Raw genomic sequence first — 57,197 nt, 5'->3', positions numbered from 1 at the left:
GCAGTACGCGGTCCTGGTGCCGAGCGATCCGTCCACGATCACCTTCATCGGCCCAACGGTCGCCAGCCCGCGGGTGCCCGGCACCGGGTCCCCGGTGTCGACACCGTCGGCGATCGCCTGCTCGAGCCACCGCGGCCAGATGCCGCACCGCACCCGCAGCAGGTCGGTGCCTGCGGCGATCCGCCGTGCCCACACCGCGCGGTTGTCGGCGATCTCGAAGTCCGTCACCCCGACCACCCCGCGTGCTGCCGCGGCCCGTACCGCCTCCTCGACCCGGCGATCCAGCACCGCCGGGTCCACCCGTTGCACGTCGTTCATGATCGGCATGAACTCGGTTTCGGTGAGCAGCCCGCTCGGGTGTGGCGCGAGCGAGAAGCGCCGCAGCGCGGCGGTGTTGAACCAGCCGCTGTGCAGGTCGCCGCTCAACGCGACGACCGGGCGGTCCGCGGTGGCCGTGTCCAGCAGAGCGGCGGTGGGGGAGTCCGGCCACAGGCCGTCGCGGAACCCGTGCGCGACGACGACGTCGGTGTCGGCCGACGGCAGATGCTCCGCGATCAGCCGGACGGCGTGTGCGGCAGAGGTCGCGGCGGAGAGGTCGAGCGCGGCGCGGGAGAGCGCCCACTGGTCGAGGTGTACGTGGGCGTCCCAGAGGCCGGGAAGCACCAGCCGCCCACCGATGTCCACGGCGGCCGTCGCGGCGGGCCCGTCGCCGCCGATCCGGTCGCCGGTGACCACCAGATCCGTCGGCGCCTCGCCCGGCGCCAACCGGGCACCCCGCAGCAGCGTCGTGCTCACCCCTCGACGACCTCGAACTCGTCGAAGACCACCTCGCCCGCGGCATCGGACTCCGCCAGGTTCACCTCGCCGACCAGTGCCCAGCCGTGATCGCCCTGCGGATCGGCGATGGTCTGGCGCACCCGCCACAGCTCCGGCTCGACCTGGACCGAGAACAGTTGCGGTCCACGGGCATCGGGGCCGGTGCCGATCTCGTCGTACTCCTCGAAGTACAGCTCCATCAGGTCGGACCAGTCCTCCGACTCCAGCCCGTCGCCGAGTTCGGCGAGTGCGTCCCAGCGCTTGCGCGAGGCCAACTCGATGCGCTTGAACATCGCGTTGCGGATCATCACCTTGAAGGCCCTGGTGTTCGCGGAAACCGGTCGCGGGATGTCGGCGCCGAACGCGATCTGCTGATCGTCGGCCTCCACACCAGGATTGGTGAGCTGCTCCCATTCGTCCAGCAGCGACGAGTCGACCTGTCGGATCAGCTCGCCCAGCCACTCGGTGATGTCCTCGAGTTCCTCGGTGCGGGCGGCGTCGGGCACGGTCTGACGCAGCGCGCGGTAGGCGTCGGCGAGGTAGCGCAGCACCAACCCCTCGGAGCGGGCCAGCCCGTAGTGGCTGACCAACTCGGCGAACGTCATCACGTTCTCCACCATGTCCCGCACCACCGACTTGGGGGAAAGGGCGAACTCGGAGACCCAGGGGTGTCCGCCGCGGTACATCTCGAACGCGGGAAAGAGGAGTTCCTCAAGCGGTTTCGGCCAGGTGATCTCCTCGAGCAGCTCCATCCGCTCGTCGTACTCGATGCCGTCGGCCTTCATCTGAGCGACCGCCTCGCCGCGGGCATGGTGCTGCTGTCCCATCAGGATCTGGCGGGGGTCGTCCAGGGTCGACTCGATCACCGACACCACGTCGAGGGCGTAGGTCACCGACTCCTGGTCGAGCAGTTCGATCGCGGCGAGCGCGAACGGCGACAGCGGCTGGTTGAGCGCGAAGTCGCGCTGCAGGTCGACCGTCAGCCGGGCCCACGACCCGTCCGGGTCCGGGGCGTCGAGTTGCTCGACGATGCCCGCCTGGAGCAGCCCGCGGTACAGCGCGATCGCCCTGAGGATGTGCTTGCGCTGCTGCGGACGGGTCTCGTGGCTGTCCTCGAGGAGGTGACGCATCGCGTCGAAGCAGTTGCCGGGGCGCGCGATCACGTTGAGCAGCATCGAGTTCGAGACGCGGAACCGGGACGTGAGCTGCTCGGGGGAGGCGGAGACGAGGCGATCGAACGTCGGCTCCCCCCACGACACGAAGCCCTCCGGCGGCTTCTTGCGCTGGATCTTCTTGAGCTTCTTCGGGTCGTCGCCGGCCCTCGCGACGAGCCGGTGGTTCTCGATCTCGTATTCCGGGGCCTGCACCACCACGGTGCCCATGGTGTCGTAGCCGGCCCGGCCCGCCCGGCCGGCGATCTGATGGAACTCGCGGGCCCGCAGGTGCCTGGTCCTGGTGCCGTCGTACTTGGTGAGGCCGGTCAGCAACACGGTCCGGATCGGCACGTTGATGCCGACGCCGAGGGTGTCGGTTCCGCAGATGACCTTGAGCAGCCCGTCCTGCGCGAGCTTCTCGATGAGCCGGCGGTACTTGGGCAGCATGCCCGCGTGGTGCACGCCGATGCCGTGCCGGACCAAGCGGGACAACGTCTTTCCGAAGCCGGTGCTGAACCGGAAGCTCCCGATCGCCTCCGCGATGGCGTCCTTCTCCTCCCGGCTGCTCATGTTGACACTGGTCAACGCCTGTGCGCGTTCGAGCGCCGCGGCCTGGGTGAAGTGCACCACGTACACCGGTGCCTGGTTGGTCGTCGCCAGCTCCTCGATGGTCTCGCCGATGGGGGTGCGGGCGTAGGAGAAGGACAGCGGCACCGGGCGCTGCGTGCCGCCGACAAGGGTTGTCGGGCGCCCGGTCCGGCGGGTCAGGTCCTCCTGGAAGAACGACACGTCACCGAGCGTCGCGGACATCAGCAGGAACTGGGCGTTGGGGAGCTCGATCAGCGGGACCTGCCAGGCCCAACCTCGGTCCGGCTCGGAGTAGTAGTGGAACTCGTCCATCACCACCTGGCCGATGTCGGAGTCGGCGCCCTGCCGCAGCGCCAGGTTCGCCACGATCTCCGCGGTGGCACAGATGATCGGCGCGCCGGCGTTGACCGAGGCGTCGCCGGTCATCATGCCAACGTTCTCGGCACCGAACACCTCGCAGAGGGCAAAGAACTTCTCGCTCACCAGCGCCTTGATCGGTGCGGTGTAGTAGGTGCGCCTGCCCTCGGCGAGCGCGGCGAAGTGGGCGCCGATCGCGACCATCGACTTGCCGGACCCCGTCGGGGTCGACAGGATGACGTTCGCACCCGAGACCACCTCGATCAGCGACTCCTCCTGCGCCGGGTACAGGGTCAGGCCCTGTTCGGCCGTCCACCGTGAGAAGGCGTCGAAGAGCGAGTCGGCATCGGGACTCGCGGGGACCAGGTCGGAGAGCAGCACCGACCCAGGTTACGGCCTGCCAGGAGTCAGGTCGCGCTGCGCTCGTCCGAGCCCATCGCCTCCAGCACGGCCTCGCGGGTCGAATCGGTGCCGGTGATCTGGGATTCGCCGACGCCGTTGACGAGCATCTGCCGCCACTTCGCCGGGTCGAACTCGAGCGGCGCGGTGCTCGCGATGAAGTCCTCGACCACCTGCAGGAAGCGGATCGGGTCGTCGTGGAACGGGAAATGGCCGCTGCCGCGGAAGATCTCCAGGCGTGAGCCCGGCATCGCCGCGTGGGCCAGGTGGGCGTGGCCGACCGGGATCACCGAGTCGACGTCGCCCCAGATGATCTGGACCGGCAGATCGGCCGTCAGGTAACACCGGTCGAGCATGGTGATCGCCTGGCCGCGCCAGTCCACGGCCGCGCGCAGGGTGCGCAGGAAGGCCTCCCGCGCGGTGGGATCGGGCAGGTCGCTGAGCACCCGCACCAGGTCCGGCGCGTCGTGGAAGACCCGAACCGACTTGAAGGGCCCGCGGTAGAGCTGATCGGCGATCTTGCCGAGCACCCCGAGGGCGGAGATGGTGCCGGGGATCTGCAGCAGGCGCAGTGACTGGTTCGCGATCGGCAGCGAGGCGAAGCGCAGCGCGGGGTTGACGTCCTTGGTCACGCCCCCGGTGGAGACCACCACGAGCCGCTCGACCATCTGCGGGAACTGGTACGCGAACTGCAGCGCGACCCCGCCACCGAGCGAATGGCCGATCACCGTGACGCGGTCGTGGCCGAGCACCGTGAGCAGGTCCCGCATCCCGTTCGCGTAGGCCGCGATGGAGTAGTCGGCACGCGGCTTGTCCGAACGGCCGTGGCCGAGCAGATCGGGCGCGATCACCGTGAAGTGCTTGGCGAGATGCGGGATGATGTCGTTCCAGGTCGACGAGTTGTCGCCGATGCCGTGGATCAACAGGAGCGGCGGACCCTCGCCTGCCATCCGGAAGGCCCGCCGGTACCCGTGAACGGTGCGGAAGACGAGGCGCGGCGCAGTGTCCGGAACCGGCCGCAATGCGCGGCCTTTGCGTGCACTCATGTCGCCTCCTGTCGCCGGCTGTGCCGACCCCTACATCGCTGACTTGGGCGATCGTATAGTTCAGGGGGTCGGCCCGCCGGATAACTGTGGAACCGAGTTACAGATCAGGCTCGTCCCGGTCGGACTTCTCGTCAAGTCCGGCCTGCTCAGCGAGGAATTTCTCGAACTCCGCGCCGAGTTCGTCGCCGCTGGGCAGGTCGGCCTCCCCGGCGAGCAGGGTGGACTGGCGCTCCTGCGCCGCGACGAACGAGTCGTACTGACGTTCCAGGGCGGCGACGACGGACTGCACCTCGTCGTTGCCGGTGATCTGCGCGTCGACCTGCTCGCGGACGCGGGCGGCCGCCTCGCCGAGGGCGGCCAGCGGCAGCTCCAGGTCGGCGATCTCGCCCAGGTTCTCCAGCAGCGTCTCCGCGGCCGCCGGATAGTCCGTCTGTGCCAGGTAGTGCGGCACGTGCACCGAGTAGCCCATCGACTCGTGACCGTGCTGGGCCATCCGCAGCTCCAGCAGCGCGGAGGCGCTGCCCGGGATCTGTAGCTCCCCGGACCAGCTCTGGTTCTCGCCGATCAGGTCCTTGTTGGTCGAATGAGCCGTGACCCCGAGCGGGCGGGTGTGCGGGATCGCCATCGGGATCGCGCCGAGGGAGATCGTGCGCCGAACCCCGAGCTGCTCGGCCAGCAGCCGGACCGCCGTCGTGAAGCGTTCCCACTTCAGGTCGGGCTCCAGGCCCGCGAGCAGCAGAAACGGCGTTCCTGCGGTGTCACGCAGCGCGTACAGGTTGAGCTCGGGCTCGTCGTAATCGGAGAAGTGGTCCGCCTTGAAGGTCATCGTGGGTCGACGCGATCGGTAGTCGATCAGCTCGTCGACGGAGAACGACGCGACGAGTTCTGTCTCCAGGCTCTCGCGCAGGTGGGTGGTGGCGATCTTCACCGCGTGTCCCGCGTCGGAGAATCCCTCGAGACCATGCACCAGCACCGGCCCTCGGCCGTCGCCCGCGGACACCTGGGGTGCCGGGAATTCCAGCTCGTACATCCTCGACTGATCGTCCATCAGTGATCCCTTCGCGTTTCGTTCACTCTCAGTGTCCCCCACCCGGCTGCGAGCACCCACACCCGATATCGGAAAAACGTGCCGCGGCGTCACATTCATTCCCGGAACCGCCGGTTTTGTGCTGAGAGCGAACTCCCGTTCGACGACACCGCAGCCGGCCTGCGGCGGCCTGTGTGGCGGAGGTGGCACAGTGGTGGGGGTAGTTTCCCGCGAGTACTGGAGGACTTTCCGTTGAAGCGCCGCATCCTGTTCGCGGGTCTCGCCATGGGCGCATGCCTTGGCGTCGCCGGGTGTTCGTCCACGGTGGACGGGATGGCGAGCCCGGTCGCCGCCGCAGGCCCCTCGTCCGCGTCCGGCCCCTCGTCGGGGTCGTCGACAGGTGAGGACGGCCGGGTGGACGCGACGTTGGAGTCGATGTTGTTGGCCCCCACGGATTTCCCGGCCCCCTACCAGGCCATCGTGCTGCCGCCGCAGGCCGTGTCGCAGGCGGCCGCGGACCTGGACGGGATCCCGCCGGGCGCGAAGGTCGACCCGCCCGGGTGCAAGCCGCCTGCCCAGGACTACGGCCCGGACGGCACCGCGATGATCGTCGGCACCGACAACGCGAACAGGTCCACCATCTCGGTGGAGCTGATGCGGTCGGATCTGTCCCTCGACAAGCGCATCGGCGAGATCGAGCGGTGCCTGGAGGTGACCACCACCAAGGACGGCGCCGAGGCGGTCGTGCGGACCGAGATGCTGCCGCCGCCGCCGCTGAACGCGGACCGCACCGTGGCCATGCGGCAGACCGTGACCTCCGGCAAGGGGGCGGGGAAGGTGACCCAGTCGATGCTCACCCTGGTCGCGCAGATCGATGACGTGCGGGTTTCGGCGACATACATGTCTTTCGGTGACGGAAAGCCGGACACGGTGGTGCTGGACCAGGTGTTCACGGAGGCAGTGCAGCGGGTCAACGCGGCCTGACCCGCCGCGCCTGTGGATGGTCCGGTTTCTCTCCACAGGCCCGGCGAAGGCGCTGGTCGCGGCCGCGGGCCGGTCGGTGCACGGCGGCATGGTCCTGGCCATGACAACCATGCATCCCGAACAGCCGGAGCGACCCGGCAATCCGACATTGATGCCCGGCGTCGGTCCGGTCCGAATCGGCGACCCAGGCGATCTCATCGCGGCGATCCCCGCGATGCTGGGGTTCCGGCCCGCACGTTCGCTTGTCCTCGTCTGTCTCGACGAGGGCGACGGCCCCGCCCGGGTACGGGCGGTGATGCGGCACGACCTGCCGGACGGCGCGGTCGGCCCGCTCGACCGGGAGGCCATCGAACGGATGTCCCTCGTCTGCGAGCGCGAGGACATCGATGCGGTCATCGCGGTGATCGTCGACGCGGGGCGGGCGCCCGGCATGCATCGTGCGGTGGTCGGTGAACTCGAGCTGCACCTGAGCGGTCGCGGCGTCGACCTGGTGGGAGCGCTCGTGATCCCCGAGATCGCGGAGGGACGGCCGTGGCGAGGGCTGTGCGGCGATCCCCGTCGCGGATTGCTCCCTGACCCGGTGTCGTCCAGCGTCGCCCTCGCCCAGGTGCTCGGCGGTCGCGCGATCCGGTCCTCCCGGGAGGAACTGGAGGCGATCGTGGCCCCGCATCCGGATCGGGAACGCGCCGGGCTCGCGGAGCTGCTGCGCGAGCGACCCGCACGCCGTTCCCGCCCGCGCGACGAGTTGCGGCTGGTGCTCGCCCGGATCGCCGAGCTGGCCTCCGGACACGCGCCCTACCGGCACGAACTCGTCGACCTGGCCAGGGCGCTGTCGAACCCGCGGGTGCGCGACGCGCTGCTGTCGCTCGCGGTGACCGCGGAGGCCGACGCGGCCGAGCAGCTGTGGATCCTGCTGGCCAGGGCGCTGCCCGATCCGGAGCGGGCGGAGCCCGCGGCACTGCTCGGCTACAGCGCCTATGCGCGCGGGGACGGACCGATGGCGGGGGTGGCCCTCGTCGCGGCGCTGGAGGCGAACCCGCGGCACCGGCTGGCAGGCATGCTCGACGCCGCGTTGCAGTCCGGCATGCGTCCGGAGGCCATCTCGGGGCTCGCCGTCACCGGGTTCGACGAGGCCGCGAGGCTCGGGGTGCGGATGCCGCCGCCGATCTACGGCGGTTGAGCGTGGTCACGGGTCAGGGGAAGTTGTGCGCGATGATCTCGGTCACGAGCTCCGCGGTCGGGAAGTCGGCCATCACCGCGCCCAGCCGTCCGCGGCCACCGGCCTCCAGGTACTCCTGGGTGCGGGGGAGGATCCCGACGACGCCAGGGGCGCCGCGCGCGACGGTGACCGGGACCGTGCCGGTCACCATTGCTGCGGGGTTACCGGTTGCGCTGAGGTGGTTGACGAACAGGATGTCGGAGGACCCGGTGCGGGATCGCTCGAACTGTGCGCGGATCAGGTCCCACTTGCGCCCGATGTCGGCCAGGCCGGTCAGCTCGTAGGTGTCCTGGATCGCCATGCTCGCGTCGCCGAACCGCGGCCCCGGCCACGCCACCGCGTCGAAATTCCGGAGTACGACGAGTTTCCCGCGGGCCTCGCCGAGGCGCGGCAGGCCACCGTCGTATCCGGCGGGCGGGCGCCACAGGTGTTCCCGGAGCCGGCTGCTGGTCTCGGGGTTCTGGTCGATGTACCAGTTCAGCGTTTCCTCGTAGCTGCGGGTGTTCTCCGCGGGCGTGTACTCCTCCTTGAGTCGCATGACGATCGCCTCGGAGGGGTTGGCGCGCAGGAAATCGGTGAGCGCGACCACGACGTCGGTGAAGTCCGCGTTCAGGTACTCGATCCCGTGATGGATGGGGAACGTGTCCCGGAAATGCCGGGTGCGGATGTCGACGGCGCGGACCCCGGCCCTCAGCTGGGTCGTCAGGTCGGCATCCTGGGTGAGGGCGAAGACGGAGGCCCCCGAGGCCATCGTGTCGTGGGTGCCGGGCAGCGACAGCTCCGCGAGCCCGGCCCCATCGGGCAGTCCGGCCATCCAATCCGGGTGGACGGCGTCGGCCAGCCCGCTCGACTCCAGCGACCCGGAGGTCGACCCGGCATCGGACCCGGTCGTCGCGGACGCGAGCGGGGCAGGCAACACCACGGTCGCGAGGGCGAGCCCCACCAGGGCGCGAGCGAACCCACGCCTGTGTACGGAGAAATTCATCGGAGCAGCGTGCCATGCCGACACCGCCGATGGGGCAAAAAGTGGCTATTTGGTGTCTAACGGGTGAACGGTTGGGGTCAGCCGCGGTGTGCGGCGTGCGACCGGTCGCCCAACTGCTGCAAGAACTCCCACGCGTCCGCGACGATCTCGTCGAGGTCGGTGTGCTGCGGCCGCCAGCCGAGGTCGGCGATGGCCCTTTCGCTGGAGGCGATGAGGACCGCGGGATCGCCCGCACGGCGCGGGGCGTCCACCACGGCGATCGGCAGCCCGGTGACCCGCTGGCAGGCCGAGATCACCTCGCGGACACTGAAACCGGCCCCACTGCCGAGGTTGTAGATGCTGTGCGTGCCCGCGGTCGCGGCCTCGAGCGCCAGCAGGTGCGCCTCGGCGAGGTCGAGGACGTGGATGTAGTCGCGGACCGCGGTGCCGTCCTCGGTCGGCCAGTCGGTGCCGAAGACCGATATCTTGTCCCGCTGTCCGAGCGCGACCTGCAGCACGAGCGGGATGAGATGTGTTTCCACAACCCGGTTCTCGCCTGCACCGCGGTACGCGCCCGCGACGTTGAAGTAACGCAGGCTGGTGGCAGCGAGTCCGTACGCGTTGGCATACGAGGTGATCGCGTGGTCGATCGCCAGCTTGGTTGCCCCGTAGGGATTGGTCGGCCTCGTCGGATCCGTCTCGGTGATCGGGGACCGCTCCGGCTCGCCGTATGTCGCGGCCGTCGAGGAGAAGACCAGCCGCGGGGTGCGGGAGACCCGGATCGCCTCGAGGAGCTCGATCGTGGTGACCACGTTTCCGCGCCAGTACTTTTCGGGCGCGACGACCGATTCACCGACGAGCGACTGCGCTGCGAAGTGCAGCACGCCGTCGAACCGGGGCTCGGTCGACCCGTCGCCGAGAACGGACGCGGCGACCGCGGCGACGTCGCCCTCGACGAACTCGGTTCCGGTCGGTACCGCATCCGCGTTCCCGGTGGACAGATCGTCGACGACGACCACCTCGTGGCCGCGTTCGAGCAGGACGGTGGCACACACACTGCCGACATAACCGGCACCGCCGGTGACCAGGAGTCGCACGCCGCTAGACCTGCTTGACCTGGACTGCGTGCGCCATCTCCTCAGACAGATCGAAGCCCTCGTGACCCGGCACGGTGATCGTCACCGAACCCGGCTTGGTCACCACCGTCACTCGTGCGTCGGGGACGACGCCTGCCTCACGGAGGCGACCGATGACCTCCGGGTCGGACTGCACGTGCTCGGCGAGCCTGCGCACCACCACGGCGGTGGGCTGCCCGGACGGCACATCGGTCAGGCGGATCAGGGTTTCGCCGTTGTCCGCGGGCCGGTTCAGGCCGAGCTCGGCCAGGCCGGGGATCGGGTTGCCGTAGGGCGAGGTGGTGGGGTTGTTGAGCACCTCGACGAGACGACGCTCGACCTCCTCGCTCATCACGTGCTCCCAGCGGCAGGCCTCGGCATGCACCTGGTCCCAGTCGAGTCCGATCACATCGACGAGCAGTCGCTCGGCGAGCCGGTGCTTGCGCATCACCGCGATCGCGAGTCCGCGACCCTTGTCGGTGAGCTCGAGATGGCGGTCACCGGCCACCAGTAGGAGCCCGTCGCGTTCCATCCTGGCGACCGTCTGGCTCACCGTCGGACCGCTCTGCTCGAGCCGCTCGGCAATACGCGCCCGCAGCGGCACCACGCCTTCCTCTTCAAGGTCGTAGATGGTACGGAGGTACATCTCCGTCGTGTCGACAAGATCCTTCACCTGCACGCCCCTTCGTCTACGGCCGATTCTACCGGCACGCATGCGGGAATCGGCGTTGCACTCACTCTGAGGCAACGCCACCCGCCCCTCGCCTCTTCCCCAGGCGCGCAAGTAGCGTTGATCGCATGGCCGCGACCTCCAGCCCCCCGGTGGGGCATGCGCACCCGAATTCGGACCGGGCCGTCGTCTGGAGTCCGGACTATCTCAGTTACCGGTGGAGTGCGGACCACCCGATGAACCCCACCCGGCTCGAGCTGACGATGAACCTCGCGCGGAGCCTCGGTCTCATCGAGGGTGCCGAACTGGTCCGTCCCGAGGCGGCCACCGACGCCGATCTGCTGCGGATCCATACCCCCGCCTACGTCGCCGCGGTCAAGGCGGCGGGAGCCGGGCCGCTGCAGGGACTGGCCGACGCCCGGGCGGACGGCGATGTCGCCCCGCACGGACTCGGCACCGAGGACAACCCGATCTTTCCCAGGATGCACGAGGCCAGCGCGATTCTCGCAGGTGGAACGCTCACCGCGGCGAAGGAGATCGCGTCGGGCCGGGCCCGACGGGCCGTGAGCATCGGGGGCGGGATGCACCACGCGATGTCCGACTGGGCCTCGGGCTTCTGCGTTTACAACGACGCCGCGATCGCGATCTCCTGGTTGCTCGACAACGGCTTCGACCGCATCGCCTATATCGACGTGGACGCCCATCACGGGGACGGGGTCCAGCACGCCTTCCTCGGTGACCCCAGGGTCCTGACCGTGTCCATCCATCAGCACCCGGCGACGCTGTGGCCGAACACCGGCTGGTCCAGTGAGGTCGGATCGGGCGCGGCCGAGGGTGCGACGATCAACCTGCCGGTGCTGCCGGGAACCGTGGACTCGGTGTGGCTGAGGGGTTTTCACGCGGTGGTTCCTGCGGCGATGGCGGCCTTCAAGCCGCAGATCGTGATCAGCCAGTGCGGCGTTGACAGCCACAGGGAGGACCCGCTGGCTGACCTCTCGCTGACGGTCGACGGGCAACGGGCCGCGTTCCTGGCGATGCGTCAGCTCGCGGACCGGTACGCGGAGGGTCGCTGGCTGGCCGTCGGCGGCGGCGGCTACGGGCTGGTGCGGGTGGTCCCGCGCGCGTGGACGCACCTGATCGCAGCGGCGCTCGACCGCGACATCGATCCCACCTTCGCGGTGCCGCAGTCCTGGCGCGACCGGGTGGCGGCGATGGCGCCGAGCGTCGAGCTGCCCGCGACGATGGGCGACGGCGGCGAGGCGTCCTACCTGTCGTGGGACGGGCCGGGCGGTACCCCGGAGACCGGCGTCGAATCGATGGATCGCGCTCTGGTCCGGGTGGATTCGGCGATCGCAGCCACCCGTCGCGCGGCCTTCCCGCTGCTCGGACTCGACCCGGAGGATCCCCGTGACTGACCCCGCAACCGGGGGCGCAGACGCCGAGCCGCGGGCGCCCTTCCCCAAGCACTGGTTGGCGGACGTGCTGCTCACCGACGGCGGCGTCGCGGCCCTGCGGCCGATCTCGCCGGACGACGCGGACCGGCTGATCGCCTTCCACGCCAAGCTGTCCGAGCGCACCCGTTACCTGCGCTACTTCGGGCCGTACCCGACGATGTCGCAGCGCGACCTCAAGCGGTTCACCACCGTCGACCACAAGGACCGGGTCGCGTTCGTGGCGGTGCTCGGCGACGAGATCATCGCGGTCGGCCGGTACGAGCGGTTGATCGACGTCGGTGACGGCAGGTCCGCTGAGGTCGCGTTCGTGGTCGCCGACGCGCACCAGGGTCGCGGGCTCGGGCCGATCCTGCTCGAGCACCTGGCCGCGGCCGCTGCCGAGAACGGCCTGACCATGTTCGTGGCCGAGGTGCTCGCCGAGAACCGGAACATGGTCACCGTGTTCCGGGAGGCCGGGTATCAGGTCAGCCGGACCTACGAGGGGGGAGTGCTTCGGCTCGAGTTCGCCATCGACCCGACCGAAACCCTTGTCGCGGTTCGTAACTCTCGTGAGCGGGCCACGGAGGCCAGGAGCGTCCGCAACCTGCTCAGCCCGCAGTCGGTCGCCCTGATCGGCGCGTCGACCGACGCCGCGAAGGTGGGCAACGCGGTGCTGCGCAATCTGCTCGGCGCCGGGTTCACCGGGCCGGTCTACCCCGTCAATGCCGAGAACCGCTCCGTGCGGGGGGTCCGGGCGTACCCGACGGTGCACGACATTCCCGACGACGTGGACCTCGCGGTCGTTGCGGTTCCTGCGGAGGCCATTGACGCGGTCCTCGACGACTGCCTCGCGAAGGGCGTCAAGGCACTGGTCGTGGTGTCCGGTGGGTTCAGCGACGCAGGCCCGGACGGACGCCAGTCCGAGCGACGGCTGGTGCACGCCGCGCGGGCACACGGGATGCGACTGGTCGGTCCCAACGCGCTCGGCGTCGCGAACACCAGCGCCGCTGTTCGGCTCAACGCCACCCTCGCGCCCGAGTTGCCGCCGCCGGGCCGGGTCGGGTTCTTCTGTCAGTCCGGCGCGCTGGGCATCGCGATCCTCGACGAGGCGGCGCGCCGTCAGCTCGGCCTGTCCACCTTCGTCTCGGCGGGTAACCGCGCCGACGTCTCCGGAAACGATCTGCTGCAGTACTGGGACTCGGACCCCGAGACCGAGGTGGTGCTGCTGTATCTGGAGAGCTTCGGCAACCCGCGCAAGTTCTCCCGGATCGCGCGCCGGGTCGGCAGGAACAAGCCGATCGTCGCGGTGAAGTCCGGCAGGCACGCCGTGCCGGAGGCCCTTGCCGCGAACGGGGTCGAGATCGACGACTCCGTGGTCTCGGCACTGTTCGAGCAGGCGGGTGTCGTGCAGGTCGGGTCGATCGCCCAGCTCTTCGACTGCGCCGTGCTGCTCGGCTATCAGCCACTGCCCGCCGGTCCGAGGGTCGCGGTGGTCGGCAACTCCTCGGCGCTCGGCGTGCTGGCCGCAGGGGCGGCCAGGAGCGAGGGGCTCGAGCCGGCGAAACCCGTCGACCTGCCTGCGCAGTCCACCCCCGCGCAGTTCGCGGGTGCGGTGAGCGCCGCGCTCGAGTCGGCCGAGGTGGACGCCGTCTTCGCGGTGTTCGTGCCGCCGGTCAGCGTGGACGTCGAGCCGTACGCGAAGGCACTGCGCGATGCGGCCCGGGACACCAGTAAGCCGATCGTGACGACATTTCTTGCCGCGGAAGGTATTCCGGACGTGCTGGCGGTCCGGGGGGAGGACGGCCATCCCATCAGGGGTTCGGTCCCGTCGTACCCGGGGCCGGAGCGTGCCGCCCTGGCGCTCTCGCGGGCCTGGCGCTACGCCCAGTGGCGGTCGCGGCCCGCCTCGAAGGTGGTCCGCCCCAGCGGCATCGACTCCGATCGCGCGGAGGCGCTGGTGCAGTCCTGGCTGGGCGCGGGCGAGGGGCGATGGCTGACGGATTTCGAGGCGTCGGAGCTGCTGGCCTGCTACGGCCTGCGGGTGGTGGATTTCACCCTCGCGCGGTCGGAGGACGAGGCGGTCGACGCGGCCGAGGCGCTGGGCTATCCCGTCGCTGTCAAGGCGACCCGCGAGGGATGGCGGCACCGCCCGGACCTGAGCGGCGTGCGGTTGGACGTCAGCACCCCGGACGCGGTGCGCGACGCCTATCGCGCGCTCGCCGTGGCGTCGGCGGAACCGCTCCTGCACGTGCAGAAGATGGCGAACAAGGGGATCGGCTGCGTCGTGCGGGTGCAGGACGACCCGTCCTTCGGTTCGCTGATCTCGTTCGGACTCGCGGGAGTGATCTCGGATCTGCTCGGCGACCGCGCCTACCGGGTACTGCCGCTGACGGAGGACGAGGCGACCGAACTGATCGACGCCCCGAAGGCCGCCCCGCTGCTGTCCGGATACCGGAACGCGGAGCCGGTCGACAAGGGTGCGCTCGTGGACCTGGTGCAGCGGGTCTCCGCGCTCGCCGATGACCTGCCCGAGGTGCGGGAGCTCGTCTGCGAGCCGGTCCTGGCCAGCGCCATCGGGGCCGCGATCACCGACACCCGGGTGCGGATCGGCCCCGAGCCGAGCCGGGCCGATCTGGGCCCGCGCCGACTGCGCTAGCCGCCCGCGAACGTAGTCGCGCCGGCCGATCCTTGCGCTCCGAGGGGGAGGAGCGGGTCGGATCGACCGGCGCGAGGGTGCGCTGACACTCAGGGGGATGGTCAGCGCACCGGATTGTGTGGCATTCCCAGCTCGCCGGGGTGCGAGCCCGGGTGGGGATCAGCTCGCGTAGGAGCGCAGCCGCTCGGCGCGGTCGCCCTCGCGGAGCTTGCCCATCACCTCACGCTCGATCTGGCGGACGCGCTCACGGGAGAGCCCGAAGATCTTGCCGATCTGATCGAGGGTGCGGGGCTGGCCGTCGTCGAGGCCGTACCGCAGCCGGATCACCTGCTGCTCGCGCTCGTCGAGGGTGCCGAGGACGGACCGGATGTCGCTGTGCAGCAGCCCCGCGATCACCGCGTTCTCGGCCGAGGTGGCCTCGGCGTCCTCGATGAAGTCGCCCAGCGGCGCCTCCTCGTCGCTGCCGACCGGCATGTCGAGGCTGACCGGGTCGCGGCTGTGGTCGAGCAGGTCCGCGATCTTCGCGACCGCGATGCCCGACTCGGCCGACAGCTCCTCGTCGGTGGCCTCGCGGCCGAGCTGCTGATGCAGCTCACGCTTGATCCTGGCCAGCTTGTTGACCTGCTCCACCAGGTGCACTGGCAGCCGGATCGTGCGGCTCTGATCGGCCATGCCACGGGTGATGGCCTGGCGGATCCACCACGTGGCATAGGTGGAGAACTTGAAGCCCTTGGCGTAGTCGAACTTCTCCATCGCGCGGATCAGGCCGAGGTTGCCTTCCTGGATCAGGTCCAGCAGCGGCATGCCGCGTCCGGTGTACCGCTTGGCCAGTGACACCACGAGTCGCAGGTTCGCCTCGAGCAGGTGACTGCGCGCTGACTGGCCCTCGCGGACGATGGTGGCGAGGTCACGCTTCTTGGCGGCGGTTAGCCTCTTGCCGGTCTCGAGCACGTGTGCGGCGTACAGACCCGCCTCGATCCGCTTGGCCAGCTCGACCTCATCCGCGGCGGTCAGCAGCGCGGTGCGGCCGATCCCGTTCAGATAGACGCGAACCAGGTCCGCAGCGGGGCTCTGGGCGTCCAGATCCTCGGCGCTGGGGCGCAGCCTGCGGGTGGTGGTGGGGCTTGTCATGACCTGCCTCCTCATCGGTGGTGTCTCATATGGCTCAACGCCGCGCCACCGTGCAAAGTTCCCGTGTGTGATCCACGGAATTACTTCTGACCTGCATTTTTGCGTCGGCGGTCCTGAGAAGTTGCTGAGAAGACGGGCCGGGGGAACCGGCCGGGAACTACCGCGGGAACTCCGCGGGCAGCACCAGTCCGTGCCGCACCAGCGAGTGCACCAGCGGGACGGCGGCGACGGCGAGCTCGTCGGGATCCTCGCCGTTCGCGGCCGCCAGCAGTTCGAGCAGCTCGTTCAACGCCAGCGAGTCCGGCCGCATTCCGCCGAGCAGGGCGGCGGTCAGATCGTCCACCTCGTGCTGCCAGTTCGGCCCGCTGCCGCGATGCACCCTGGCCACGACCTGCTGCCAGCCCTCCTCACCCGGCAGCGACACCCGCTCGAGGGCGGTCGTCGGCTCGAGCATGAAGCGCTGTTCGAGCACGTCGCGCTCGCGCAGCCAGGCCAGACGGTCGAAATAGCCGAGCGCCTCGCCGCCGAGTGGATCGGTGAAGCCGTGCCGCAGGTCCTCGGCGAGCACGTCGCTCGGCTCGTCCGTGCGCCGCAGGTAGACGAAGCCGAAGCCGACGCCCTCGACGTCGGCGGCCTCGAAATGGGCCAGCCAGGCCTCGGCCTGCGCCGCGGTCGCCGGGTCACGCGGATCGAGGCCGCCGTCGCGCATCCACGTGCCCACGTACAGCGCGGGGTCGGCGACATCGCGCTGCACGATCCAGGCGTCGACGCCGTGCGCGGGCAGCCAGGACGCGATCCGCGACCGCCAGTCCTCGCCGCGCACGTGCACCCAGGACGCGAGCATGGAGGCGGTGCCGCCCGGCTCGAGGTGGTCGAGCACGTTCGAGATCATCAGCTCGCTGGCGCCGTCGAGGTCGAGCCCGGAGTCGCGGTAGGTGTGCTCCACCCGGCCGCGGCCGACCACGAACGGCGGGTTGGCGACCACCCGGTCGAAGCGACGGCCGACGACCGGCTCGAACCACGGGCCGCCGAGCAGCTCGACGTCGATCTCGTTGAGCGCGAACGTCGCCGCCGACAGATCGAGCGCGCGCAGGTTGATGTCGGTGGCCGTGACCGACCGCGCGTAGCCGGCGGCGTGCATGGCCTGGATGCCGCAGCCGGTACCCAGGTCGAGCACCGAACCGGTCGGGGTGGTCGGGGTGGCACGGAGCAGGGACAGCGACGCGTGTCCGACGCCTAGCACGTGGTCGGGCGCCGTGGTCCGCGGACCCATGCTGCCGTCCAGGTCGGAGAGCACCCACCGGTTGCCGGAGCCGAGGTCGAGCGGCCTCAGGTCGAGCGCAGCCCTGACCTCGTCGCCCGAGCGCTCGAGGAGTCCGACGGCCACCGCGCGGTCCAGGTCGAGCGGCCGCAGCGCGTGCGCGACCTCCGCGGCGGGGCAGGGGTCGGCCAACAGGAAGAGTCTCGTCAGTACCCCGAGATCGCCCGCGGTGCGGCTGGCCAGCCGGACCGGGACGGGCTCGCTGCGACCGAGCGCATCGTGGGCATCGGCGCCGAGCATCTCCAGCAGGGCGTCGGCGGTGTACTCGGTGCGGTGCAGGGCCTCGCGCAGCGGAGCGCAGGCGGAGAGCAGTTCTCGGTTCACCGCCACAGTTTGTCAGCTCGTGGCGGCGGGGTCGGCGGTCGATGCCGAATGTCAGCCCTCGATCGTCGGGTGCTGCTTCGATTCGATCGCGGGCGCGGTCGGGGCCTTGTGGTCGTAGCGGCGCGGCTCATCGGCCTTGCGCGGCGGGCGGTCGTTCGCGACCAGCACGGCGATCCACGGCAACGGGACAGAGACGCCGATGATGGCCAGGCTGATCCATGGGTTGGCCCATTCGCTGTAGGCCAGCGCGGCCAGCACCAGTGCCGGGATCCGGATCGCCATCAGGATCGTGTACTTGCGGACCCGGGCGTGCTGTTCGTCGTAGAACGACTGGGCCGCGTCGGTGATGAGAACCGGGTTTCCCGCCGCGTCGTCCTTGTTCTTCGCGCGGTCGAAATCCGAACTCGATGCCATCTGTCCACCATCCCACTCTCCGCAGTCGAATGCACTACCGGGGGCTCGCCCGCCGCGCAGGAGTGCGTCATCATGGACGGGTGAGCACTCAGACCAAGGAACGTCCCGACACCACCACCGACGAGTCCACCGATGACGACACCCCCAAGTTCTTCCACTACGTGAAGAAGAACAAGATCGCCGAGAGCGCGGTGATGGGTACGCACGTCGTCGCGTTGTGCGGGGAGGTCTTCCCGGTGACCAAGTCGGCCAAGCCCGGCTCGCCGGTGTGCCCGGAATGCAAGAAGATCTACGACGGGTTGCGCGCGGGCGACTGAGCCGCGACCGGACACCGGCCGCCGGCGGTGTCGCCTGCCGCGTCGGCGGCGGGCGCATCCTCGGCGGCCTCGTGTCTGCCCCGGTCCGGTCCGGTGATCCTCATCGGGCCTGCGGCCAGCCGTCTGGTGAGAGTGGTGACGGGTCCGACGGACTCGCCGTCGGGCGCCCGGGCGGCGGCCGCGGCCTGCGCGGCCAGCCAGTCCCGCATCTGCTCCATCCGGGTCGCCCTTGCCGGCCAGAACTCTTGGATGGTCGCGTTGAACTCGGCGCCGAGAACGACGGCGAAGCCGAGGAAGAACGTGAACAGCAGGAAGGCGATCGGTGCCGCCAGCGCGCCGTAGGTGTAGCCGGTCTGGGTGATCCAGGCGAGGTACCAGCGCAGGACGGTGCTCGCGCCCATGAAGAAGACGCCCGCCAGCAGTGATCCACCGAGCAGTCGGTGCCAGGGCAGGGACTTGGCCAGTGCCACCTTGTAGAGGGTGGTCAGGCCGATGATCAGGAGCAGGCCGACCGCCGGGTAGTAGAAGGCGTCCACCGCCTGCGAACCGACCGAGTACCAGGACCGCGGTAGCACCTGCCCGATCAGGGTGGGCCCAAGCGCGACGAGCGGCAGCACGAAGACCGCGACGATGAGAAACATCACATAGAGCAGCAGCGCGAAGATCCGTTGCCAGACCGGATGTCTCACGTCCTTCTGGCCGTGCGCCTCGACGATGGAGTCGACGAAGGTGGAGATCGCCGACGATCCCGCCCACAGCGACAGCAGGAAACCGGCCGAGACGATCTCGGGTCGGCCCTGGCCGAGGACGTCGTTCACCGTCGGGCTGATGAGCTGGTCGACGACGCTCTCGCTGAAGGCCGTGCGGCTGAAGGTGATGATCTTCGACTCGATGATCTGGACCGTGTCGGGGCCGAACCAGCCGCCCACGTAGCCGATGCTGCCGAGCAGCCCGAGCAGCAGGGGAGGCAGCGACAGGGTCTGCCAGAAGGCTGCCGTGGCGGCCTTGCCGAAGATCGAGTCGCCCCATGCCTTCGTCGCGGTTCTCGCGATGACCTGCCAGGCGCGGTGAAGCGGATGGAATCCCGAGCGCGCACCGGCGGACCCGGCAGGCTGGTCGCCGCCCGGCTCTCCGTTGCTCGGCTCGTCCATGATGGTTCCAGCATTCCCGACGCGGCCGCCTCGCCGCGCATTGAGGCCCCCCGTGTCGGGAGAAATGTGCCGCTACCAGAGATCGCGGCCGGTCCGCGAACACGCCGCGACGCGCGGTCGTCGGTGATGTGGGGAACGTCGGTGGTCGGGGTTAGGCTCCTCCAGGATCGAATCACCGCGAACGATCGCATCATGTACGCAGCACAGAAGGAGCGGCAGCGACAGTGCTCACGGGTAGTACCGAATCGACACCACCCGCACCCGTCGCCACCCTCCGAGCGTGGCAGCGTCGCGCGCTCACCAAGTACCTGGCCACCGGGCCCCGCGACTTCCTCGCGGTGGCGACGCCAGGCGCGGGTAAGACGACCTTCGCGCTCCGGGTCGCCTCGGAGCTGCTGCGCGACCGCACGATTGACCAGGTGACCGTCGTCGCGCCCACCGAACACCTCAAGCACCAGTGGTCGGGGGCCGCCGCGCGGATGGGCATCGCGCTGGACTCGAACTTCACCAACTCGACAGGGCAGACGTCCGCCGAGTACCACGGTGTGGTCGTCACCTACGCCCAGGTGGCATCGCATCCGACCAAGCACAGGGTGCGCACCGAGAACCGGCGGACCCTGGTGATCCTCGACGAGATCCACCACGGTGGCGACGCCAAGAGCTGGGGCGACGCGATCCGGGAGGCGTACGAGCCCGCCACCCGGCGGCTGGCGCTGACCGGTACGCCCTTCCGCAGCGACGACAGCGCGATCCCGTTCGTGCAGTACGAGCCGGACCGCGAGGGTCTGATGCGGTCGAAGGCCGACCATTCCTACGGCTACTCGGACGCCCTCGCCGACGGCGTGGTGCGCCCGGTGGTCTTCCTCGCGTACTCGGGGGAGGCGCGCTGGCGCAACAACGCAGGCGAGGAGTTCGCGGCCAGGCTCGGCGAGCCGCTCTCCGCCGAGCAGACCGCGCGCGCGTGGCGGACCGCCCTCGACCCGAACGGTGACTGGATCCCGTCGGTGCTCACCGCGGCGAACACGCGGCTGCAGCAGCTGCGCGCGGGCGGCATGCCCGATGCGGGCGGGCTGGTCATCGCGACGGACCAGACGGTCGCGCGGGCGTACGCGAAGATCCTCGAGGCCGGCACCGGGCGGGCGCCGACCGTCGTGCTGTCCGACGACCCGACGGCCTCGAAGAAGATCGCCGAGTTCAGCGACAGCACCGAGCCGTGGATGGTCGCGGTGCGGATGGTGTCCGAGGGTGTCGACGTGCCGCGCCTTGCCGTCGGCGTCTACGCCACCAGTTCCTCGACACCGCTGTTCTTCGCCCAGGCCATCGGCCGGTTCGTGCGTTCGCGGGCCAAGGGTGAGACGGCGAGCGTCTTCGTGCCGTCGGTGCCGGTGCTGCTCGACCTCGCCAGCCAGCTCGAGCTGCAGCGCGACCACGTGCTCGGCAAGCCGCATCGGGAGAAGGACGGACTCGACGACGATCTGCTCGTCGACGCCAACAAGCAGAAGGACGAACCGGGCGAGGAGGAGAAGGCGTTCACCTCGCTCGGCGCCGACGCGGAGCTCGACCAGGTGATCTACGACGGATCCTCGTTCGGGACGGCGACCTTCGCGGGCAGCGACGAGGAGGCGGATTACCTGGGCCTGCCGGGGCTGCTCGACGCCGATCAGATGCGGGCCCTGCTGCGTGAGCGCCAGGCCGGTCAGATGGACAAGGGGGCAAGGGAAGCCGCGCCGGTCCAGGCGCCCGCCGCGGTGGCCGACCGGGTGTCGTCCGCGAACAAGCTCGCGGAACTGCGCAAGGAGCTCAACGGTCTCGTCGCGATGCAGCACCACCGAACCGGCAAACCGCACGGGTGGATCCACGGTGAGTTGCGCCGCGTGTGCGGCGGTCCGCCGACCGCGATCGCCACGGTCGAACAGCTCACCGAACGGATCGCGATGCTCCGGCAGTGGTGAGAACAAGACAGAGCCCGCACCTACAGGTGCGGGCTCTGTGCTGACTGGGGTGCCCCGAACGGGCGCCCGGTTTGGCTGACGGCCTAGATCGTCGCCTCGTCGAGTACCGCATCGGAGACGATGGTGGCGTTCATCGCGCGGAGACGACCCTCGTGCTCATTGGCGTGGTGCTGGCAGAAGAGAAGCTCTCCACCAGTCGAGAGGACCGCGCGCACGCGGGCTCCCGCACCACACCGGTCGCACCGGTCGGCAGCGGTCAATGGGGGGCTGGTCAGTGTTCCGGGCATGACTCCTCCGTACTGGCGTTCGGCCGAAACCGAGTGCCTGGGGCCTGGTCCGCCGCACCGGAGTGGCGCGGTGAATCCACTCTGTCAGACGTTTGGGCTTCAGGAGTTGTTCCCGTCGGCGTTTCTTTGTGGTTTCACTAACAGGGAACACGGGTCTCGCGCGTGACGGAGATCACTACCGCGGTGCCCCGGATAGCCTGCGGGGGTGACTCATCCGGACAGCACCCTCGTACACATCTGCACCACCGAGCAGTGGCGGCAGGCGCAACGGGCGGGGGAGCGGCTGCCCGAGACCTATGACGCCGACGGGTTCGTCCACCTCTCGAGCACCGAGCAGGTTCACCTGCCCGCGAATCGGCTGTTCGCCGGCCGCACCGACCTCGTGCTGCTGTACCTCGACAGGGAGCGACTCGGGGCCGAGGTCCGCTGGGAGCCCGGCGTGCCGACCGACCCGGAGTCGATGAGGTTCCCGCACCTGTACGGTCCGCTCCCGGTGGTGGCGGTCACCGGGGTGCGCGCGTACCGACCCGGTCCCGACGGGTCGTTCGGGACGCCCGAGGACTAGGACGCGGGGAGTTCCCTTGCGATGATCGCGGCCTGAACGCGTGAGCTGACGCCGAGCTTGGTGAGCACCCGGGACACGTGGGTCTTGACGGTGGTCTCGCCGATGAACAGGCGTCCGGCGATCTGCTGGTTCGTCAGACCGTCGCCGAGACAATCGAGCACCTCCCGCTCGCGGTCGGTGAGGTCGCCGATGCCCGCGGGCTGCCGCGCCGGGACCGGGCGGGTCGCGGCGAAGGCGTCGATCAAGGTGCGGGTGACCTGTGGTGCCAGGACGCCGTCCCCCGCGGCGACCGCGCGCACGGCCGCCGTCAGCTCGGCGGCGGTCGCCGATTTCAGCAGGAACCCGGAGGCGCCTGCCTGCAGCGCCCCGAAGACGTACTCGTCGATGTCGAAGGTGGTCAGCACCAGCACGTGGGCCAGGCCCGCCGCGGTGATCTCCCTGGTCGCCGCGATGCCGTCGGTGCCCGGCATCCGGACGTCCATCAGCACCACGTCGGGCCGCAGTGCACGGGCCTGGCCGAGCGCCACGTCGCCGTCGGCGGCCTCGCCGACCACCTCGATGTCGTCGGCGGTCGCGAGGATCATCGACAGCCCGGATCGGATCGCGGAGTGGTCGTCGGCGACCACAACCCGGATCATCCGCCGGCCGCCGGCCCGTCGAGGGGGATGGACACCGCGACCCGCCAGCCGTCGGTGTCCGGGCCGGCGCTGAACCGGCCACCGAGCAGTTCGGTGCGCTCGCGCATGTTCGTGAGCCCGGTGCGCAGGCGTGGCGGATCCGACGGGAACCCTCGCGGCGGAAGCGGATTGCACACCGTCATCAGCAGCTGCCCGGACTGCGACCGAAGGGTGAGCTCGACCGGGCGCCCCGGTGCGTGCTTGATGGCATTGGTGAGGGCCTCCTGGGCGATCCGATAGGCGGTGTGGTCAACGGCGGTGGGGAGCTGGCCGGGTGCGAGGTCGTCGTGCACCGCGACCTCGGTGCCCGCGGCGTGTGCGGAGTCGACCAGTTTGGCGAGCTGGCGGAGACGGCCGGGCGCCGCCGCCTCGTCGACGACGTCCGTGCGGAGCAGACCGATCATCGAGCGCATCTCCTCGAGCGCGTCGATGCTGTTGCCGCGCACGGATTTCAGGATGCGGCGCAGGCGCTCGTCGGACTCCGCGCCGGTGATGCCGAGGGCGGCCTCGGATTGGATGGCGATGGCGGACAGGTGGCCGGCGACCACGTCGTGCAGATCCCGGGCCATCCGGTTCCGCTCGTCCGCGATCGCCGCCTGGCGGTCCAGTTCCGCGATGGTGGTCAGTGCCTCGGCTCGCGCACGCTCGGAGTCGGCGACGTCCTTGTGCAGCCGTACCGCGCGCCCCCACCACAGCGGGGTGCCGACGAAGGCGAACGCCGCGATCGTGCCGATCACCAGCGGCTGCCAGCTCCTGGTGAGGGCCAGCACCAGGACCAGGCATCCCATGGTGCCCGCCGCAGCAACGCCGACCACGGTGCGGGACTGCCGTGCGGTGCCGTAGAGCGCGACCGCATACACGAGGTCGGAGAAGACCAGCCAGATCGGCAGCGTCGGCCCGAGCGCGAAGTCGATGCCGAGGGGGACGGTGGCGAGCCAGATCGCCAGCACCGGGCGGTCCCGGCGGAACACGGCCGTGCCGCAGATCGCCGCGAGCAGAGCCAGTCTGATCGTGACGGGGGCCTCGGTGGACACCGGGGCGAGCGCGTACAGGGTGGTCGCGTAGAGCGCGGTGCCTGCGGCGAACGCGAGGAGCGCGATCAGCGCACTCTGGGCGAGTGAGGGCAGGGCGGACCAGCGTGACACGCCATCATCACAGCACACCGACCCCCGCAGGCACGTCGTCCCAAAGGAGGACGGCCGATCCGGCGGTCGGGCGATGTCCCGGCCGCGCCGAGGCGGTGACGATCATCGGCATGGACATGGCACTCGTGCTCGGGCTGGTCGCGCTCGCCCTTGTGGACAGCACCAGCCTGGGGACGCTGGTGATACCGCTGTGGTTGTTGATGTCCCCGGAGCGGCCGCCGGTGCGGCGGATGGTCGCGTACCTGGGCGTGATCGCGGGCTTCTACCTCGTGGTCGGGGTGCTGGTCCTGCTCGCGGCGTCGACGGGAATCGCGGCGGCCGGGTCCGCGCTGCGCGGACCCGTCGCGCTCGGTGTGCAGCTGGCGCTCGGCCTCGGCTTGTTCGCGATCAGCTGGCGATTCGACTCCGGGTCGAAGGACGGTGGCGCGGGCGGTCGGGTGACCCGGTGGCGGGCAAAGGCTCTGGGCGCACAGTCCTCCGGCTCCGGGCTCGCGGTCCTGGCGATGAGCGCGGGTGCCCTCGAACTGGTCACGATGCTGCCGTACCTCGCCGCGATCGGGCTGATGGTCTCGACCGGGCTGTCTCCTGCGGTCTCGATCCCGCTGCTGGCCGGTTACTGCGCCATGATGGTGCTCCCCGCCTGCCTGCTGATCCTCGCCAGGACGGTGGCGCACACGCGGGCCGAGCCCTGGCTGACGCGCGCGGACGGCTTCCTGTCCAGACATGCGGACAGTGCGCTGGGCTGGGTGCTGGGAATCGCGGGATTCCTGCTCGCCCGCGATGCCGCCGCCGGGCTCTTCTTCCGCTGAGAACCTGCGGATATCGCGCGTCGCGGGACCGATCCCGCGCGCGGCGCTACCGTTGAGTCATGAACGTGGAAGTGACTCCCCTTCCCGGGATCGGCGTCCGGAAGGATTTCGAGCTCTCGACCGGCAGACGCATCGGCGTGGTCACCCATCGGGACGGCGGGACGGACCTGATCGTCTCGAAGAAGGACGATCCCGACGCCTGTGCCGCGTCGGTGCCGCTGACCGACGAGGAGGCCGCGGTGCTCGGCAATCTGCTCGGTGCCCCGCAGCTGGTCTCGCAGTTGCGTGAGGAGCACCGTGACCTGCCGGGGATCAACACCCGGCAACTGCCGATCACCGAGGACTCGCCCTTCGACGGACGGACGCTGGGGGAGACCGCGATGCGCACCAGGACCGGGGTCTCGGTGGTGGCGGTGATGCGGGCCGGGCAGGTGTACCCGTCACCGAATCCGGACTTCAACCTCACAGAGGGAGACCTCTTGGTCGCCGTGGGTACCTCGGACGGGCTCGACGGTGCGGCCAAGATCCTGCACCACGGATGAGTTCCGGCGAGGACCCAGCTCCACGGTTGAGCTCCGGGAGAAAACCGGGGCGCCATGACTAGCACCGCGCTCTCGCTGATCCAGCTCGGCGCGGTGTTCTTCGCGCTCGGTGTCCTCGGGCGGCTGGCCGGCCGGGTCGGCATGTCGCCGATTCCGCTCTATCTGGTGGGCGGCCTCTGCTTCGGCGAGGGCGGGTTCTTCACGCTCGACGGTATCGGCGACTTCGGACACCTGGCGGGCGAGATCGGCGTGGTCCTTTTGCTCCTGCTGCTCGGCCTCGAGTACACCGCGAGTGAGCTGGTCACCGGCCTGCGCAAGTCGTGGATGGCGGGCGCGGTGGACATCGTGCTCAACGCGGCGCCCGGCGTGATCGTCGCCTTCATGCTCGGGTGGGGACCGGTCGGTGCCCTCGTGATGGGCGGCGTCACCTACATCTCGTCCTCGGGCATCGCCGCGAAGGTTCTCAATGACCTGGGCCGGCTCGGTAACCGCGAAACCCCTGTCGTGCTGGCGATCCTCGTGTTCGAGGACCTGACCATGGCCGTCTACCTGCCGATCCTGACCGCGATCCTGGCCGGGGTCGGCTTCTTCGGCGGCCTGCAGGCGCTGGCGATCTCGTTGTGCGTTGTCACCTTGGTGCTGGTGATCGCGCTGCGCTACGGCCACTACGTGTCGGCGATCGTCGACAGCAAGGACAAGGAGGTCTTCCTCCTCAAGCTGCTGGGCGCGGCGCTCCTGGTCGCCGGGATCGCCTCGGCGATGCAGGTGTCGGCGGCGGTCGGGGCATTCCTGCTCGGTATCGCGATCTCCGGGTCGACCGCCCGCAACGCGGCGAAGGTACTCGAGCCCCTGCGGGACCTGTTCGCGGCCATGTTCTTCGTGGTGTTCGGGCTGAACACCGATCCGGCCACCATTCCTCCCGTCCTCGGCTGGGCGGTTCTGCTGGCGGTGGCGACGACCGCGACCAAGATCGCGACGGGGTGGTGGGCGGCCCGCAGGCAGGGTGTCGCGCTGATGGGCCGGGCCAGGGCGGGCGCCGCGCTCGTCGCCCGCGGCGAGTTCTCGATCGTCATCGCGGGGCTCGCGGTCGCGGCCGGCGCCGTCGAGGGTGAGCTCGCGGCGCTGGCGACGGCGTACGTGCTGCTGATGGCGATCCTCGGCCCGGTGGCGGCGCGGGTGGTCGAGCCACTGGTCGGCGTCATGCGGCGCCCGCAGAAGCCGTCTGGGGAGTCGAGCGACCCCTACCTCACGACCTGACGGTGTCCGCCGCGGTCATCGCTTGTGCCGCGCGTTGCGGAACCGCTCGACGACGTCGCTGACCTTCGCGTCCTCGTCCGCGCAGCACGGGCTGCGCAGCGTCACGGTGCCGTCGAGCGTCTCGACCCAGTACGGCTCGGTGCCGTCGCCGGGGACGAACAGGTACCGGCCGATGCCGAGCTCGGGGTTGTAGAGGTTGTGGAAGATCTGCAGTCGCACGGTGCCGTCCGCGCAGCGGTCCTTGGCGACCGTGAGCGCACGCACCACGCGATCGGGCAACGCCATGATGCGATCGGCGATCTCGCGCGTGTTGCCGAACACCACCGTGTCCGGGTGGTCCTGCCGCCGGTCTTCGGTCGTCATCTCGGGTCACCTCGCGATAAGGCGACGACCCCCGTCGCCGTACGGCCGGCGAAGGGTCATCACTGCTGTCACGTCGGAGCTTCCAGTCTAGGTCCCGATGGCGGGCGTCGAGCAGATCCGGGACCTCACCGCCACGCTGCGCAGCCGGTAGCGCCCGTCGGACTAGGCCTCCGGCGGGAACCACGGAGCCTGCGGGCCGTGCGGCGCCCCGGAGGTCGGCCGGTATGGCAGCCCGTGCAGCTCGACGGCATCGATCTGATCCCGGAACCGCGGCGGCACCGCCGATCGGTCCTCCTCGGCGAATGCCACCATCTGGTGGCCGAGGACGTCCGGCGACCGCGGCACGTGCTTGTCCTGCCACCAGAACTCGAACACGGCCCGGTCGCGGTCGAGGTCGATGATCCCGTAGCCGTGGTCGACCCACTCGACGAACTGGGTGTTGCGGTTGAGCGTGAGGATCGCAGCTTCGGCGGCGCGCGCGATCTCGGTGGACTCCGCAGGCCCGAGGCCGGTGGCACCGCGGATCATGTCGTCGGCGCCGCCGCGCCCCATCGAGGTGGGGGCGAACTCGACACCGACGGACAGGCCTCGGACGTCGGCGGGGTCGTCGACGACTGAGAGCACCGGGCCGCCGTTGCCGGTGCTCACCCGCACCGCCCCGGCCCCGTGGTTATGCGGTTCGGCACCGTCACGGGTGTTGCGGCCGGGGACCCCCGAGACATACCCGTCGCCGAGGTACGCCGTGGAGATGACGTCGGACGCGAAATTCCCGTGCGCGTCGCCGGTCACCATGACGTTCCGCCAGATCCGCTCCCCGCGTGCGCCCCGGAGGTGGTTGACGATCGCATCGCGCTCGGCGGCGTACCGGCCCCAGCGACCGATGCCGAGCTTCGGCATCTTCACCCCCTGCACGACCTCCGGGATGTCGGTCGGCGCGAACCACGCCTGGTTGCCGATGACCCGCCACCGGGTTCCCCGGTGCGACGAGTCGGTGAGCGTGGCCGTGAGCCACTCGTACTGCCGCCGACCGAGGAGGCTCGGCTGCCCGGGCGGCAGATGCGAGGAGTCGGCGGGGAGCCCGTGCACGCCTTGCGACTCGGCGTCGATCCCGACGACGTCGACGAGGTCGCCGTAGCGCAGCGCCCGGTAGACGAGCAAGGGATCCTCCGGCGCGGGGTAGGAGCCGTCGTCGACGAGCACGAACTCGCCGCTGCCGTCGGCACGCACGGGCCGGGTCGGAGTCCATTCGTGGAACGCGCGCACCGTGTCGGGGAGGGTCGTGGTCGCCGATGCCGGGTCGATCCCGGGCGCGTCCACCTCGTTGCCGTAGGCGACGTCGATGTCGTGGTTGTCCCACACGATCATCCACGGATGCTGCTGGTGGGCCCGGACGAACTGGGGGTCCGAACGCCACAGCGCGTACCGCCTGCGCACCTCGGCGAGGTCGAGCCAGTCCCGGTTGTCCGGGTGGTCCATGTCGGCGAAGCCGACGCGCGAGCGCACCAGCTCGTCCTTGTCGGGGAAGTCGTAGATGTAGTCGCCCACGTGCAGCACGAGATCGAGGTCGTCCCGGGCGGCGATGTGCTCGAACCCGCTCCAGAACGAGGACCAGTAGGAGCTGCAGGACATCGTGGCGATGCGCACCCGGTCGACGGCGGCACCCGGGGCCGGCGCGGTGCGCGTTCGCCCCGTGATCGAGTGCGCGCCGGAGTGCGTGAAGCGGTAGAAGTACGTCGAGGCCGGGGACAGGCCGGTGACGTCGACCTTCACCGTGAAGTCGTGCTCCGCCACCGGGGTCTGCTCACCGGAGCGGACGAGTGCCGTCATGCCGGGGTCGGTGGCCACCTCCCACCGCACGGGGCCAGGGGCTCCGGCCACGCGCTCGGGCATGAGACGGGTCCAGAGGATGACGCGGTTGGGCAACGGGTCGCCGCTGGCGACGCCGTTGGCGAACGGTCCGGGGCAGCACGTGGGGTAGTCGACGGCGCGGGCCGGATCGGCGGACGGCGCCGCGGCGGTCGCGGACGGGGCGTGTCGGACACCGGCGACCGCGAGGCCGCCTGCGAGGGCGGAGCCGCGCAGGAACGTGCGGCGGGAGGGTCCGCGCGGGGAGGTCGGGGCGAGAGGGGACTGCTCACTCATCCGGCAAGTGTCGACCACCGCGGGGCGTGCGCGCTTGGGATCCGATGACGGCCCGACGTGCGCCGGGTGAAATGTCGGTGCCGGTGACCATCGGGCACACGAATGCCCCGCCACCTTCGCGGTGGCGGGGCATTCGTCGTCTGGTCGGGACGGGTTTAGTCCAGGTAGTCCCGGAGTACCTGGGACCGCGACGGGTGCCGCAGCTTCGACATCGTCTTGGATTCGATCTGACGGATCCGCTCACGCGTGACCCCGTAGACCTGGCCGATCTCGTCGAGGGTGCGGGGCTGGCCGTCGGTCAGGCCGAAGCGCAGCCGGACGACGCCCGCCTCGCGCTCGGACAGCGTCTCGAGCACCGACTGCAGCTGATCCTGCAGCAGGGTGAACGACACCGCGTCGACGGCAACCACTGCCTCGGAGTCCTCGATGAAGTCGCCGAGCTGGCTGTCGCCCTCGTCGCCGATCGTCTGGTCGAGGGAGATGGGCTCACGCGCGTACTGCTGGATCTCCAGCACCTTCTCCGGCGTGATGTCCATTTCCTTGGCGAGCTCTTCGGGCGTGGGCTCGCGGCCCAGGTCCTGGAGCAGCTCGCGCTGGATGCGGCCGAGCTTGTTGATGACCTCGACCATGTGCACCGGGATGCGGATGGTGCGGGCCTGGTCGGCCATCGCGCGGGTGATCGCCTGACGGATCCACCAGGTGGCGTACGTGGAGAACTTGTAGCCCTTGGTGTAGTCGAACTTCTCGACCGCGCGGATCAGGCCGAGGTTGCCCTCCTGGATCAGGTCAAGGAACGCCATGCCGCGGCCGGTGTAGCGCTTGGCCAGCGAGACGACCAGTCGCAGGTTGGCCTCGAGCAGGTGGTTCTTCGCGCGGTTGCCGTCGCGGCAGATCCAGTTCATGTCGCGGCGCTGCGCGACGGGGAGCTTCTCGCCCTTCTCGGCGTGCTCGGCCATCAGCTGGGTGGCGTAGAGGCCGGCCTCGATGCGCTTGGCGAGTTCGACCTCCTCCTCTGCGTTGAGGAGGGCGACCTTGCCGATCTGCTTGAGGTAGGCGCGAACCGAGTCGGCGGACGCGGTGAGCTCGGCGTCCTTGCGGGCCTGCCGGAGGGCCTCGGACTCTTCCTCGTCCCAGACGAAGTCCCCGGAAGCCTTGTCCTTGTCGGAAGGCTCGGCGGTCTCCTCGTCGTCCTCGCCGACGGCGACGACCTCGACCACCTCGTCGACGGCGAGGTCACCCTCGGGCACCTCGAGATCGGCCATGTCGGCTTCGTCGGGTGCCTCGTCGAGATCGACGCCCGGGTCGGCCTTGCTGGTCGCCTTCTTGGCTGGGGACTTCTTCGCTGCGGCCTTCTTGGCAGGAGCCTTGGCTGCGGCCTTCTTAGCAGGGGCCTTCTTAGCAGCGGCCTTCTTGGCTGGAGCCTTCTTCGCCGCGGCCTTCTTCGCGGGGGCGGTGCCGTTGGTCGCCGCGGCGGACGCCGATTCGGTGCTCGGTTCGGCGGTCTGACTTGTATCGGAGGCGGCCACGTACGCCCTTTCGTGACGGTGTCGTGCGGCGTCACGCCAGAGTGATTTTCCGGCGGAGAGGTCAGTTGAGTTCGGCCGGCTTCGAGCCGGACGTAACCATTGTAACTATCGCCACGGGTGTTACGACGCGATGCTGGTCTGCGCGGCGAGTGCGGCGCCGACGATGCCCGCCGTGTTCAGCAGCGCGGCGGGCACGACGGGGGTGCGATTGGTGAGCAACGGGATCCATTTCTCGCTCTTGCGGCTGATGCCGCCGCCCGCGATGAACAGGTCGGGCCACAGCAGGTTCTCGAACGTGGTGAGCACCCGGGAGACCTCAGCCGACCACTGCTTGTAGGACAGACCCTTGGTCTCCTTCACCGAGGAGGCGGCGCGGTGCTCTGCCTCCTTGCCGTGGACCTCCATGTGCCCGAACTCGGTGTTGGGGAGCAGGACGCCCCTGTGCAGGATCGCGGATCCGATCCCGGTGCCGAACGTCAGCAGGACGACCACACCGTCGACGTCCTTGCCCGCGCCGTAGGTGTCCTCCGCGACGCCAGCCGCGTCGGCATCATTTAGCACGGTCACGGGGCGGCCGCCGAGCGCCTGACCGAACAGGGCCGCCGCGTCGGTTCCGATCCAGGACTTGTCGATGTTGGCCGCGGTCCGCGCGACCCCACCGGTGACGACGGCGGGCAGCGTGATCCCGACCGCGCCGTCCCAGCCTGCCCGCGCGACGATCTCCGCGACGGTGCCCGCGATGGCCTCGGGGGTGGCCGGGTGCGGGGTCTCGATCTTGATCCGGTCGCCGATCAGCTCACCGGACTGCAGATCGACCAGTCCACCCTTCACTCCGCTGCCGCCGACGTCGATGCCGAACCCGCGTCGGCTGCTGCCGTTGCCGTCCTCGGACCGCAGGGCCTGGGTCGATTCAGTCATGGCGCAAACCCTAATCGTCTGGAAGAAGACCGGCGCGGAAGTCGGGTGATGAGGCACCATGGGGCGTGCCTTCTTTGCGGTCCCATGCTGCCATCCCGACAACCCCCGAACGTGACGCCACCGGCGGTCCCGACGATCCGCGCACGCTGCGTGAAGTGGCGGTCCGGGTGGCCGTCACCGCCGCACGGCACGTGCGTGCTCGCCGCCCCGAGGTGTTCGCCGCCACGGGCGTCCTCACGGAGGACAGTTCGGTCGCCACCAAGAGCCACCCCACCGATCCGGTCACCGTCGTGGACACCGAGACCGAGGAACTGATCCGAGGACTGCTCGCGGGCCTGCGCCCGGACGACGCCATCCTCGGCGAGGAGGGCGGGGGACAGGCCGAGCAGATCCAGGGCGTGCGCTGGGTGGTCGACCCCATCGACGGAACGGTGAACTTCTTGTACGGCATCCCCGCCTTCGCGGTGTCGGTCGCCGCGCAGATCGACGGTGTCTCGGTGGCGGGTGCGGTGGTGGACGTCCCGGCCGATGCCGTCTATTCGGCGGCGTTGGGGCACGGTGCGACGCGGCTCGAGGCGGACGGCACCGAGCACGAGTTGCGGTGCAACCCGGTCTCCGACGTGTCGGTGGCACTGCTCGCGACGGGGTTCGGCTACGGGCGGTCCCGCAGGCAGGCGCAGGGCGAGCTGATCGGTCGGGTGCTGCCTCGGGTGCGCGACATCCGCCGGGTCGGTTCGGCAGCCCTCGACCTGTGCATGGTGGCCTCGGGGCGCGTCGACGCGCACTTCGAGCACGGACTCAGCCCGTGGGACTGGGCGGCGGGCTCGCTGATCGCGAGCGAGGCGGGCGCGCGGGTCCGCACGCCGGCGCCTGACTCGACGAGCGCTGGAGGCGAGGTGGTGGTCGCTGCGGCCCCCGGGATCGCGGCCGAGTTGGACGAGGTCTTCGCCGAGGCGGGCGTGTTCGACCCGATCCCGGACTGACCCGTCAGCAGCGAGCGGTGCGGGCGGCCTTGAGGAGGCTGATGTCCACGGGCGCGGCGGCCATGCCGCCGGGCGCGGGCTCCTTCAGTACGGCCAGCACCTCTTCTGCGTCGGTGTTCGGGCGGAGTTCGCTGAAGTAGGTGCCGAGCGCGAGGTCGACGGTGTCGTCCTGGCGCTGGTCCTCGATCAGTTCGGCGCAGGGTGAGACCAGCCACAGGGCGCTGGCGGCGGCGAGACCGTTTGCGCCGAAACGGATCTGGCCGTGGCACTGCATGTTCTGGTCGACGTAGACGGGGTCGTTGCCGACCTGGACGTCGGGGGCGCTCGCGTAGCCGTACTCGCTCAGCTGCGCGGCCACCTGCGCGGCCTGGCCGCGTTCGCCGTTGGCGTTGAAGACCCGGACCCTGGTCGCCGCGAGGGTGGTGGGTTCGGTGTCCATCAGCGTGGTCGGGTCCACCTTCTTGCCGAGGGGCTGCGGGGTCGGCGCGTTCGGGTCGGACTGTGAGGCCTGCTGCGGGAGGTTGCACGTCACCGCGGCGGAGACCTCCTCGTCCTTGGTGAGGATGCGAACCCACAGCACGGAGCCGAGCAGGGCGAGGATGCTGATCAGCACGATGACGGGCATGGCGCGCCGCCTGCGGAACGGACGGCCCTGCTCATCGGTGGAGTGACCCTGTGTGATCAGTGAAACCACGATTCGTCCCGACCTCTCCGCCGCGCCGCCGATAGGCGCCACTGTGGCGCCGGTGCGCACTCACTCTAGAGTGCGGTGCCGGGATCGTCGTCGACGCGGTCACGGCTCGGAATGTCGCGGAAATGTCACGGTCGGCCCGCCGTTTGTGTCGATTTTCAGACAGTTTCCGACGTGTGGTGAATGGCCCGCGACTTTTCTCCTGAGTTCGGCTATTGTCTGGCGGCCGCAGTCGTACACGACAGGCGTTTGGAGGACCGGACGGAAGGGCCAAATGTGGTGCAGATCATATTACCTGCGCTAACTTTTGGGCACTATTCGGCGCCCCCGAGCGTTATGCAGCCACACGGGTGATTCGTGTATTCGGCTGTGGTGTGTGGCCGGGGGAATCGATGACGAGAGAAGACGAGGGGAAGACGAGATGGCAACCGACTACGACGCACCGAGGCGTTCGGAATCCGACGAGGTTTCGGAGGACTCGCTCGAAGAGTTGAAGGCCCGGCGCAATGAAGCGCAGTCCGCGGTCGTCGACGTCGACGAGTCGGACACCGCGGAGTCGTTCGAGCTGCCCGGAGCAGATCTGTCCGGCGAGGAACTGTCGGTCCGGGTCGTTCCGAAGCAGGCCGATGAGTTCACGTGTTCGAGCTGCTTCCTGGTGCATCACAGGAGCAGGCTCGCCAGCGACGCCGGCGGCGTGCTCATCTGCATGGATTGCGCAGCCTGACGGCGCTGCTCAGGTAGTGGATCCGACCGGGGCACATGGCGCCCCGGCCCGGTATCAAAAGTCGTGCCCGGCCTGTTCGCAGGCCGGGCACAGTGGTTTCCGGGGACGCTACGGCGTCAGCAGGGCCGCCAGCTCGGCGGGCCTACGGGTGCTGACCAGCCAGTACGGCGTCGGATCCTCCGGATCGTCGAGGACGATCAGGACCATCGTCTTGATCCAGGTTCGGTGTTGCACGTAGGCGGCGGGGTCCAGCTGCCTGCCGAGCGCCGCGGACTTCGCGGTCGCGGGGACCACCGCGACCCGCGAGATCACGTCAAGGGGCAGGTTCGCCCTGCCGACGCGCAGTTCGCCGCGTCCGGGGCCTGCGCCGACCTCGATCCGCAGCCGGCTCAGCCAGAGCAGGACCCACACCGGGAAGGGCAACAGAAGCAGGTACGGCAACCAGGCCAGTAGGCCGGGATTCCCCATGTGTACCTCCGCGGCGAGCAGGCCGGCGACGGCGAGGCCGGCGGCCCACCACCACAGCGGTACCCACAGTCGCTCCGAGTAGATCGGCGCGGTGGGGTCGGTCTTGCCGCCGGTGGCGGCGGTCGAGGCAGGTTGAGGGTTCTCGGGCACGTATCCAGAGTAGTCTCGGTGCGCGTGAGCGATCTTCCAGCCATCGAGCTGCTGCGCCTTGATCCCGACATGCCGATCCCGCAGCGCGCCCACGTGGGCGACGCGGGTGTCGACCTCTGTTCCACTGTCGACGTGACCATCGAGCCGGGGGAGCGGACCCTGGTGGGGACCGGAATCGCCGTTGCGCTCCCGGTCGGCACCGTCGGGCTGATCCATCCCAGGTCGGGACTGGCCGCCAAGTCCGGTCTGTCGGTGGTGAACACACCGGGCACGGTCGACGCGGGTTACCGCGGTGAGATCAAGGTCTGTCTGATCAATCACGATCCGCGCACGCCGATCGCGATCAGTCGCGGTGACCGGATCGCCCAGCTGTTGGTGCAGCGGGTGGAGTTGGTCTCGTTCGTTGAGGTCACATCGCTCGACGAGACGACGCGCGGTGCGGGCGGATACGGATCCAGTGGTGGACATGCCAGCCTGCACGCGGTGTCGGCACTGCCCGAGGAAGGGGCACGATGATTTTCGGACGTAAGAAGAAGGCCGCCGACGAGGACCTCGACCAGTTCGAGGAGTTCCACGACGACGTCGACGCACAGGCCGAGGTCGACGAGTTCGAGGTCGAGGTACGGCCCGAGGGCGGGCCGTACGACCGGGACGAGCTCGACGACCCCGAGGGGGCGGCGCAATCCCGGTTGGACCTCGGATCGGTGCAGGTCCCGCTTCCCGAGGGCGGTCAGATCCAGGTGGAGATGGCCCCGGACGGCACCCCGCAGGCGGTGCACCTGGTCACCGAGCACGGCCGGGTCACGATCGCGGCCTATGCCGCGCCGAAGTCCCCGGGGCAGTGGCGCGAGGTCGCGGGTGACCTCGCGGAGTCGCTGCGGGCGGACCAGGCCGAGATCAGCGTGCAGAGCGGCCCGTGGGGTCGCGAGCTGCACGCGGTCACCCCGAACGCCGACCTGCGTTTCATCGGCGTCGACGGCCCGCGCTGGATGATCCGGTGCGTGGTGGCAGGCCCCGTCGGGTCCGCGGGCCTCGAGACCCCGCTCACCGCGATCGCCAGGGAGATCCTCGCGGGCACGGTGGTCAACCGTGGCGCCGAGCCGTACCCGGTGCGGACCCCCCTCCCCGTGGTGCTCCCGCAGATGCTGGCCGAGCAGCTGATCGCGGCCCAGCAGCAGCAGATGCAGGCGCAACAGCAGGCCGCGCAGGCCCAGCAGACGGCGGAGGTCCAGGAGGCCGCCGTCGCCGAGGCCGCTGCCGCGGCCCAGGCCGCCGCTGCCGCCGCCCAGGATCACACCCTGCCGCCGGAGGAGCGTCCGGGCGGATCCGGCTCGGCCATGCAGCAGCTGCGACGCTGATCGGCTCTGCGGCCGATCAGGAGGAGGAAAGGGCGGTCAGGCAGGACCGGCCGAGGATTCCGGGGTCGGCACCGATCTCGTCGAGGGTGACCGTGGCCAGCGAGGCCGACGGGAGCACGGTCACCCATCGCCGGGCCACCGCGATGGGGTGAACCGGGTCGTCGGTGGCCGCGCAGATGCCAACCGGCACGGTGATCCGTGCGAGATGTTCCTCGACGAGGCCGTGGTAGGCCGCGGCCTCCTCGAGGGCGCTGGGCAGGTGTGGCCACTGCGATCGCCAGGACCGCTCCAGCTCGCCGCCCAGCCACGCCGGGCTGGTCTCGATCATCGCGCTGGTCACGGCGTCGAGCCCGTCCGCGCGCAGCATGCGCGCGGTCACGGTGGCACTCATGGCCGCAGGGGCGTCGGCCGGGTCGCCGATCCAGGCGGGCAGCGCCGCGAGCACCCCGGCCACGCGGGACTGGTTGCGGGCGGCCCACTGCGCCGCAACCGCGGCTCCGATCGACACGCCGCCGACGAGGATCCGTCCGTGCCGGTCCGCTGCCGCGTCCATCGCGTCGAGGTAGCTCTCGACCACTCGCCGCGGGTCGGGCTCCACGGCGATGACCTCCACCCCGACCTGCGTCAACGCGCCCGAGAACGCCTTCTCCGCGAAGTGTGCGTCCGACCCGGTTCCCGGCAGCACCACCGCCGCCCGCGGCCATGTCATCTCCTGCATCAGTCGATGGTCGCACCGACGGCGCGGGCCGGTGCCACACGGGTGCGGTCACGGCCGTGATCGGCTATTCGCCCGGTGGCCGGGACACTCCTCACAGTGGTGTGGTTCGCGGTTCGGGATGGGTCTACAGTGGCGATCACACAGACCTACAAGCGGGGCGAAAACAGTCGCACCGCACCTGCTCCAGGAGCGCGCTATGGCACTCGCGGCCACAGGCTATTTTCGTCGGCTGACCCGCCGGCTCACCGAGGACCTCGATCAACTCGATGCCGAGGCAATGGTGGAATCGTCGCAGGCGTCGGGCGCACAGCGCGCCTGCGACTGTAGTCGCGGTGAGGAGGTCACCATGCTCGGGCGGCTACGCAGCGTCGAGACGTGTGCCAAGGCCTCGACCGCGAACATGGAGGCCGAGTTCTTCGACGGAACCGAGGCCGTGACGCTGGTGTGGATCGGCAGGCGCCGGATCGCGGGGATCGAGCCGGGCAAGACCCTGCTCGTCCGCGGGCGCGTCGGTGAGCGCAACGGACAGAAGGTCATCTACAACCCGTACTACGAGCTACGAGGCGATTCGTAGCCATCGCCGGTACATGTGGCAGTCTCGTCGGGTGACCGACAGGCAAGAGCAGTCCATTCTCGAACAGCTCGGCGGAGTCAGTGGGCTGGTCTACTCGACCCTGCCGATCCTGGTCTTCGTCCCGATCAACAGCATCTGGGGCCTCACGGCGGCCATCTGGGGGGCCCTTGGCGTTGCGGCCGCGGTCCTGGTGTGGCGGGTGGTCGCCAAGGGTGCGATCCAGCCCGCGATCTCGGGCTTCCTCGGCGTCGGCGTCTGCGCCTTCATCGCCTACCGGACCGGGGATGCCAAGGGGTACTTCCTGTTCGGGATCTACACGAGTCTCGCGTACGCAGGGGTCTTCCTGCTCTCGATCCTGCTCCGCTGGCCGCTGGTCGGCGTGCTGTGGGGATTCCTCAACGGCCACGGCAATTCGTGGCGGGGCAGCCGGGCCGCGATCCGGGCCTATGACCTCGCCACGGCCGCGTGGGCGCTCGTGTTCGGTGCCCGCTACCTGGTGCAGTCGCAGCTCTACGACACCGATCACACCGGTTGGCTCGCGGTCTCGCGCATCGCGATGGGCTGGCCGCTGACCGCGCTGGTCCTGGTGGCGACGGTCTGGTTGGTGCGGCGCGCCGACCGTGCCGCCGAGGCCTTGGTCGAGGCAGGGGCCGACGCGGAGACCGAGCCCGAGGCCGGAGTGGAATCGGACGATCGCGGCGCCCAGTCGAATGGTTCGGGTGACGAGCGCTCCTAGCGAACGACACCCGCGAGCATGCGCAATGCGCGCGGTAATTGTGTGCGGTGCATCGGCTGTGACGTACCGCACGTTCCGTGAATTGTGTCCGCCGAATTCGGGGGCGTCTCATTTGTGACCGCATTGCCCGATATCGGACAATGCGGTCACAAATTCAATTACATGACAATTCGGAACCTTTGGATCAGCGCTTGACGCCGACCGCGGCACGCAGCTCGTCCTCGACCTCGACGGAGGCGACGAAGAGCAGCTCGTCGCCGCCCTCGATCGGGTCGTCCTGCTGCGGGACGATCACCCGACCGCCCCGCAGGATGGTCACCAGGGCGGCGTCGCGGGGCAGCTGGATCTTGCGGACAGGCTTACCGGCCAGCTCGGTGTCCGCGGGCAGGGTGATCTCCACCAGGTTCGCCTGACCCTGCCGGAAGGTCATCAGGCGGACCAGATCGCCGACCGAGACCGCCTCCTCGACCAGCGAGGCGAGCATGCGCGGGGTGGACACGGCGACGTCGACGCCCCAGGAGTCGTCGAAGAGCCATTCGTTGCGGGGGTCGTTCACCCGGGCGACGACGCGCCGCACGGCGAACTCGGTCTTGGCCAGGAGGCTGACCACGATGTTGACCTTGTCGTCGCCGGTCGCGGCGATCACGACGTCGTAGGACTCGAGCTCGGCGGACTCCAGCAGGGCCAGCTCGCAGGCATCGGCGTGCACCCACACCGCGTCCGGGATCGCCTCGGGGTCGACGTGCTCGAGATTGCGCTCGAGCAGCATCACGTGGTGGTCGCCTCGGATCAGCTCGCGGGCGATCGATCGGCCGACCGCGCCTGCTCCGGCGATTGCGACTCTCATCGGGTCCATCCGTTCGGGTCTGTTGGCGATTCGTGCGCCGCGGTCGGCGACGCCTGCGGGAAGGTGCTCATCAGGAGTCCGATGGCGGCGCGGTGGCGGCAAGCGCGACCGCTTCGGCGACCGTCCCGGAGACGGCGGCGACGTACACCTGGTCGTCGGCCTGGATCACCGTGCGGCGGTCGGGGAGGACCCCGGTGCCGAAACGGATGAGGAAGGCGACCCTGGACCCGGTGTGCTCCTCGAGTTCGGTGACCTGGTGGCCGACCCAGTCCTCGTGCAGATCGAGTTCCGCGACCGCGACGGTGCCGGAGGGGTCGCGCCACTTGGTGGTGTGACTCTCGCGGGTGAGGTGGTGCAGGAACCGGTCGGTGGTCCACGGCACAGTGGCCACGGTGGGGATGCCGAGGCGTTCGTACACGGCCGCGCGCTTGGCGTCGTAGATCCGGGCCACGACCCGGCTCACGCCGAAGTTCTCCCTGGCCACCCGGGCGGAGATGATGTTCGAGTTGTCGCCGGAGGAGACCGCGGCGAAGGCCTCGGCCCGTTCGATGCCCGCCTTGAGCAGGACATCGCGGTCGAATCCCATTCCGACGACACGGTGGCCGGTGAATCCGGGGTCAAGACGCCGGAAGGCGTCGGGATCGCGGTCGATGATCGCGACCTCGTGGCCGATCCGGTTCAGGCCGGCCGCGAGGGCCGATCCGACCCGGCCGCACCCCATCACGACTACGTACACCGTTCGCCTCCGCTCGTCGGCTTTCCGACGCTGTGCCGCGGCCGCCGCGGTGGCGACGACCCTCGATTCGAACGGTACCGTCCCCGGTTCGGCGGTGTCCGCGCACGTCGCGATTTGGCGAAGTCGACGGCGGATGGCACTGGATCGGTTCGGACGGATTACGCTTTGGCGGTGTCAAAGCTCTCGACCGCTGCCAAGCGGCTGCTGGTAGGTAGACCGTTCCGCAGCGACAAGCTGGGGCACACACTGCTCCCCAAGCGAATCGCGCTGCCGGTCTTCGCCTCCGATGCGATGTCCTCGGTCGCCTATGCGCCGGAGGAGATCTTCCTCGTCCTGTCCGTGGCGGGCATCTCCGCGTACATGTACACGCCCTGGATCGGGCTCGCCGTCTGCGCGGTGATGGCGGTCGTCGTTGCCAGCTACCGGCAGAACGTGCACGCGTACCCCTCGGGCGGTGGCGACTACGAGGTGGCCACCACGAATCTCGGTCCGACGGCAGGCCTGACGGTCGGCAGCGCGCTGATGGTCGATTACGTGCTCACCGTGGCCGTCTCGATCTCCTCGGCCGCCTCGAACATCGGTTCCGCGGTTCCGTTCGTCGCCACCCACAAGGTGCTGTTCGCGGTCGCGGCCATCGCGATCCTCACCGCGATCAATCTGCGCGGTATCCGAGAGTCGGGGACCGCGTTCGCCATTCCCACGTACGCCTTCATCATCGGCATGTTCCTGATGCTCGGGTGGGGGCTGTTCCGGATCTTCGTGCTCGGCGACGACGTGAAGGCCGAGTCGGCAGGATTCGATCTACACGCGGAGAACACTCAGCTCTACGGTGTCGCGTTCGCCTTCCTGATCGCCCGCGCGTTCTCGTCCGGTTGCGCGGCGCTGACCGGGGTCGAGGCGATCAGCAACGGGGTGCCCGCCTTCCAGAAGCCCAAGTCCCGCAACGCGGCCACCACCCTGTTCCTGCTCGGCGCGATCGCGATCGTCCTGCTGATGGGCATCATCACCCTGGCCCAGAAGATCGGGATCGTGTACGCACACGACCCGGCCGAGCAGCTCACCAATGCGCCGGAGGGCTACCAGCAGAAGACGCTGATCGCGCAGATCGCCGAGGCGGTGTTCTCGGGGTTCCCGATCGGTTTCTACTTCATCGCGACCGTCACGGCGCTGATCCTGGTGCTCGCGGCGAACACCGCCTTCAACGGATTCCCCGTGCTCGGCTCGATCCTCGCGCAGGACCGCTACCTGCCCCGGCAGCTGCACACGCGCGGAGACCGATTGGCCTTCAGCAACGGCATCCTGTTCCTGTCCGGCGCCGCTATCGCCTTTGTCGTCTTCTTCGGGGCCGAGGTCACCAAGCTGATCCAGCTCTACATCGTCGGGGTGTTCGTCTCGTTCGTGCTGAGCCAGACGGGCATGATCAGGCACTGGACCCGGCACCTCAAGAGCGAGACCGACCCGGCGGCGCGGCGGCGCATGAAGCGCTCGCGCGTCATCAACTCCATCGGCCTCGCCATGACGGGTGCCGTTCTGATCATCGTGCTGATCACCAAGTTCGCGGCGGGTGCCTGGATCGCGATCGTGGCCATGGTCGCGATCTTCGTGGTGATGAAGTCGATCCGCAGGCATTACGACAGCGTCGCGGCGGAGCTGGACGAGCAGGAGTGGGACGGCGTGCTGCCGAGTAGGACCCATTCGATCGTGTTGGTGTCGAAGCTGCACATGCCGACGATGCGCGCGATCGCCTACGCCCGCGCCACCCGGCCCGACACCCTGGAGGCGGTCACGGTGAACGTCGACGAGGCGGACACCCGGGCGCTGGTCCGTGAGTGGCAGAACAGCGATATCACCGTGCCGCTCAAGGTGATCGAGTCGCCCTACCGCGAGATCACCAAGCCGGTCCTCGACTACGTCAGGCGGGTGCGGCGCGATTCGCCCCGTGAGGTCGTGACGGTGTTCATCCCGGAGTACGTGGTCGGACACTGGTGGGAGCAGATCCTGCACAACCAGAGTGCGTTGCGGCTCAAGAGCCGCCTGCTGTTCCAGCCGGGCGTGATGGTCACGAGCGTGCCGTGGCAGCTCAGTTCCTCGGAACGGGCCAAGCGCGAACGGATCCAGGCGGTGCCGGGCGGTACCAGGCGTGGATTCGACGCCGCGGAGGACAACGGCCGGTGAGCGAGAGCTGGTACGGCCGCAGCATCGAGGTCCGGCTCGGGAATCCGGGCCACGGCGGCTTCTGCGTCGCCAGGCACGAGGGCCGGGTGGTGTTCGTCCGGCACGGGTTGCCCGGTGAGCTGGTCCTGGCCGAGATCACCGAGGACCGCGGCGGCTCGTTCTGCCGCGCGGACGCGGTGGAGATCGTGGAGGCCTCACCGGCGCGAGTGTCGGCTCGCTGCCCGATCTCCGGGCCGGGCGGGGCCGGCTGTTGCGACTTCTCGCACGCCACCCTGGACGCGCAGCGCGCGATGAAGTCCTCGGTGGTCGCCGAGCAGCTCCGCAGGATCGCAGGCATAGAGCGGGAGGTCGAGGTCGAGGAGCTGCCGGGCACCGACGACGGCACCGGCTGGCGAACCAGGCTCCGGCTTGCGGTCGACCGCGAAGGCAGGGCCGGCTTCCACGGCTACCGCAGCTCGCAGGTGATCACCGACCTGCTGTGTCCGCAACCGGTACTGGGCACGTATCAGGGCCTGGCCGAGCGGGATTGGCGGCCGGGCGGGGAGATCCAGGTGACGGTGGACGGCGACGGCGCCAGGCACGTGGTGGAGATCGAGCCCGCGAAGGTCTCGAGCACCGGCCGCCGCAGTCCGGGCCGCCGCGGCGCAACCGCCAGGCGGGCCGCACAGGCGGGTCCACGCCGCGAGCACGTGGTGGAGGGCAGCGGCCGCGCCGTGGAGCGGGTCGGTGGACGCGAGTGGGAGCTGTCGGCAACCGGTTTCTGGCAGGCGCATCGTGGTGCGGCACAGGCCTATTCGTCGGTGGTCGCCGAGTGGGCGGAGGCCGCGCCCGGCTCGATCGCCTGGGATCTCTACGGCGGGGTCGGCGTGTTCGCCGCCGAGCTGGCCGAGCAGGTGGGTCCGGACGGCGAGGTGGTGTCGGTCGAGTCGGGGCGCGGCGCGGTCGACGACGGCAGGCGCGCGCTGGCCGATCTCGGGCAGGTGCAGTTGCGTGCGGCCCGGGTGGAGAAGGTGGTGGGGGAGCTGCCGGTTCCTGTGGGCGCGGTGGTGCTGGACCCGCCCCGGTCCGGTGCCGGCCGTGAGGTCATCGAGGCGCTCGCGCACGCGGGCCCCGGCCGGGTGATCCACATCGGCTGCGATCCGGCCGCGTTCGGACGCGATGTCGGGCTGTACCTCGCGCAGGGGTACCGGCTCGAGCAGGTGCGCGCCTTCGACGCCTTCCCGATGACCCATCATGTGGAGTGTCTCGCGCTGCTGACGCGGTAGCGGGTACGGCGCGCGGTCCATCCAGACGGGCCCGTTGCCGGGGTGGCGTCACATCATGGGCATCATCGGCATCATGGGCATCTGCCAGCCCATCTGATGCATCCAGGCCATGAACATGTTCATCATGTCCTGCCACATTGTGTGTTCTCACCTCCGCCCGAGGTGATGGTGATCCATGCGCACATGACTGTGTGCACTTCCGATTCTACTGAGGTCGCCGCTGCCCGGGATGACAGACATTAACTTGCATGGGTAATGCAACCAATATATAGTTGCGTACCGCAAGCATCAATCACTCTGTTCAGGGGAGCCCATGGCCGTGCAGACCGCTACCGCGGAGGACCTCGTAGAGGAGGTCTTTCTCTTCGGTAGGGCGTTGCGCCACATCCTCGGCGGTGCCGACACGAGCGGACTTCCGCCCGCACTTCTCGGGGTGCTGCACGTGCTCGCGACCGTCGGCCAATGCCGACAGATGGAGCTCGCCTCCAATCTGTGCGTCAGTCAGTCGTCGTTGAGTCGTCAGATCGCGGATCTGGTGGACGCCGGGTTCGTCGAGCGGCACGCCGATCCGGAGGACGGAAGGGTCTCGCTCGTGCGGCTCTCGGAGTCCGGGACGGAGCTCCTGAGGGAGAACAGAGAACGCCGGGCCGATCGCCTACGCACCCTGCTCGGCGAATGGAGCGAGGAAGAGGCCCACGAGGCCATGACCTCGCTCCGTCGGCTCAAGCACACCTTCATGACCCCGCCGGTACGGAGAACCGTGTCCGACGCAGATTCTCAGAACCAGGGGAGTACACCCACATGACCGAAACCGAATCCCAGACGCGCCACGCCGCCCCACCGGGCGAGGAGGTGCTGATGACGCACCGCGAGATCCTCGAGGTTCTCGCGGGGTTGCTCGCGGCGCTGTTCACCGCGCTGCTCAGCTCGACCATCGTCTCCACCGCCCTGCCGACGATCATCGGCGACCTCAACGGCAGCCAGACCCAGTTCGCCTGGGTCATCACCACCGCGCTGCTGGCCACCGCCGCGTCGACGCCGATCTGGGGCAAACTGGCCGATCTCTACAACAAGAAGGTCTTGGTCCAGTCGGCGATCGTGATCTTCGTGATCGGCTCGGTCATCGCCGGGTTCGCTCCCAACGTGCCGATCCTGTTGGGCGCCCGCGTGATCCAGGGCATCGGTATGGGCGGGCTGACCGCGCTCGTCGTCGCCATCATCGGAAGCATCATCCCGCCGCGTGATCGCGGCAGGTACTCCGGATACATGGGTGGGGTCATGGCGGTGTCCATGGCCGGTGGCCCTGTCCTCGGTGGCGTCATCGCCGACGGTCTCGGCTGGCGCTGGTGCTTCTTCGTGTGCGTCCCCCTCGCCGTGATCGCGCTCGTCCTGCTGCAGAAGACACTGCACATCGAGACCGACCGCAAGGACGGCGTCAAGATCGACTGGCTCGGCGCGACCCTGCTGACGGCGGGCGTCTCGGTGCTGCTGATCTGGGTGTCCTTCGCGGGCAAGGCCACCTACTACGACTGGGTCTCGACCGAGTCCGCGGTGCTCGTGGGCATCGGCCTGCTGCTGCTGATCGCCACCGTCTTCGTCGAGAGCAAGGCAGCCTCGCCGATCATCCCGCTCAAGATCGTCACCGAGCGGACCACCGCGCTCGCCATCATCTCCTCGGTTGCGGTGGGCGTCGGACTGTTCGGTGCCACCACGTTCCTCGGCCAGTACTTCCAGACCGCGCGCGGGCACACTCCGACCGAGGCCGGTTTGCTGACGATCCCGATGGTGTTCGGCATGCTGGTCGGCACCGTCGGCTCGGGCCAGCTGATCACCAAGTTCGGCAAGTGGAAGGGATTCGTCGTCGCGGGCTCCATCCTGCAGCTCATCGGCTTCCTGCTGCTGAGCACCATCGACCACGAGACCCACATGTGGCTGATCGGGCTGATGATCGCGCTGCTCGGCCTCGGCACCGGCATGCTGATGCAGAACGTCGTCCTGGCGGTGCAGAACACGGTGAGCGTCCACAACATCGGTGCCGCCAGCAGTGTGGTCGCCTTCTTCCGGACCTTCGGCGGCGCGATCGGCGTCTCGGTGCTCGGCTCGGTGCTGGCCACCCGCGTCACCGACCTCACCGCGGAGGGATTCGCGAAGCTCGGCATCGACACCCACACGCCCGGTGGCGGCGGCAACCTCAACCTGAAGGTACTGCCGGAGCCCGTGCAGGACGTGATCCGGATGGCCTACGGCGACGCGACCGGTCGGATCTTCCTGATCGCGGCGGCCGTCGCGGTGGTCACCGTCATCGCGGTGATCTTCCTGCCGAACAAGCCGCTGCGGACCACCATCGACCTCAAGCCCTCCGCGGCGGACGTGGAGTACGAGAAGGTCTAGGAGCCGGGCTCGTCCCGAACACAACAGTGCGGCCCACCCTCAGCGGGGGTGGGCCGCACTGTTGTGTTCGGCAGAGGGGACGTACCGGGCTCAGACCGCCCGGTACACGTCGGCGTTGATGTATGCCGCCACCAGATCGTGGTACTCGCGGCGCGGGCGATGGTCCGCGGGCAGGACGCCCGCCAACGGTGCCTGCGAGCGGAACTGCTCGAGATTGAAGGCCTGCCCGCCGTTGGTCCGGCGGCCGATGGCGACCACGCCCACGAGCGCGATCAGTACCGAGGAGAGAACGAGGTAGGGGATCACGACACCAGTGTCGCCGACCGGCCCGCGCCTTCCCAAACTCTGGGAACGAGATCTTTGGCACAGGTGATGCAGGTCACGGGCGTTTTTTCGGGGTCAGATCAGGGTCCAGCGCACCCGCACCGTCGCCGACAGCTCGGTCTCACCGCGTTCGATCGGCATGGCATCGGCAGACGCCTTCATCGCCCGCACCATCGGCCGGGGCATCGGCGGCGAGTCGACGTCCTCGGACACCTCGACGACCTTGCCGAGTTCGCGCCCCGAGAGCGCCGCGTACTGCCTCGCCTTCGCGAGGGCATCGGCGAAGGCCGCGTCCCTGGCCCGACTCAGCAGCCCGGCCTGATCCGAGATCCCCAGCTCGAGACCACCGAGCCGGACGTCGTCCCCGCCCGCCCCGACGCAGTCGGCGATGATCTGACCGGGGGTAGACAGATCGCGCAGCGTCACCGACAGCGTGGTGCTCGCGATGTAGCCGACCACCTGCTGACCCTGGTTCTCCTGCCACACGGTGTCCGCGTGCACGGACAGTCCCGTTGTGGCGACGTCGGCCGGGGAGACGCCGGCCTCGCGGAGCGCCTCGGACACCGAACGGGCGGTGTGCCCAGCCCGTTCGAATGCGCCGGTGACCTCCTGGCTGCGAACCTCCACCGATACCGTGATCCGCATGATGTCGGGAGTCGCGGCCGCCGAGCCGTGGCCGAGGACGGTGACGGACGATTTCATCTGCGCGGTCATGACTTCCGGTTGTACAGGCGCATCGTGATGGGCCCGAAGATCAGGATGAAACCGGCACACCAGCCGAGCACGATGGCCAGATCGCCGAGCTCGACGGTGCCCGCCATCAACCCGCGAATCGCGGTCACCAGCTTGCTGATCGGATTGACGTTCACGAAGGCCTGGAGCCAGCTGGGCATGGTGGACGGGTCGACGAAGATGTTGCTCGCGAAGGTGAGCGGGAACAGGATGAACATCGACACGCCCATCACCGCCTGCTCGGTGCGCATCAGCATCGCGAACATGGTCCAGACCCAGGACATGCTGAACGAGAACAGCAGTAGCAGCGCGATGGAGGCCACCACGCCGACGACCCCGCCCTGCGGTCGGAAACCGAGGATCAGTCCGAGGACCATCACGATCACCGAGGCGATCGTGTAGCGGACCACGTCGCCGAAGAGGGCCCCGACCAGCGGCGCGGGCCGCCAGATCGGCAGGGACCGGAACCGGTCGAAGACGCCCTTCTCGATGTCCTTGTTCAGCGTCAACCCGGTGTACATGGTGATCATGACGACCGTCTGCACCAGGATGCCCGGGATCAGGAACTGCACGTACGCCTCGGTGGAGCCGGCGAGGGCGCCGCCGAACAGGTACGTGAACATCAGGGTGAACATGATCGGAAACATCGTGACGTCGAACAATTGCTCGGGCACGTGCTTGATCTTGAGCAGCGCCCGCCACCCGAAGGAGAGCGACGTCGACAGCGCGTTCGGCCGCGCCGGTCGCGGACCCGAGAGCTGCAGCACGTCGCTGACCGCGGGCGCAACCGACGGTGATTGCACGGAGGTCGATGTCATGATGCCGTCTCCTTCACGAATGCCGTGTCGTCTTCCGATTCGGCCGGACGGCCGGTGAGCGCGAGGAACACCTCGTCGAGGCTCGGCTGTCCGAGCGCGAAGGTGGTCACCGAGATGCCCGCCTCGTCGAGCGCGGGCAGCGCGCGGGCGACCCGCTGCGGGTCGTCGATCCGCGCCGTCAGGGCGGCCGGATCGGATTCCCTGCTGATCTCGACGCCGAGGACGTCGCCGAGCAGGACTGCCGCGTCGTCCCGCCTCGACTGATCCGCGACGCGCACGTGCAGGGCGCCCGACCCGACCGAGGCCTTGAGCTCGCCTGTTGTGCCCTCCGCGATGACCTTGCCGTGGTCGATCACCGCCACCCGGTCGGCGAGCTGGTCGGCCTCGTCGAGGTACTGGGTGGTGAGCAGCACGGTGGTGCCGCCCGCGACCAGGGCCCGGACGATCTCCCAGACCTGGTTGCGACTGCGCGGATCGAGTCCGGTGGTCGGTTCGTCGAGGAAGATCAGCTCCGGTGTGACGATGATGCTGGCCGCGATGTCCAGGCGCCTGCGCATGCCGCCGGAGAACGTCTTCACCTGGCGCGGGCCTGCCTCGACGAGGTCGAAGGCCGTCAGCAGCTGTTCGGACCTGGCCTTGGCGGCGGCCCTCGAGAAGCCGAACAACCGGGCGAGCAGCACCAGGTTCTCGGTTCCGGACAGGTCCTCGTCCAGCGAGGCGAACTGGCCGGTCAAGGCGACCTTGCTGCGGACCGTGTCCGCTTCCCTGGCGACATCGTGCCCGAGCACCCTTGCGCTGCCGCCGTCGATCTCGAGCAGCGTCGCGAGCATCCGGATCGTGGTGGTCTTGCCGGCCCCGTTGGGGCCGAGGACGCCGTACACCCCGCCGGAGGGAACGGAGAGGTCGACACCGTCGACCGCGACGTTGGATCCGAACCGTTTGACCAGTCCTTCGGTTTCGATCGCGAGTCCTGCGTTCAAGGTCATGTGGGTACCTTCTCCGATCCTGCGGTCGACGGCAACGTAGTTTTCGAGCGTAGGCGCGGGGTACGACAGCGTGGGTGGGATCGGCGGGGTGGCAGGCGGTTCAGCCGAGGCGGCCGCGCGGCGCCAACGAACGGATCGCGGCCTCCATCTGGGCATATGCGCCCGCCGCCAACCGTTCGAGAAGCGCAATCTTGAGGCCGGGTGCCTCGGCGCCGAGGCGGGCGAAACGGTCCGGCGGCAGCACAGCCAAGCAAACATCGGTGTCGGCGCGCACGTCGCCGAGGAAGCGTTCCCCGATCAGCGTCGGCATCTCGCCGAACGTCATGCCCGGCGCGAGTGTGGTGATCCGGTGGGGGAGTCCGTCCGCGCCCTGCAGGGTGTTGCTCACCCGTCCGGCGAGGATCAGGAAGATGCCTGCGGCCGGATCGCCGCGATGCACGATCACCTCGCCCTGGCCGATGGTCCGGATCTCCAGCTCGCCCGCGAATCTGTCGAACTGCTCGGCGCTGAGCGTCGACAAGAGGGGGTGCTGGGCGAGCGTGATCGACTCCGGCAGCCTTGCGCCCGCGCAGTGCCGGTCCAGGAGGGTGTCCTCGCACCACTCGAGCGCGGCATCGAGATCGACGAAGACCCGGCCGCCCGCGGCGGGAACCAGCCCGGAGGTGGTGTGCCCCAGTAGGCCGTCGGGGTCCACGAGCGCGAGCTGGCAGCCCTTGGCGCCGAGGTCGTCGTACAGGTCCGACAGCATCCTGCTCGCGACCCCGCTGACGTCGTCCACCCGCCGGATGTCCACGGCGACCGCCTCGAGTTCGTTGCTCTGCGCGGTGATCTCGCGCACCGCCGTCTCGGTGCCCGCGAACAGCAGGTCGCCGTGCAGTTCGTAGATCCGCGCGCGGCGCCCGAACTTCTCGAGCGAGTCGCGTTCGGCGGGCCCGCGCCGCTGCCTCGACGGTGCCTCCGCGACCGAGTAGCTCGATCTGACCGCGGACTTGGCCGCCCGCGTCACGTGCAGGAAGTGCAGTTCGAGTTCCTTCGAGAGCTCCCGGCACGCCTGGACCCCGCGGACGCTGTTGCCGTGGGCGTCCAGGCGCGGCGAGTACACCGCGATCCCGATCTGACCGGGCAACACCGCGAGCACGCCGCCGCCGACACCGCTCTTGGCGGGCAGGCCCACCTGCGTCACCCAGTCGCCCGCGGCGTCGTACATCCCGCAGGTGGTCATCACGCTGAGCACCCGTTCGACGAGGTCGGGCGCCAGGGCCCGCTCGTGGGTGACCGGATTGACCCCGTTGTTCGCCAGCGTCGCGCCCATCACCGCGAGGTCGCGGCAGGTGACGTCGATCGAGCACTGCCGGAAGTACAGGTCGACGGCCGCGTCGGGGTCGTCCGCGATGATGCCGAACGAGCGCAGCATGTGGCCGATGGCACGGTTGCGGTGACCGGTCCGCGCCTCCGACCGGTAGACCGCCTCGTTGAGCGAGAGCTCGCGGCCCGCGTAGCGGGAGTAGCACCGGCGCAGCCGCTCGAATCGATGCCCGGGATCGTCCCCGTCGATCAGCGAGGCGGCCGCGATCGCGCCCGCGTTGATCATCGGGTTGCGGGGCCGCTCCGTGACGGGGTCGAGGCTGATCTCGTTGAACGGCTCCCCGGACGGTTCGACGTCGATCTTCTCGGCGACGGCGCTCAGGCCGCGATCGGCCAGTGCAAGACCGTAGGTGAGCGGTTTCGAGATGGATTGGATGGTGAACTCGGTGTGTGCGTCGCCCGACTCGTAGACGTAGCCGTCGGAGGTGGCAATGCACAGGGAGAACGAGTCGGGCGCGACGGCGGCGAGTTCCGGGATGTAGTCGGCGAGTTCTCCGGTGCGGTTCTCCCGGCACAGTGCGAACACTTCCCCGATGAGGCCGTCCACGACGTTGCGCATGGGCTCAGCCTAGGTCCACGGCGGTGACCTCGGTCACCGAAGTTCGGCATAATGAGCAGGCAACGCCGTCGCGCCGCGCGGGTGGACGGGACGTCGGGCAGTTGTCGGATCCGGACTCCGTAGACTGGGTCGGTCGGCACGGTGTCGACGCCGTGTTCACGCAGTTCTTGCTGTGTCTCTGGAGGGAGCGATCTCGTTGGGTGTCCTTTCTCGAATCCAGGCGCCCACCGATCTGCGCGCGCTGAGCCCCGCCGAGATGCGGGAGCTCGCCACGGAGATCCGTGATTTCCTCGTGCAGAAGGTCTCCGCCACCGGCGGCCACCTCGGGCCGAACCTGGGCGTCGTCGAGCTCACCTTGGCGCTGCACAGGGTCTTCGACTCGCCCTCCGATCCGATCATCTTCGACACCGGCCATCAGGCCTACGTGCACAAGATGGTCACCGGCCGGATGGACCGGTTCGACTCACTGCGCAAGCAGGGCGGGCTGTCCGGTTACCCGTGCCGCGCCGAGAGCGAACACGACTGGGTCGAGTCCTCCCATGCCTCCGCCGCGTTGTCCTATGCGGACGGTCTTGCGAAGGCCTTCGAGCTGACCGGGCAGCACCGGCACGTGGTCGCCGTGGTCGGCGACGGCGCGTTGACCGGCGGAATGTGTTGGGAGGCACTCAACAACATCGCGGCCGGCCGCAATCGCTCGGTCGTCATCGTCGTCAACGACAACGGTCGCTCCTATGCCCCGACCATCGGTGGGCTCGCCGATCACCTCGCGGCGCTGCGGTTGCAGCCCGGCTACGAGAGGGTGCTCGACAACAGCAGGCGGATGGTCAAGAAGATGCCGTGGGTCGGGCGCGCCGCGTACCAGCTCCTGCACGGCATGAAGGCCGGGATCAAGGACATGGTGAGCCCGCAGGTCATGTTCACCGACCTCGGCATCAAGTACCTGGGTCCGGTCGACGGCCACGACGAGGCCGCGCTCGAGTCGGCGATGCGACGCGCGAAGTCCTTCGGTGGCCCCGTGATCGTGCACGCGGTGACGCGCAAGGGCATGGGTTACGCCCATGCGGAGAACCACGTTGCCGATCAGATGCACGCAACCGGCGTCATCGATCCGCTCACCGGGCGGTCGACCTCCGAGCCCGCGGCGGACTGGACCTCGGTGTTCTCCGAGGAGCTCGTCGCCCAGGCCGAGCGCCGCAAGGACATCGTCGCGATCACCGCGGCGATGCCGGGGCCGACCGGCCTCGCGGCCTTCGGCGACCGGTTCCCTGACCGGATGTTCGACGTCGGCATCGCCGAGCAGCACGCGCTCACCTCCGCGGCCGGCCTCGCGCTCGGCGGGCTGCACCCGGTGGTCGCGGTGTACTCGACCTTCCTCAACCGCGCCTTCGACCAGCTGCTGATGGATGTGGCGCTGCTCGATCAGCCCGTGACGATTGTGCTCGACCGGGCGGGGATCACCGGTCCGGACGGGGCCAGCCACAACGGCATGTGGGACTTCTCGTTGCTCGGGATCGTGCCGGGCATCCGCGTCGCCGCGCCAAGGGATGCGGCTTCGCTGCGCGAGGAACTCGCCGAGGCGCTCGCGGTCAGCGACGGTCCGACCGCGCTGCGGTTCCCGAAGGGCGCTGTTGCCGAGGACATTCCGGCGATCGAGCGACTCGACGGCACGGTGGATGTGCTGCGCATGCCGGAGGCGCGCACGGGCGACGTGCTGATCGTCGCCGTCGGCCCCTTCGCCGAGGTGGCGCTCGAGACGGCCGTCCGGCTCGAGCAGCAGGGGATCAGTGCCGCGGTCGTCGACCCGCGCTGGGTGCTGCCGGTGCCCGAGTCGCTGGTCGCGCTCGCCGAGGACTTCCGCATGGTCGTCACGGTCGAGGACAGCGGACTGCACGGTGGCATCGGCTCCAGCGTGTCGGCGGCACTGCGCGCCGCGGGCGTTGACACGCCCTCGAGGGATGTCGGTGTGCCGCAACGATTCCTGGACCATGCGTCGCGGGATCAGATCCTCAAGGAGCTCGGTCTCACCGCGCAGGATCTGGCCCGCCAGATCACCGGCTGGGTCGTCGGTATCCGGTCCGAGGTGGAAGAGTCCTCGGATCTGGGTAGCGCTGGTCCCGGCGTCGGCTAATCCGGGCGGCCGCCGGTGATCAGCCGGCCGCCTCCAGGGTGCGTCCGCGGGTCTCCTTGACGAACCGCAGGACGACGAAGAACGAGATCGCCGACATCGCGGCGTACCCGCCGTAGGTGAGCGAGAGGTTCCAGTCCGCGAGCGTCGGGAAGGTCGAGGAGACAAGGAAGTTCGCGACCCAGTTGGCGGCGGTGGCGACGCCGACCGCGGCGGCGCGGACCCGGTTCGGGAAGAGCTCGCTGATCAGGACCCAGACCACCGGGCCCCAGGAGAAGGCGAAGAAGAAAACGAACGCGTTGGCCGCCACCAGGGCGATCGCGCCGTTGGTGTCGCTGAGGGTCGCCACCGAGTCGCCGTCCGCGTCTGTGGTGATGGTGGCGGTGTGGAAGCACACCGCGGTGATGGCCAGCGAGATGGCCATGCCGACCGAGCCGATCAGCAGCAGCGGTTTGCGACCGATCCTGTCGATGACCGCGATCGCGACGAAGGTGCCGAGAATGTTGACCAGCGCGCTGACGACGCTGATGAACAGGGACCGGTCCTCGCCGTAGCCGACCGCCTGCCACAGCGTGCTCGAGTAGTAGAAGATCACGTTGATCCCGACGAACTGCTGCAGCGCGGCGAGCGCGATGCCGATCCAGACCAACGGTGCCACTCCGAGCGGCTTCGAGAACAGCTCCCTGACCGTCGTCTTGGTCCGGTGTTCGCTCAGCGAGGCGCGGATCTCGTTCATCCGCACGGTGACCGCGTCGTGGTCGCCGCCCTCCAGCCTCGAGATGATCTTGCGGGCATCCTCCTCGCGCGAGCGGGCGACCAGGAACCGCGGCGACTCGGGGATGGTGAAGGTCATGATCAGGTAGAGCGCGGCCGGGACCGCCTCGAGCGCGAGCATCCACTGCCATGCCTCGACCCCAGCCAGCTTCCCCCTAGCCCCGCCCGCCGACTCGGACAGCGCGTAGTTGACGAGCTGGGAGATCGCGATGCCGAGGACGATGGCGAGCTGGTACATGGACCCGAGGCGGCCCCGGATGGCGGCGGGGGAGATCTCCGCGATGTAGGCGGGCGCGATCACGGACGCGAAGCCGACCGCCACACCGCCGAGCACGCGCCACGCGGTGAGGTCGTAGACGCTGAACGGGAATGCGGACCCGATGGCTCCGACGATGAACAGCACAGCGGCGACCTGCATCACCCTGATGCGGCCGAGGCGGTCGGCGAACTCGCCCGCGATCCACGCGCCTGCCGCGGCCCCGAGTAGGGTCAGCGAGACGGTGAGTCCCGTTCCGGCGGCACCGATGTCGTACCGGTCACGGATGGCGCCGACCGCGCCGTTGATGACCGCGGTGTCGTAGCCGAAGAGGAAGCCGCCGAGTGCGGCTGCCGCCGCGAACATCACGGCGTGGGCGACGTCCGCCTTCGCCGCGCCCGACCCGGTGCCGCCGAAGGCGGTGTCGCTCTGTGCCATCTCTGACCCCTAGCGCGCCCCGCGGTCGACGCCCCATTGCGTCGTGCAACACCCGGGACAGTGTGGACGCTACGCCGATGGTCGTGCGATGTGGTCGATAACATGGCTCGGGTCGTGCCGTGCACCATTGTGACCGCGGCGGTGTGGGGTCAGCAGGCGAGTGGGAGCTGACCTCGGTTGTGGGCGGGGATGGGTTTTCGTTCGTGGTCTATCCAGTGTGGGGGTGTGAACCACGGATGCTGGTCGTCGCCGATGTGGACCTGCCAGTCGCCTTTGTGGATGAGGGTGTGGTGGAACCTGCAGAGCAGTACCAGGTTCGAGAGTTTGGTTTCGCCGCCATTCGACCAGTGGTGGACGTGGTGACCGTCGGTCCAGGCGGCGGGTCGGCCGCATCCGGGGAAGGCGCATCCGCAGTCGCGGGCGTGGAGGGCGCGTCGGAGTCGGCGGGGGATGAGGCGGGTGGTGCGGCCGACGTCGAGTGGGTTGCCGTCGTCGTCCATCACGATCGGGGTGATCGAGGCGTCGCAGGACAGGGTGGCGGCGAGGCGTAGGCCGATCGGTCCGAGCCAGGGCATCCAGGCGGGGCCGCGGCGGATGAAGGATGTGCCGGCGTCCTGGGGTTCGATGCCTGCCTCGCGGGTGGTGCGTGCGAGGTCGCCGAGACCGACGAAAACGGTCATGTGGGGGCGCTCGCCACCCTCGCCGGGGGCGGCGCCGGAATCGAGGTAGTGACGGACGATGTCCGCGAACGCGTCAGCGCGCCGTTGAGGTGCGGAACGGGAGTCGGGTTCGCGCTCGCCCCTGGTGGTGTTGCGGCCGGGCTCCGGCTTGGACAGTGCGGACAGGGCGGTCATCAGTTGCTCGCCGGTGGCCTTGTCGAAGTGTCCCTTGACGCGCAGTCGGCCACCGGCGGTGCGGGAGGCGAAGAACTCGTTGAGTTTCTCGTTTTCGTCGTCGGGTGGTGTCGTGTCGTCGGGTTGGAGCATCGAGGCCAGTCCCGCGACCCGCCTGCGGGTGTCCTCGGCGTTCTCCCTGGCGCCGTTGGTGAGGAGGTATTTGGTGCACTGGTCGGCGCATTCGGCGGCGGGGTCGTCGAATTCTCCGCCGTTGCCGGAGTTCTTGATGTCGGAGGTGTAGTCGGGGACCTTGAGGAGTAGTCCGATGATCGACCGGGCCTGCTCGGTGTCGATGTCGCCGTTCTCGAATGAGGATCTCACGTCGGGGAAGCGGTCGAGGTCGGCGCCGAGTGACATCGCGCGTTTGGCGTGGGCGGGGGTGAGTTTTGATGATTCGGCGAGCCAGCTGACGGCGGAGGAGGCACCCGTCAGGGTGATCGCGCCGCGAAAGGTGGCCTCCTGGACCAGTCGCACCCGGAGTGCTTCGAGTTGGCGGATCCGCGTCGACAACTCCGGTACCAGTGCGACGAGGTCGCGTTCGTCGATCTGCCAGGTGACCACGTCCTGTGGTCGGTCGAGCAGATCGCTGAGCTCCATGTACCGAATCTAGTCGAACGCACGTTCTATTGTGTGGGTTCTGGCATCAATATTCCGGTGGGTCGGCGACGGTTTCCCGGCGATTCCTACGTACACCTGAGGTCTGCGTGATCGGCCTCCACCGCCGGTGTGGGTGCGGCGCTCATGGGGTCATGATTCGAAGGACAGGCATTGTCGAGCTTTCTTGACCGCGTTGGCATCCTCTGGAAAGTGCATCTCGGTCTCTGGCTAGACGGTGTGCTCCCAGGCTGATTGGTCCACATTGACGAGGGGTGCGCCGGTGGCGATCACCGTCAGTGCTTGTCCCTCTGTGGGAACTGGGCCGCCGCCCAATCCCCACACCCCGTGGGAGGTCGAACCGTCGCTCCTCCGGAACTGCATGGCGACCGCGTAGTAGTTGTTGTCACTCCGGCTGCCAGCCATGTGACCGCAGCGGCCGCGGTGAGTGCAGCCACCACCGCGTGCCATTACCCACCCCTACGTCTGGCCAACTGCCGCCTCCCGAGTTCGCACTGCGACAGCCATTCTCATGCGGGAGTTGAGCGGAGACCGGTACGCCTGGCCTGGGTGCGGCCTCAGCCGGCGCGCTTCGCGGCCTCCGCCAGTTGGGGGACGATCTTGTCGAGCACCCAGGGAATGCTGAGCACGTTGACGTTGCTCAGTCCGGCGATGACCTGCTGGTCGCTCAGGAGCACGGCCGAGCCGCGCTGGACCGCTCCGAGCGAGGCGATGGCGGGGTTGCCGAGAGGATCGGTAGCGCCGTCGGTGAAGGCAACGATGACGTCGGCATCGATGTCGCGGACATTCTCCAGCGAGATGTCCTGGTAGAACTTGCCGCTCTTGTTGTCCGCGGCGAGCTTCTCCACGCCGGGGGCGTTGACGAAGCCGAGTTCGGTGAGGACCTGGACCCGCGGATCCGTCGGCAGGTAGACGTTGGCCTCGCCCGCACCGGTGTCGAAGTTCACCACCGCGAGGGTCTTCCCGGCGAACTTGGGGTGCTGGGATGCGGTGTCGGCCAGGGTCTTCCCCAGCCCGTCGATCAGGCCCTCGGCCTCGTCCGGCTTGCCGACGGCCTCGCCGATGATGCTGGTCTGGTCCTGCCAGGTGGTCTGCCAGGCCTTGCCCGGGTAGGCGACGGTGGGCGCGAGCCGGCTCAGCTTGTCGTAGTAGGCCTTGTCGAATCCCTCGTAGGGCGCCAGGATCGCGTCCGGGGCGAGCGCGGCCAGCGCCTCGATGGACGGCTCGCCTGCCTGAGGATCGTCGAACAGCGTGGTCTTGTCCGCGTCGAAATACTTCTCGGCCCATGGCATCACGCCGTTCGGGTTGGCCCCGTACACGTACTTCGGCTGGCCGACGGGGGTGAGGCCGAGCGCGTAGAGCACGTCCTGGGCGTTCCAGCCCATCGTGACGAGCCGGTCCGGCCTCGCCTCGAGGGTGGTGGTGCCGAAGGAGTTGTCGATGCTGACCGGGTAGGCGCCGCCGCCGTCCGCGGCGCTGTCGGAGCTCGCGGTGTCGGAGGCGCAGCCGACAAGGGTGGTGGCGGCGAGGGCGGCGATGCCGAGACGAAAGAGTGAACGCATGAGGAGAGCCTAACCTAACCGCCAAGCCGCCCGCGAAAGCGAGTCCGCGCCTTGGGCGACGGGGCGGGTTCACGCCGGTCGTCGCAACACTTTCGATTGGGAGGTTGCGACGACCGTGTGTTCCCTGGGGATGTCGCCGAGTACGGACCCGCGCACCTACGTGGGTCGCTGCGGCACAAGCAGTTCACGATGGCCACCGACATGCCGTCTACTTCTGCAACCCCGCCTCGCCCTGGCAGCGCGGCACCAACGAGAACACAATGGTCTTCTGCGTCAGTACTTCCCGAAGGGCACTGACCTGAGTGTCTATGGTCCGGCAGTCCTCGAGCACGTCGCTCGCCAACTCAACACCCGTCCACGCAAAACGCTCGACTGGGATACCCCAGCCGAGCGTCTGCGTGATCTGTTGATCCGCTAGACGGTATGGGGTGACACACGAGTTGTCGTGAGTTCGCTCCGGCCGGTCGGCGTCCCTCGGTTGGTGAGGATGTGCCGGCGCGGGGGTCGATGTCAACGTCGTTCATGCTCGCTGCGCTGCGCGTGCTCCACGTTGACATCGCGGCCGGCGCCCGGCGGGTCGGCCGTGATCGAGGGACGCCGGGTGCTGTGGACCGCTCTTGCGGGCCGGGGCCTCACTCACAAGATTCGTGGGTTACCGAGCA

52 protein-coding genes and 1 pseudogene (1 of these 53 running past the window's edge) are annotated in these 57,197 nt (G+C 69.2%); 22 read left to right on the top strand and 31 right to left on the bottom strand.

All coding sequences use genetic code 11. The features are described 5' to 3' along the window. From RM1_RS21135 to RM1_RS21120, 4 genes are all read right to left on the bottom strand, one after another. Window positions 1–795, bottom strand: partial view of an amidohydrolase gene (locus RM1_RS21135; RefSeq protein WP_072753644.1) — the 5' portion only. Its footprint begins 645 nt before the window's first position; only the first 795 of its 1,440 coding nucleotides appear in the window; the start codon lies at window positions 793–795; the stop codon falls past the left edge of the window. Next, on the bottom strand, window positions 792–3,296 hold the full coding sequence (locus tag RM1_RS21130; protein WP_072753643.1) for a DEAD/DEAH box helicase: 2,505 nt from the start codon (window positions 3,294–3,296) through the stop codon (window positions 792–794). Before RM1_RS21130 ends, RM1_RS21135 begins: the two co-directional genes overlap by 4 nt. Window positions 3,297–3,322: 26 nt before the next feature. Then, complete coding sequence (locus RM1_RS21125; RefSeq protein ID WP_072753642.1) at window positions 3,323–4,360, bottom strand: alpha/beta fold hydrolase; 1,038 nt, start codon at window positions 4,358–4,360, stop codon at window positions 3,323–3,325. A gap of 97 nt (window positions 4,361–4,457) precedes the next feature. Beyond that, the gene (locus tag RM1_RS21120) at window positions 4,458–5,408 is read right to left on the bottom strand and encodes a proteasome assembly chaperone family protein (RefSeq protein ID WP_072753641.1); all 951 of its coding nucleotides are present in this window, start codon (window positions 5,406–5,408) and stop codon (window positions 4,458–4,460) included. Between the two features lie 264 nt (window positions 5,409–5,672). On the opposite strand from RM1_RS21120, the gene RM1_RS21115 reads away from it, so the two are divergent. Both RM1_RS21115 and RM1_RS21110 read left to right on the top strand, forming a co-directional pair. Continuing rightward, window positions 5,673–6,371, top strand: coding sequence for a DUF5642 family protein (locus tag RM1_RS21115; protein WP_072753652.1), 699 nt, complete (start codon window positions 5,673–5,675; stop codon window positions 6,369–6,371). Window positions 6,372–6,471: 100 nt separating this feature from the next. Continuing rightward, entirely contained in the window at window positions 6,472–7,551 is a 1,080-nt protein-coding gene (locus RM1_RS21110; protein WP_083576880.1) for a DUF4192 domain-containing protein, read from the top strand. A 13-nt stretch (window positions 7,552–7,564) separates the two neighbouring features. On the opposite strand, the gene RM1_RS21105 is transcribed toward RM1_RS21110, so the two are convergent. From RM1_RS21105 to RM1_RS21095, 3 genes are all read right to left on the bottom strand, one after another. Continuing rightward, window positions 7,565–8,575 carry a phosphatidylinositol-specific phospholipase C gene (locus RM1_RS21105; protein WP_072753640.1) on the bottom strand — a complete coding sequence of 337 codons (1,011 nt, stop codon included), beginning with the start codon at window positions 8,573–8,575 and terminating at the stop codon, window positions 7,565–7,567. Window positions 8,576–8,652: 77 nt separating this feature from the next. Beyond that, window positions 8,653–9,651, bottom strand: coding sequence for a UDP-glucose 4-epimerase GalE (galE, locus tag RM1_RS21100; RefSeq protein WP_072753639.1), 999 nt, complete (start codon window positions 9,649–9,651; stop codon window positions 8,653–8,655). Window positions 9,652–9,655: 4 nt separating this feature from the next. Beyond that, on the bottom strand, window positions 9,656–10,342 hold the full coding sequence (locus RM1_RS21095) for an iron-dependent transcriptional repressor DtxR (protein WP_027499530.1): 687 nt from the start codon (window positions 10,340–10,342) through the stop codon (window positions 9,656–9,658). 125 nt (window positions 10,343–10,467) lie between these two features. On the opposite strand from RM1_RS21095, the gene RM1_RS21090 reads away from it, so the two are divergent. Together RM1_RS21090 and RM1_RS21085 are read left to right on the top strand one after the other, a co-directional pair. Then, on the top strand, window positions 10,468–11,754 hold the full coding sequence (locus RM1_RS21090) for an acetoin utilization protein AcuC (protein WP_072753638.1): 1,287 nt from the start codon (window positions 10,468–10,470) through the stop codon (window positions 11,752–11,754). Beyond that, window positions 11,747–14,428, top strand: a complete 2,682-nt coding sequence (locus tag RM1_RS21085) for a bifunctional acetate--CoA ligase family protein/GNAT family N-acetyltransferase (RefSeq protein ID WP_072753637.1) — start codon at window positions 11,747–11,749, stop codon at window positions 14,426–14,428. Before RM1_RS21090 ends, RM1_RS21085 begins: the two co-directional genes overlap by 8 nt. Before the next feature lie 159 nt (window positions 14,429–14,587). On the opposite strand, the gene RM1_RS21080 is transcribed toward RM1_RS21085, so the two are convergent. The 3 genes from RM1_RS21080 to RM1_RS21070 form a co-directional block, all read right to left on the bottom strand. Next, a complete protein-coding gene (locus tag RM1_RS21080) occupies window positions 14,588–15,559 on the bottom strand; it encodes a sigma-70 family RNA polymerase sigma factor (protein ID WP_027499533.1) in 972 nt (323 codons plus the stop codon). Between the two features lie 157 nt (window positions 15,560–15,716). Beyond that, window positions 15,717–17,204, bottom strand: coding sequence for a DUF7782 domain-containing protein (locus RM1_RS21075; protein ID WP_072753650.1), 1,488 nt, complete (start codon window positions 17,202–17,204; stop codon window positions 15,717–15,719). A gap of 51 nt (window positions 17,205–17,255) precedes the next feature. Next, complete coding sequence (locus RM1_RS21070; protein ID WP_027499535.1) at window positions 17,256–17,618, bottom strand: DUF3099 domain-containing protein; 363 nt, start codon at window positions 17,616–17,618, stop codon at window positions 17,256–17,258. A gap of 80 nt (window positions 17,619–17,698) precedes the next feature. Here RM1_RS21070 and RM1_RS21065 point away from each other — a divergent pair, with 80 nt between their 5' ends. Then, the gene (locus RM1_RS21065) at window positions 17,699–17,935 is read left to right on the top strand and encodes a DUF3039 domain-containing protein (RefSeq protein ID WP_027499536.1); all 237 of its coding nucleotides are present in this window, start codon (window positions 17,699–17,701) and stop codon (window positions 17,933–17,935) included. Here the strand turns inward: RM1_RS21065 and RM1_RS21060 are convergent. Then, entirely contained in the window at window positions 17,908–19,086 is a 1,179-nt protein-coding gene (locus tag RM1_RS21060) for a YihY/virulence factor BrkB family protein (protein ID WP_072753636.1), read from the bottom strand. The two genes, RM1_RS21065 and RM1_RS21060, sit on opposite strands and share 28 nt — an antisense overlap. 224 nt (window positions 19,087–19,310) lie before the next feature. Between RM1_RS21060 and RM1_RS21055 the strand changes: the two genes are divergently transcribed. Then, window positions 19,311–21,038, top strand: coding sequence for a DEAD/DEAH box helicase (locus RM1_RS21055; RefSeq protein WP_072753635.1), 1,728 nt, complete (start codon window positions 19,311–19,313; stop codon window positions 21,036–21,038). 83 nt (window positions 21,039–21,121) lie between these two features. On the opposite strand, the gene RM1_RS21050 is transcribed toward RM1_RS21055, so the two are convergent. Next, entirely contained in the window at window positions 21,122–21,325 is a 204-nt protein-coding gene (locus RM1_RS21050) for a DUF7455 domain-containing protein (RefSeq protein WP_027499538.1), read from the bottom strand. Window positions 21,326–21,530: 205 nt separating this feature from the next. On the opposite strand from RM1_RS21050, the gene RM1_RS21045 reads away from it, so the two are divergent. Next, the gene (locus RM1_RS21045; protein ID WP_072753634.1) at window positions 21,531–21,890 is read left to right on the top strand and encodes a DUF952 domain-containing protein; all 360 of its coding nucleotides are present in this window, start codon (window positions 21,531–21,533) and stop codon (window positions 21,888–21,890) included. On the opposite strand, the gene RM1_RS21040 is transcribed toward RM1_RS21045, so the two are convergent. Continuing rightward, complete coding sequence (locus RM1_RS21040; protein ID WP_072753633.1) at window positions 21,887–22,528, bottom strand: response regulator; 642 nt, start codon at window positions 22,526–22,528, stop codon at window positions 21,887–21,889. The genes RM1_RS21045 and RM1_RS21040 overlap by 4 nt on opposite strands. Beyond that, a complete protein-coding gene (locus tag RM1_RS21035; protein ID WP_072753632.1) occupies window positions 22,525–23,712 on the bottom strand; it encodes a sensor histidine kinase in 1,188 nt (395 codons plus the stop codon). The genes RM1_RS21040 and RM1_RS21035 overlap by 4 nt, the downstream gene beginning before the upstream one ends. A 110-nt stretch (window positions 23,713–23,822) precedes the next feature. Between RM1_RS21035 and RM1_RS21030 the strand changes: the two genes are divergently transcribed. The 3 genes from RM1_RS21030 to RM1_RS21020 are packed head-to-tail and all read left to right on the top strand — an operon-like array spanning window position 23,823 to window position 26,320. Then, a complete protein-coding gene (locus RM1_RS21030; protein WP_072753631.1) occupies window positions 23,823–24,521 on the top strand; it encodes a GAP family protein in 699 nt (232 codons plus the stop codon). A 59-nt stretch (window positions 24,522–24,580) separates the two neighbouring features. Continuing rightward, window positions 24,581–25,063, top strand: a complete 483-nt coding sequence (locus RM1_RS21025) for a cation:proton antiporter regulatory subunit (RefSeq protein WP_027499543.1) — start codon at window positions 24,581–24,583, stop codon at window positions 25,061–25,063. Between the two features lie 54 nt (window positions 25,064–25,117). Continuing rightward, complete coding sequence (locus tag RM1_RS21020; RefSeq protein WP_072753630.1) at window positions 25,118–26,320, top strand: cation:proton antiporter; 1,203 nt, start codon at window positions 25,118–25,120, stop codon at window positions 26,318–26,320. Between the two features lie 15 nt (window positions 26,321–26,335). On the opposite strand, the gene RM1_RS21015 is transcribed toward RM1_RS21020, so the two are convergent. The 4 genes from RM1_RS21015 to ppgK all read right to left on the bottom strand — a co-directional run bounded on the left by RM1_RS21015 (window position 26,336) and on the right by ppgK (window position 31,269). Continuing rightward, window positions 26,336–26,683 (bottom strand): hypothetical protein, encoded by a 348-nt coding sequence (locus RM1_RS21015; RefSeq protein ID WP_072753629.1) that lies wholly within the window; start codon window positions 26,681–26,683, stop codon window positions 26,336–26,338. A gap of 162 nt (window positions 26,684–26,845) precedes the next feature. Beyond that, window positions 26,846–28,825 carry an alkaline phosphatase D family protein gene (locus RM1_RS21010; protein WP_072753628.1) on the bottom strand — a complete coding sequence of 660 codons (1,980 nt, stop codon included), beginning with the start codon at window positions 28,823–28,825 and terminating at the stop codon, window positions 26,846–26,848. A 155-nt stretch (window positions 28,826–28,980) separates the two neighbouring features. Next, entirely contained in the window at window positions 28,981–30,351 is a 1,371-nt protein-coding gene (locus tag RM1_RS21005; RefSeq protein ID WP_027499546.1) for an RNA polymerase sigma factor, read from the bottom strand. Window positions 30,352–30,471: 120 nt separating this feature from the next. Next, complete coding sequence (gene ppgK / locus RM1_RS21000; RefSeq protein WP_051636888.1) at window positions 30,472–31,269, bottom strand: polyphosphate--glucose phosphotransferase; 798 nt, start codon at window positions 31,267–31,269, stop codon at window positions 30,472–30,474. A gap of 92 nt (window positions 31,270–31,361) precedes the next feature. Here ppgK and RM1_RS20995 point away from each other — a divergent pair, with 92 nt between their 5' ends. Next, window positions 31,362–32,252, top strand: coding sequence for an inositol monophosphatase family protein (locus RM1_RS20995; RefSeq protein WP_072753649.1), 891 nt, complete (start codon window positions 31,362–31,364; stop codon window positions 32,250–32,252). A gap of 4 nt (window positions 32,253–32,256) precedes the next feature. Here RM1_RS20995 and cei read toward each other — a convergent pair whose 3' ends face one another. Further along, complete coding sequence (cei, locus tag RM1_RS20990) at window positions 32,257–32,946, bottom strand: envelope integrity protein Cei (RefSeq protein ID WP_072753627.1); 690 nt, start codon at window positions 32,944–32,946, stop codon at window positions 32,257–32,259. A 418-nt stretch (window positions 32,947–33,364) separates the two neighbouring features. Here cei and RM1_RS20985 point away from each other — a divergent pair, with 418 nt between their 5' ends. Then, entirely contained in the window at window positions 33,365–33,667 is a 303-nt protein-coding gene (locus tag RM1_RS20985; RefSeq protein WP_027499550.1) for a DUF4193 domain-containing protein, read from the top strand. Window positions 33,668–33,775: 108 nt separating this feature from the next. Here RM1_RS20985 and RM1_RS20980 read toward each other — a convergent pair whose 3' ends face one another. Then, the gene (locus tag RM1_RS20980; protein ID WP_083576878.1) at window positions 33,776–34,285 is read right to left on the bottom strand and encodes a DUF3093 domain-containing protein; all 510 of its coding nucleotides are present in this window, start codon (window positions 34,283–34,285) and stop codon (window positions 33,776–33,778) included. Between the two features lie 24 nt (window positions 34,286–34,309). On the opposite strand from RM1_RS20980, the gene dut reads away from it, so the two are divergent. Both dut and RM1_RS20970 read left to right on the top strand, forming a co-directional pair. Beyond that, window positions 34,310–34,801: a dUTP diphosphatase gene (dut, locus tag RM1_RS20975; protein WP_072753647.1), complete on the top strand. Its 492-nt coding sequence runs from the start codon at window positions 34,310–34,312 to the stop codon at window positions 34,799–34,801. Beyond that, a complete protein-coding gene (locus RM1_RS20970) occupies window positions 34,801–35,643 on the top strand; it encodes a DUF3710 domain-containing protein (RefSeq protein ID WP_072753646.1) in 843 nt (280 codons plus the stop codon). The genes dut and RM1_RS20970 overlap by 1 nt, the downstream gene beginning before the upstream one ends. A gap of 16 nt (window positions 35,644–35,659) precedes the next feature. Here the strand turns inward: RM1_RS20970 and RM1_RS20965 are convergent, their stop codons facing one another. After that, a complete protein-coding gene (locus RM1_RS20965) occupies window positions 35,660–36,361 on the bottom strand; it encodes an alpha/beta fold hydrolase (RefSeq protein ID WP_072753626.1) in 702 nt (233 codons plus the stop codon). Window positions 36,362–36,557: 196 nt separating this feature from the next. Between RM1_RS20965 and RM1_RS20960 the strand changes: the two genes are divergently transcribed. Together RM1_RS20960 and RM1_RS20955 are read left to right on the top strand one after the other, a co-directional pair. Next, window positions 36,558–36,935, top strand: coding sequence for an OB-fold nucleic acid binding domain-containing protein (locus RM1_RS20960; protein WP_027499555.1), 378 nt, complete (start codon window positions 36,558–36,560; stop codon window positions 36,933–36,935). Between the two features lie 31 nt (window positions 36,936–36,966). Beyond that, on the top strand, window positions 36,967–37,671 hold the full coding sequence (locus RM1_RS20955; RefSeq protein WP_174562985.1) for a DUF3159 domain-containing protein: 705 nt from the start codon (window positions 36,967–36,969) through the stop codon (window positions 37,669–37,671). A 184-nt stretch (window positions 37,672–37,855) separates the two neighbouring features. On the opposite strand, the gene RM1_RS20950 is transcribed toward RM1_RS20955, so the two are convergent. Together RM1_RS20950 and RM1_RS20945 are read right to left on the bottom strand one after the other, a co-directional pair. After that, entirely contained in the window at window positions 37,856–38,518 is a 663-nt protein-coding gene (locus tag RM1_RS20950; RefSeq protein WP_027499556.1) for a potassium channel family protein, read from the bottom strand. Between the two features lie 70 nt (window positions 38,519–38,588). Beyond that, window positions 38,589–39,254: a potassium channel family protein gene (locus tag RM1_RS20945; RefSeq protein ID WP_072753624.1), complete on the bottom strand. Its 666-nt coding sequence runs from the start codon at window positions 39,252–39,254 to the stop codon at window positions 38,589–38,591. 171 nt (window positions 39,255–39,425) lie between these two features. On the opposite strand from RM1_RS20945, the gene RM1_RS20940 reads away from it, so the two are divergent. The 4 genes from RM1_RS20940 to RM1_RS20925 all read left to right on the top strand — a co-directional run bounded on the left by RM1_RS20940 (window position 39,426) and on the right by RM1_RS20925 (window position 45,085). Further along, window positions 39,426–41,429: an APC family permease gene (locus RM1_RS20940; RefSeq protein ID WP_072753623.1), complete on the top strand. Its 2,004-nt coding sequence runs from the start codon at window positions 39,426–39,428 to the stop codon at window positions 41,427–41,429. Beyond that, window positions 41,426–42,694, top strand: a complete 1,269-nt coding sequence (locus RM1_RS20935) for a class I SAM-dependent RNA methyltransferase (protein ID WP_072753622.1) — start codon at window positions 41,426–41,428, stop codon at window positions 42,692–42,694. The genes RM1_RS20940 and RM1_RS20935 overlap by 4 nt, the downstream gene beginning before the upstream one ends. A 313-nt stretch (window positions 42,695–43,007) precedes the next feature. Next, window positions 43,008–43,499 carry a MarR family winged helix-turn-helix transcriptional regulator gene (locus tag RM1_RS20930; RefSeq protein ID WP_072753621.1) on the top strand — a complete coding sequence of 164 codons (492 nt, stop codon included), beginning with the start codon at window positions 43,008–43,010 and terminating at the stop codon, window positions 43,497–43,499. 53 nt (window positions 43,500–43,552) lie between these two features. Further along, complete coding sequence (locus tag RM1_RS20925) at window positions 43,553–45,085, top strand: MDR family MFS transporter (RefSeq protein ID WP_092667937.1); 1,533 nt, start codon at window positions 43,553–43,555, stop codon at window positions 45,083–45,085. Between the two features lie 90 nt (window positions 45,086–45,175). Here RM1_RS20925 and RM1_RS20920 read toward each other — a convergent pair whose 3' ends face one another. The 5 genes from RM1_RS20920 to glsA form a co-directional block, all read right to left on the bottom strand. Further along, window positions 45,176–45,391 (bottom strand): hypothetical protein, encoded by a 216-nt coding sequence (locus RM1_RS20920; RefSeq protein ID WP_027499561.1) that lies wholly within the window; start codon window positions 45,389–45,391, stop codon window positions 45,176–45,178. Between the two features lie 93 nt (window positions 45,392–45,484). Further along, window positions 45,485–46,123: an SIMPL domain-containing protein gene (locus RM1_RS20915; protein ID WP_072753619.1), complete on the bottom strand. Its 639-nt coding sequence runs from the start codon at window positions 46,121–46,123 to the stop codon at window positions 45,485–45,487. Continuing rightward, window positions 46,120–46,959 (bottom strand): ABC transporter permease, encoded by an 840-nt coding sequence (locus tag RM1_RS20910; protein ID WP_083576877.1) that lies wholly within the window; start codon window positions 46,957–46,959, stop codon window positions 46,120–46,122. Before RM1_RS20910 ends, RM1_RS20915 begins: the two co-directional genes overlap by 4 nt. Beyond that, window positions 46,956–47,945 (bottom strand): ATP-binding cassette domain-containing protein, encoded by a 990-nt coding sequence (locus tag RM1_RS20905; protein ID WP_072753617.1) that lies wholly within the window; start codon window positions 47,943–47,945, stop codon window positions 46,956–46,958. The genes RM1_RS20910 and RM1_RS20905 overlap by 4 nt, the downstream gene beginning before the upstream one ends. A 100-nt stretch (window positions 47,946–48,045) precedes the next feature. Then, window positions 48,046–49,869 carry a glutaminase A gene (glsA, locus tag RM1_RS20900; RefSeq protein ID WP_072753616.1) on the bottom strand — a complete coding sequence of 608 codons (1,824 nt, stop codon included), beginning with the start codon at window positions 49,867–49,869 and terminating at the stop codon, window positions 48,046–48,048. Between the two features lie 196 nt (window positions 49,870–50,065). On the opposite strand from glsA, the gene dxs reads away from it, so the two are divergent. Then, entirely contained in the window at window positions 50,066–51,997 is a 1,932-nt protein-coding gene (gene dxs / locus RM1_RS20895; RefSeq protein ID WP_072753645.1) for a 1-deoxy-D-xylulose-5-phosphate synthase, read from the top strand. Between the two features lie 19 nt (window positions 51,998–52,016). On the opposite strand, the gene RM1_RS20890 is transcribed toward dxs, so the two are convergent. The 3 genes from RM1_RS20890 to RM1_RS20880 form a co-directional block, all read right to left on the bottom strand. After that, window positions 52,017–53,462 carry a sugar porter family MFS transporter gene (locus RM1_RS20890; protein WP_072753615.1) on the bottom strand — a complete coding sequence of 482 codons (1,446 nt, stop codon included), beginning with the start codon at window positions 53,460–53,462 and terminating at the stop codon, window positions 52,017–52,019. A gap of 149 nt (window positions 53,463–53,611) precedes the next feature. Beyond that, window positions 53,612–54,955: an HNH endonuclease signature motif containing protein gene (locus tag RM1_RS20885; protein ID WP_072753614.1), complete on the bottom strand. Its 1,344-nt coding sequence runs from the start codon at window positions 54,953–54,955 to the stop codon at window positions 53,612–53,614. A 575-nt stretch (window positions 54,956–55,530) separates the two neighbouring features. Then, window positions 55,531–56,535: an iron-siderophore ABC transporter substrate-binding protein gene (locus tag RM1_RS20880; RefSeq protein WP_072753613.1), complete on the bottom strand. Its 1,005-nt coding sequence runs from the start codon at window positions 56,533–56,535 to the stop codon at window positions 55,531–55,533. A 174-nt stretch (window positions 56,536–56,709) separates the two neighbouring features. On the opposite strand from RM1_RS20880, the pseudogene RM1_RS20875 reads away from it, so the two are divergent. Then, a pseudogene (locus tag RM1_RS20875) lies at window positions 56,710–56,953 on the top strand (IS30 family transposase); the annotation flags it as partial. Window positions 56,954–57,197 lie beyond the last annotated feature (244 nt).

The sequence above is a fragment of the Rhodococcus maanshanensis NBRC 100610 genome (assembly GCF_001894865.1).
Lineage (GTDB): Bacteria > Actinomycetota > Actinomycetes > Mycobacteriales > Mycobacteriaceae > Rhodococcus_G > Rhodococcus_G maanshanensis.
This window is presented reverse-complemented; position numbering and strand designations above follow the sequence as displayed.

Coding starts and splice junctions, on each gene's coding strand:
- RM1_RS21125 (WP_072753642.1), bottom strand. CDS start 4,360: ATGAGTGCACGCAAAGGCCGCGCATTGCGGCCGGTTCCGGACACTGCG.
- RM1_RS21120 (WP_072753641.1), bottom strand. CDS start 5,408: ATGGACGATCAGTCGAGGATGTACGAGCTGGAATTCCCGGCACCCCAG.
- RM1_RS21115 (WP_072753652.1), top strand. CDS start 5,673: ATGGGCGCATGCCTTGGCGTCGCCGGGTGTTCGTCCACGGTGGACGGG.
- RM1_RS21110 (WP_083576880.1), top strand. CDS start 6,472: ATGACAACCATGCATCCCGAACAGCCGGAGCGACCCGGCAATCCGACA.
- RM1_RS21105 (WP_072753640.1), bottom strand. CDS start 8,575: ATGAATTTCTCCGTACACAGGCGTGGGTTCGCTCGCGCCCTGGTGGGG.
- RM1_RS21090 (WP_072753638.1), top strand. CDS start 10,468: ATGGCCGCGACCTCCAGCCCCCCGGTGGGGCATGCGCACCCGAATTCG.
- RM1_RS21080 (WP_027499533.1), bottom strand. CDS start 15,559: ATGACAAGCCCCACCACCACCCGCAGGCTGCGCCCCAGCGCCGAGGAT.
- RM1_RS21070 (WP_027499535.1), bottom strand. CDS start 17,618: ATGGCATCGAGTTCGGATTTCGACCGCGCGAAGAACAAGGACGACGCG.
- RM1_RS21060 (WP_072753636.1), bottom strand. CDS start 19,086: ATGGACGAGCCGAGCAACGGAGAGCCGGGCGGCGACCAGCCTGCCGGG.
- RM1_RS21050 (WP_027499538.1), bottom strand. CDS start 21,325: ATGCCCGGAACACTGACCAGCCCCCCATTGACCGCTGCCGACCGGTGC.
- RM1_RS21040 (WP_072753633.1), bottom strand. CDS start 22,528: ATGATCCGGGTTGTGGTCGCCGACGACCACTCCGCGATCCGATCCGGG.
- RM1_RS21030 (WP_072753631.1), top strand. CDS start 23,823: ATGGACATGGCACTCGTGCTCGGGCTGGTCGCGCTCGCCCTTGTGGAC.
- RM1_RS21025 (WP_027499543.1), top strand. CDS start 24,581: ATGAACGTGGAAGTGACTCCCCTTCCCGGGATCGGCGTCCGGAAGGAT.
- RM1_RS21020 (WP_072753630.1), top strand. CDS start 25,118: ATGACTAGCACCGCGCTCTCGCTGATCCAGCTCGGCGCGGTGTTCTTC.
- RM1_RS21015 (WP_072753629.1), bottom strand. CDS start 26,683: ATGACGACCGAAGACCGGCGGCAGGACCACCCGGACACGGTGGTGTTC.
- RM1_RS21010 (WP_072753628.1), bottom strand. CDS start 28,825: ATGAGTGAGCAGTCCCCTCTCGCCCCGACCTCCCCGCGCGGACCCTCC.
- ppgK (WP_051636888.1), bottom strand. CDS start 31,269: ATGACTGAATCGACCCAGGCCCTGCGGTCCGAGGACGGCAACGGCAGC.
- RM1_RS20985 (WP_027499550.1), top strand. CDS start 33,365: ATGGCAACCGACTACGACGCACCGAGGCGTTCGGAATCCGACGAGGTT.
- RM1_RS20965 (WP_072753626.1), bottom strand. CDS start 36,361: ATGCAGGAGATGACATGGCCGCGGGCGGCGGTGGTGCTGCCGGGAACC.
- RM1_RS20960 (WP_027499555.1), top strand. CDS start 36,558: ATGGCACTCGCGGCCACAGGCTATTTTCGTCGGCTGACCCGCCGGCTC.
- RM1_RS20950 (WP_027499556.1), bottom strand. CDS start 38,518: ATGAGAGTCGCAATCGCCGGAGCAGGCGCGGTCGGCCGATCGATCGCC.
- RM1_RS20930 (WP_072753621.1), top strand. CDS start 43,008: ATGGCCGTGCAGACCGCTACCGCGGAGGACCTCGTAGAGGAGGTCTTT.
- RM1_RS20925 (WP_092667937.1), top strand. CDS start 43,553: ATGACGCACCGCGAGATCCTCGAGGTTCTCGCGGGGTTGCTCGCGGCG.
- RM1_RS20915 (WP_072753619.1), bottom strand. CDS start 46,123: ATGACCGCGCAGATGAAATCGTCCGTCACCGTCCTCGGCCACGGCTCG.
- RM1_RS20910 (WP_083576877.1), bottom strand. CDS start 46,959: ATGACATCGACCTCCGTGCAATCACCGTCGGTTGCGCCCGCGGTCAGC.
- RM1_RS20905 (WP_072753617.1), bottom strand. CDS start 47,945: ATGACCTTGAACGCAGGACTCGCGATCGAAACCGAAGGACTGGTCAAA.
- glsA (WP_072753616.1), bottom strand. CDS start 49,869: ATGCGCAACGTCGTGGACGGCCTCATCGGGGAAGTGTTCGCACTGTGC.
- RM1_RS20890 (WP_072753615.1), bottom strand. CDS start 53,462: ATGGCACAGAGCGACACCGCCTTCGGCGGCACCGGGTCGGGCGCGGCG.
- RM1_RS20885 (WP_072753614.1), bottom strand. CDS start 54,955: ATGGAGCTCAGCGATCTGCTCGACCGACCACAGGACGTGGTCACCTGG.
- RM1_RS20880 (WP_072753613.1), bottom strand. CDS start 56,535: ATGCGTTCACTCTTTCGTCTCGGCATCGCCGCCCTCGCCGCCACCACC.